This window comes from Achromobacter seleniivolatilans, assembly GCF_030864005.1.
Taxonomy (GTDB): domain Bacteria; phylum Pseudomonadota; class Gammaproteobacteria; order Burkholderiales; family Burkholderiaceae_B; genus Achromobacter; species Achromobacter seleniivolatilans.
Genome location: NZ_CP132976.1, coordinates 1,490,056 through 1,547,726, shown reverse-complemented (window position 1 = coordinate 1,547,726; position 57,671 = coordinate 1,490,056). Strand labels below are relative to the sequence as shown.

Below are 57,671 nucleotides of genomic sequence, written 5' to 3'. Positions count from 1 at the left end.
GCTCGAAACCGAAGTAGTGATAGCTGCGGGGCGCGGACGTCAGGCGGAACTGGTTGGCGGTCGCGCCCGTTCCGGCCTGCTCGATGTAGCTGCCGCGGTAGGAATCCACGTAGTACGTCAGCACCTCGAAATTGTTAACACCGTCGTTATGGGTGTACTTGAACGAGCCATCCGTGCGCCGGCCAGTGAACTGGTCGTATTGGCGCGTCGATTGAAACGGGTCTTCCGAGTATTGCGCGGTGGTCAGGCCCCCGGGCATGCGGCCCTTGCCTTCAAAGTGGTGCAGCGACACCGCGATATTGTCATCGGGCGTCAGGCGGTAGGCGCCCTTCAGGATGATGTCGTCGATATCGGTGGAATCGTTGCTCGACCGGTAACCGTCGCCGTGCGTGCCCGAATACAGCAGCGCGCCGCCCAGACCTTGGTCAGTTGTGCCGCCGATAAACAAGCTGGGCGTCGTCTTGACGTTGCCCCCGTGGCTGTAGATTTCGCTGCCCACGTTCAAGCTGGTCGTGAAGTCCTTGGGAATCTGGCGCGTCACAAAGTTGATGATGCCGCCGACGTTCTGCGGGCCATAGCGCACCGATCCCGCCCCGCGAACGACGTCCACGGATTCCAGGTTGCCCAGCGACACGGGTGCCAGCGACAACTGCGGCTGCCCATAGGGCGCGTATGCCATGGGCACACCGTCCATCAGAATGGTGGACCGCGGCGATAGCCGCGACGTCAGGCCTCGCACGCCCACGTTTAGCGACACGTCGCTGCCGCCCGTGCCGTTACTTTCCTGCACCTGCACACCGGGAATCTGCCGCAGCACGTCGCGCACACTGCTAGACCCGCTTTCCTGAATTTGCTGCTGCTCGACCACGGTGCGCGCGCCCGGATGGGCCAGGACTTTTTCTTCAGTGGGCGAACTCAGCCAGTCCCCGGTGACGGTCACGGCTGCCAGTTCCCCCGCCTCAGCCGGAGTCGTTGCGGGTGCTGCTTGGGCATGCGCCGACACGGGTGCAATGGATGCCAGGCTGGTCAACGCGGCGGCAATTGCCGCCGTTTGACGGTTGATCAGGCGCCCTTTACGGGCGTTACGATTGTTGGCGTCAGCCATCTTGCAAGTCTCCAAGCGCCCGCTGCGGGCATCGCCACGATTGGCGGTCATCCTCAGTGCAGCGGTGGAGCGGCAAGAGTCAATGACATGCGAATCGGACCACCACAGTCCGACTCCGGCCGGGAGTATAAATACGATTTATTTGCAAGTAAATAGGCGCCAAAATGGTTGCCAAGTTAACGTAATACCTTGAGTTTGCGCGGTTTATCTAGAATTTGTAGGTCAATCCGGCGGTCAAGCTACGGCCATTCCCTGGTAGATAAGTCGGCATCGCTGCGGTGCCCACGTTGCGGATGACATAGCTGCTGGCGTAGGTTTTGTTGGTCAGGTTGTCGCCCGAAATAAAGCCGCTCCAGTGCGCGTCGTAGCGGTAGGCCACTTTGAAACCCAGCAAGGCATAGGCTTTTTGCTCGGTGCCTGCGACGTTCGCGTGGTTCGTCGGGGTGTCGGACGCGAGCCATCGGAGATTGGGGCCGAACTTCCACCCGCCAACGCGATACAGCACTTCGGCACTGACCATATGCCGTGGCACGCCTGCGATGCGGTTGCCATCGAACTCACCACCCCGGAACGTGAAGTCGCTAAGCGTGTAGGCGATGCGGTAGTCAAACGCGCCGGCGCCGTTCGGGGCCGGCAAGACACCGTTCAGGCCGGCCTCGATCCCTTGATGACGGGTGCGGCCGCGATAGTTGAATGTGCCAGCCGACGTGCCGTTGGCATTGCTGACGGCCATCAGTTCGTCCGAAACTTCGCTGCGGTACAGCGAGATCGCCCAGTTAGGGGCGTAGGCGCCCTGCCCCATGCGGCCATCTCCGCCAATTTCGTATGTCCATGCGCGTTGCAGATCCAGCTTGTTCAGCGCGGCGGTGGCGGAAGCCGGGTTCATTGGCTGCGGCACATCGGCAGAAATGATTTCCCAATACGTGGGCGCTTCACTGCTACGGCTGACGTTGGCATACCAGCGCTGCGCAGGCGCGGGTTCCCAAATGACACCCAGCTTGGGATTGGCATAGGTCCAATCCTGATCCAGACTGGCTGATCCGCCGTGCCCCTGCGCGTCGCGTATGGCCTGCGCTGCTTTCACTTCGCCAACTGCGCGCCATTGCGGAGCAAACTGCCATTCCACAGCAGCGACGGCGCTGCGGTTCTCGGCAGTCAGCGCGTAATTTCCGAAGCGTTGCAGGCGACGGCCATCAGCCGGGCTGATGGCGTAGAACTCGCGATCCATATTGCTGCGGTCCCAGCCCAAGGCAACGCGATAGTCCACAGTGCCCGCTTTGCCGGCCAGTTGCCATTGCAAGCCATAAGTATTGCCATCGGTGGGCGATGCCACAGCCGGGCTGGTGAACGTGTCGTCCACGGTCTGCCAGTACACGCCTACCGTTTGGTTTAGGGCGTCATCGCCCCAGTAGCTCCGGTTGGCCAAGCGGAACTGCGTGGCCTGGCGGTTGGGATCGCGCTTATAGATATTGTTGGCGCGGTCGATGGGCTGGTCGTAGTCGCCCAGCACGCTGCGCGGGTCGCTATAGAGCCGGTCGCGTGGAATCACATTTGGAATATCGAATTTCAGATCGGTGTATGACAGATAGGTGCGGTTTTCGAAGCCATTGCCACGCCATCCCAGATTGCCTTGCAGGCTGGTTCGTTCCGATGCCGAGTGATGCCGGTAGCCGTCGGACTTGTCGTGCGTCAGGCTCAAGCGCCCGTCCCAGTGCTCGCCTTGGAAGCCCTTGGCCAACTGTTGACTGCGATACCCAAAACTGCCCGCACCTACGGAGGCCACATCGCCTTGGGTGCCGGTCAAAGACCGGAAGTCCATCTCGCCGCCCAACGTGGACGCGCTGGGCGACAAGGCGTTGGCGCCCCGGCGCACACTGATCAAGGCGCTATTGCGCGGCTCCAGAAAGCCAATCACAAATGATCCGTCCGCCTCGTTCAATGGCAAGCCGTCTTCCAGCAATAGCACGCCCCGATTGACGGGGTTGCTTTGTATGCCTGATCCGCGGATATTCAAACGCGGCTGATCAATGCCGCCAAAAAAGTCCTGGACGATGATGCCCGGCTGATAGTCCAGCGCATCGCGCAAGGTATAGAGACGTGGCTCCTGCTGCGGGTCTATCAGATTGGTGCCCCCCGGCACGCGGTCCAGCCGCGCGCGTTCTACTGCCAGGTCGGGTTGTAAAGGGGTGGAGTCGTCTTTGCCCAGTACCGTGACGGGCGCCAGTGTTGCGGTCTGTTGAGCATCTGCGGCACTCAACCAGACGCCATTGAGGGCGATGGCTAAGATCAAGGGGCGCAATGCAGGATGGAATGTGCTGGGTTTCATGTGGCGAATTACCAATGCAGATAAAACATAGACTTGGCCAGCAACACGATGCCGACCATGTGACAGAAGACGCTCAGGTGCAGGCGTTGCGAAAAACGCGAATGCAATTTCCCCCGGCGTCGCATCGTCATTGCGGTCAGAAAGTGGCCGAAAACGCTTAGAGCCAGCACAATCTTCAGAGTCAGCATCAGTCCAAAGCTGCTTGAAAACGGATGCGCCAACGCTGCCCGGTGCTGCCAGGCCATGCCGATGCCTGCGCTGTAAAGCACCAGCAGCACCCAGGGAATCAGCTTGCGGACCCGAGTCCCTATCTGGACTTCAAGCAGGCGCATCGCATCTCGTGGCACGTGCTTGCGCACGCTTTCCAGGACCAGAACTTCAAAAAACACCGTGCCGATAAAAAACAGCGCGGCGAACAAATGCAAGATCAGCAGGACGGGATAGCTCATGGCGTAGGGGACGGCGCAAGCCGTGTATCAGAAGGGATTGAAGAGGTTGCGGTGGCGCAGTGCGGGATCTCGGCCGCCGGCCAGACCAGCCGGCCGGTACTCACCTGCGCCCAGCTTTGGACCAGCCGCGCCTGCTCTGCCGGGTGATGGCTGATGCAAAGCAGCGCAGCCCCCGTCTCGCGCACATGCGTCAGGCACAGCTCTGCCATGGCCGCACGCAACACCGGGTCCAGCGCACTGAAGGGCTCGTCCAACAACAGCAAATCGGCATGCAGCGCAAAGGCGCGCGCAAGCGAGACGCGTTGCGCCATGCCTCCGGATAGTTCGCGCGGCCAGGAAAGGGCCGTCTCGGCCAGCCCGACGGCATCCAGCCAATGCCGGGCGCGTTGGCGTGCGGCGGCGGTATCCATGCCTGCGGCACGTAGCGGGATCTCGATGTTTTCCAACACCCGGCGCCAAGGCAGCAACCGGGGTTCTTGAAAGACCAGCACAGGATGACGGAAGGCGTTGCGCAAACGGCCCTGCGTAGGCTGCGCCAAACCCGCAGCCAGTTTGAGCAGGCTGCTCTTGCCCGCCCCGCTGGGTCCCAGGACGCCAATGCGCTGGCCGGGTTCCAAGCGCAGGCTTACGTCTTGCAGCACTGCGGTGCGGCCGTAGCTCAGACTGACGTGGTGCAGCTCAAGCATGGCTCGGCTCCCGCCACATGCCCAGGCGGCGCTGCAAGGGTTGCAGCAAAGCGAACTCCAGCGCGGCTACCAGCAACAGGATCAGAAGCACCCAGGCGTAAAGCTGGGCGCTGTCGAAGGTGCTGCGGGCATTGGCAAGCGCGTATCCCACTCCGCTATCCGCGCCCAGCACCTCTGCCATCACTACCAGCCGAACGCCGCCGCTCAAGGCGATCAGCAGCGCTGCGGTAAGCGGCGCCGTCAGTGCCGGCAGATACAGGTGAAGCAGGCGGCGCCAAGCGCCAAAGCGGTAAACGTGGCTCATCTCGACCAAATCCCGGTCGACCTGCAACATGCCCTTTACCGTGTTCACGTACATGCCCGGCGCCATCATCAGCACGGTCATGAACATCACCATGGTCGAACCCAGCCCGAACCACAGCATGGCCAGCACCACCACGACGATCGGCGGAATCGCCATCAGCAACCAGCGCAGCGGTTCCAGCACGGCGCGCAATTGCGGGCTGTGCGCCGCCAGCACGCCCAAAGCAAAACCCAACAGACACCCGGTGCCCACGCCCAGCACAATGCGTTCAAGGCTGGCGCTTACGGCCGGAAGAAATGCCGGGTCGCGTATCAACGGCCCCAAGGCGCGCAATGTCGCCCAGGGTGTCGCCATCAGCATCGGGCCCAGAGCATTGGCTGCCACTTGCCAGGCGCCCAGCAGCAGGATGACGCCTCCAACGGCCCAAATCTTGGGCACTTGCCGCGCTGGGCCGGAAATAGTCTGGCGCGTCATGGTCCGTAGAACCCTACGTCGGGCAGACGGCCGCCGATGGCCTGCAAATCTTCGTCGCCCAGCAACCGGTACAGCGCTTCCAATTGCGGCCGGACAGCGCTGGCGCTGCGGCTGTCCAAGCGCGTGGAGCGGATCGCGTCTTCGATGGCAGGCTGCGGCAGTTGCGGCAGGTATACGCGAACGATTTCGGCGCATGCACTCACCTGCGCTTTGCACCAGACTGCCGATTCGGCATAGGCGCGTTCCACCGCCGCGGCAAGCTTGGCGTCGCCCGCCACGGTTGAGTTCAGCATTACGCCGGCTTGCGGAAGCTCGGGCTGCTCCGGAAAACGGACACGCCACGCTTGCTCCAGGCTTTCCACGCGCCGCAACTCGCCCGAGCCTTGCTGGGCATCTCGCCAGAGCAACAGCGACACAGCAGGTTCCACCAGCACCGCATGTTTGCCCTGCCCTGCCAACATCAAGGCGATCGCATCCTGGGCATCGCGTGTGCGCCGCTGGCGTACCGGCTCAACCCCCGGCACGGTTTGAGACGTCAGTAAACGGTCGATCAGCGTGGCGGGAAGGTCGCGTTGAAATGGCACCAGCAGCTCTTGGCCCTGTAAATCACCAAAACTGCGCACCGCCGGGTCGCGGCTGACCAGCCATAAAATTCCCCACACCGAGATGTTCACCAGCCGCACGGATTCGCCCCGATTGGCCAGCAAAGCGGCCAGACTGCTGGGGGCCGCGGTGATATCGACCTCTTTGCGGGCAAGCAGAACGCGCAGTTGGTCCGGGTTTTGCCAGTGCCGGTATTCCAGGGTGACCGCATGATCACGCAGTGCCCCCGTGTGTGCCATGTGCATCAAAGGAAATGACACGACAGCAGCCGGCCCGGCTAAAACCAGTTTTTCATAGACGGGAGCGGCGCGAAGAGGCGCCGCAACCGCCAGAGCTACGGCGGCGGCGCCCGCCGCTCGCTTGAACAAGGCGCAAAATGGGCGGCGTTTGGATATCGATGTAATCAGACTTATTATCATTTGCGTATCTTTCCATCTTGTGCTGCAACCCCCCAATGACAAATATCAATTTCGCAACCGCGCTGGCGGCGCCCGTCCCGCTCCTGGCGGCGCATCCGCTATTTCTCGACTTGCCGCAATCGGTCCAGGCAGCATTGCTGGACGGGGCGAAAATCCAATCCGCGCCTGCTGGCACCATGTTCTTTCGCGAAGGCGAAGACGCGCGGGAGTTCTTGCTTGTGGAAAGCGGACAGACGGAAGTCTTGCGATATGGAATCAACGGCGACGATCGGGTCTTCCAGGTATTTGAAGCCGGACACCTGGTGGCCGAAGCCGCGATGTTCATGCCGCACGGCAGATATCCGATGTGCGCCCGCGCACGCACTGATACCGTAGTTCACCGCTTGCAGGGCAGCGTGCTGCGGGGCGCGTGCGCCACGCACGCGCCGCTTGCCATGCGCATGCTCGGTCATCTGGGACAGAAGCTCTACGGAAGGGTCAATCAGGTGGAGTGGCTATCGTCCAGCACGGCGTCGCAGCGCTTGGCGGCGTACCTGTTGAACCTGCACGCCAGCCAAGGCAATCCCATGGTGCAACTGCCACTGAGCCAGCGGCAATTGGCCCTGCAACTGGGTATTCGTGCAGAAACGCTAAGCCGTTTGCTGACCGACTGGGCTGGCCGCGGCTATGTTGCGGGCAAGCGCCGAGAATGGACCTTGCACAATAGAAAGCCGCTTGAAGAGTTGGCCCGGGCGGAAAAACGCGGCTTCTGACGGTTAGCTCGCGCGCCGCTGTCGAGTGCGCGGGAGAAGGCCTGCCAATTGCCGGTCTAGTCCATCATTTTCAAAATCTTCTGATATCCCAAGGGAATACTGGCTTCTACGATGCGGCCATGCTTTTCCAGGAATCTCAAACTGTGGTGCATGATGGCGAAGCTGCCCCTAAGGTGCCTGCGCTGCTACTGCACCTTTTCGCTACCGCTTTGTTGGCGTGCATTGCCGCAGGCGCTTTTTTCTCCATATATTGGTTCCTGAACGACACACTCTCCACCTACCGCCGGCAGATGAATGCCGCGGCCTACAACGCCCAGCTCTTCTTTGACCAGCGCGAAATCCTGTTGCGTTCGCTTTCCTCGTCTGCTGTGCGCAACACGGATGGCGCGGCAGTCTCAGAAACACCGCGCTACTTCGGTAATTCCCAGCAAATTGAAGTGATTCCCCTGCAAGAAAGTGGGGACGCGTTCGATTGGGCATTGATCTTGACCCCGCGAGATCTGAACGACGTCGCCCTGGCCCATACGCAGCTCGTGTACACCTCGGTGCGCAACGGCCGCAGCTCGCTGATTCTTACCCTGCCCGGGCACGACGCCAACTTTCAGGATTCCTCATTGCAGCAGTGGCTGGCGAATGCGCTGACTGCCGCCGACCAAGGAATTCAGCGCGACGGTCGCAACCCTATCGTGTGGCTCAAGCCTCCGACGGACAGATATAACCTCATCTATCTGTACACGCCGATGGACTCTCTCAGACCCAAGTCTGGCTGGATCGGGCTGGAGGTCGGCAACATTGACGCCGCCATCGACTTATCGTCCATGACCGGCGGCCGCTACGCCCTCTATGACCAACACGGCAATGCGGTGCTGCATAGCGCACCCGCGGCGGTGCTTGCCGATTTTGCCAAGCGGGCGCCCCGCGCGGATTCTTTTGGGCTGTGGGGCGCAGGGTTTCTGCCCGAGTACGTCGTGTTGAACAAGTCTGTCGGAGACGACGGCTGGCGGCTGGTCTATTACGCGCCAATCACCCGGATATTGGGCGATACCGCGCTTGCGCTGCAAATAACCCTTGCTGCCGCTGTGCTGCTCTTCACTGCCGTCATCCTGGGCGTACGCAACATCCAGCAAAAACTGGTTGGACCCGCCATGCGCCAATATCAGGCATTGGCCGAAAGCGTCTCTTTGAATCGCAAACTGATTGAAGTCGCGCCAGTCGGGCTGTGCATGTTGCGGCGCACGGACGGCGCGCCAATTCTATCGAACGAGCGGGCCAGGCAATGGCTGCTGAGTGATGCTGCGCTGCTGCCGCGCATCCTGGCGTTCTATGACGGCGGCTTGGGTAACGAACACGTGTTGCCGGACGGCCGCTGCGTTCATCTGGCGTTTGCACCTATCACCTATCGGGGCGAGATCGTTGTGCTGTGCGGCATCAACGACATCTCGGCGTTCAAGCAAGTTGAAACCTCGATCATGCAGGCCAAGCGCGAAGCAGAAGCCGCCAATCAGGCGAAAACCATGTTTCTCGCCACCATGAGCCACGAGATCCGGACTCCCCTGTTCGGCATTCTAGGCACGCTGGAAATGCTAGGCCTGACCGCCGTTGATCAAAGGCAGCAGCAGTACCTGGATACCATGCAGCAATCGTCCGCGACCCTGTTGCGCACCATTAACGACACCCTGGATCTATCCAGCATCGAAGCCGGACATCTGGCGCTGGAATCCAGCGCATTCAACCCGGTTGAACTGCTGGATTCCGTCATCATCAGCTATGCCGCGCGGGCGGAAAGCAAGGATTTGCGCATTTATGCCGTCGTGGACGTCGATACGCCAGCCGCGGTACTGGGCGATGCGACGCGTATCCGGCAAATTTTGAACAACCTGGTCAGCAATGCGATCAAGTTTGCGGAATCGGGCCAAGTGGTCGTGCGTCTGCATGTTGACCGCCCCGGCACGGATACCGCAACGCTATCGTTCCAGGTGGCGGATACCGGCGTCGGCATTGCGCCGGAACACCATGCGCATTTGTTTGAACCTTATTACCGCGCAGACACTGGCCAGGCGCATGCCGTGCCCGGCACGGGTTTGGGCCTGGCCATCTGCCATCGGCTGTCTGTGCTGATGGGAGGTTCGCTATCGGCTACTAGCGAACCTGGTCTGGGCACCAGTATTTCGTTTTCGATCACGCTACCGGTAACCGCTGCCGTCGATGACTTCGAGGGCATTGCGCTGGACCCAACCCCGGTTTATGTGCGAGGGGCTGTCAATGAGATAGTCAAAAACCTGTGCAGCTGGCTGCGCCATTGGGGAGCCCTGGCGATGCCTTATCCCATCGACGGCACGGTGCCGGACGATGCGGGCATTTTGGTCGAAACCTGGCCGCGCTCTGCACAACGGATACCTTGGGCGGGCGCGCGGGTGATGGCGCAAGGACCGGGCGCCCGGTCTCGGCAAGATGGCGGTCACAACAACTGGACGGCCAATGCCTTCAGTCTTTACAGCATAGGCCGTGCAGTGCGCCAGGCTCAGGACGGCGTCGCCGCCACCGAGTCGCTAGGCCACAAAGGCAAACGGGATGCCCTGAACCTGCACCTGTTGGTGGTTGAAGACAACCCGATCAGCTTGCAGATTCTGCAAGAGCAGGTTGAGCATTTGGGTTGCACCGTAGTGGCCGCAGTAAACGGCCGCGAGGTGCTGGCACGTTCGGATATTTCGGCGTTTGACGCCATTCTTACCGATTTGCAAATGCCCCATGTGGATGGCCGCGAGTTGACCCGAAGGCTGCGAGCCCAGGGCTACACACGCCCTATTCTGGGAATTACGGCTAACGCATTTGCAGAAGATCTGCGGTTAAGCGCTGCTGCGGGAATGACGTCCGTATTGCTCAAACCGTTGCCCATTGCCGTCTTGCGCCAAACACTACTAGCTCTGAAGGAAGCACTCTGATGAAGCTCTTAACGGACTACAGAATTCTGATCGTAGACGATCATCCATTTCAGTGCGCGCACTTGATGAACCTGCTGGAGGGTGCAGGATTCGCACAGGCGGACGTCGCGGGTTCCGCCGAGGCAGCCTTGGAATTGATCAGCGTGCAACCCTATCATTTGGTGGTGATCGACCTGAACATGCCTGGCATGGATGGGGTGTTGTTCATCGACCGGCTCGCTACGCTGGCTGACAATCCAATGCTGGCCATTGCGTCGGCATGCCCCCTGCGCATCATGAACAGCGTAGGGCTGATGGCCAAAGAAAAGGGTCTGGCTGTCGTAGGCACGTTCGCCAAACCCCTGACGTCCGATCACGCCAGACAGTTGGCTAACCATTTGCGGCTACAGGGCTCCAGGGCGGCCAAAGCCGCAGAGCAGGCCGAGGTCGAAACGAAGTTTGCCAAGTCCACACTGGTACGCGCGCTGGGCGACGGTCAATTGCGCGCCTGGTTCCAGCCCAAGAAAGCGCTGGCAAGTGGCAAGATCGTCGCCGCCGAAGCGCTGGTCCGTTGGCAGCATCCAGAGTTCGGCTTTATGCTGCCCGCTTCCTTCCTGTCAGAGATCCGCCGCCATGCGCTTGAACGCGCCCTGCTCGTGCGCATGCTTGAGGACTCGCTGTCGGCACACTTGCGGTGGCGCCGCGAGGGATACCGGATGCCGGTTGCTGTTAACCTTCCCACCCAATTGCTGGACGACCCTGGCCTGCCCGATGAGCTGGAACGGATAGTGACGGCCAGAGGCGTACCGACGCAGGAAATATCCTTTGAATTGCTGGAAGGCGAGACGACCAGAGTGCAAGGCCAATACTATATGGGCGCCAGCCGGCTGCGGCTGAAAGGCTTTGGCCTGGCTCAAGACGATTTTGGCAGAGGCTATAGTTCCATGTATAGCCTGATTTCCACGCCATTTACCGAACTCAAAATTGATCGCGCCTTTGTCAGTGGCGCCGCCGATGATGAAATCCGGGCGGCCGCCCTGGTATCTTCCGTACAATTAGGACGACAATTAGGGCTTCAAGTGACTGCGGAAGGTGTTGAAACCACCCGGGACCTAGAGTTTCTTAAACGAATTGGCTGCGACTGTGCGCAGGGTTTTCTCATCTCCGCGGCGGTCGATGCAGCGGCTTTCAGCCAATTGTTATTCACGGAGCGCCATGTTCCCGACCCGTACCCCCAATAAGACAAAGCCACTTTCATGAAGGACACGCCATTCGGCAGAATTACGCGCACTTCCCGGCGGTTGAATCTTTTGCTGCTTGGAATACTGCCTCTGCTGCTGGTGCTGGCCAGCGCATTGTTTTGGGGCCTGCTGCACATCATGGCGCAGGAGCGCGAACGCCTGACCTTGGATTTTTCAATCCTTGTTGGGTATATCCATAAGCAAGAAGATTTTTTAACGACGCTTCGCTCGCAGAACAAAGATCTGCCCAACGAGAACCTCAAGTCCCCGATCCGTATGCGTGACGCCCGCGCGCAGGAACGGTTTGGCCTGCAACTTTTTGAAGGCCAGCAAAGCCGGGCGGAAACGGCATTTTCCCTGGCTTGCGAAGACGCATCGGACTGTCCTGCGTCTGGCTTGCGGCTAGCTAATCTGGGTGGTTATCTTGCGGATTTCTATTCCAGTTTCTGGGCGGCATCCTACTACCCCGCCACGACGACTTTCCTGGTCAATGAAAACGACAGCATCAGCCTGAGCGTTCCTGCGGTCGATGCGCCGTCCGGCTATGAAGTGCTGTCGGCCCGGACCTATCTGGCGGTCACGGACGCCTTGCGGACGGAATTGCATCGCCTGCGGATCGTCCGTCTGCGCTTGATGGAACAAGACCTGCCCAGCAAATCCGACCTGACCAACTCCAATCGCGTCCATTGGTTTCGCCCGGACACCCTGCCCGGAAGCATGGTGGGCATGATTTACGCGGATGTGCCGCCAGCGGTTTGGAGCAGCACGACGGGCAAGCCAGCCTCCGTCTATGCCGCCACCCTATTCCGAAACCACCGGATCGACGTGTTCGAAGAAACCCGCAGCCGGCCGCTATATGGCGGCTTGTGGCTGTCGCATCGCGAAGAAGGCCAACTGCTAGGAGATGGCCCGCCTCCTGTGGTTACGGGCAAAGGGCTGCACTTTACCGCCGACGGCATGATGTTGCAGCTGACCGATCCGGCGCAGGTCTGGACAGGCGTTTACCTGGTCAACTATGGCGCGTTTTTTCAAGACAACCCGTGGCTGCCCGTTGGCGCTGCCTTGCTGCTGCTGCTGAGTGTGGGCGGCGGCATGTTCTTCCTGCGTTGGTATAACCGCCATGTGATCGCGCCGGCGCAGCGCGCTCACCAGGACATCGTCGACAACGACGCGTTTAACCGCACCTTGATCGAAACGGCGCCAGTCGCGCTATGCGTACTGGCCCGCCCAAATGGTGAAGTCGTGTTTGGCAATAACCTGGCCCTGGAATGGCTGGGCGTGGAAATTGACCAACAATTGAAGAACACGCCGGCCGCCAATCAGCTATTGCGCAAAGTGCTGTCGGCAACCGGACCGGGCACCATAGAAAGCCTGCAAGCCACGGATGGCCGGCCGCTATATGTTGCCTATGCACCCACGCGTTATCACAATCAAGACGTGGTGCTTTGCGCCTTCGCTGACATTAGCGTGCGCGCGCGGGTCGAACACACACTGGCTGAAGCCAAACAAGAAGCGGATAAAGCCAGCGAGGCCAAATCCACCTTTCTTGCCACAATGAGCCACGAAATCCGCACGCCGCTGTACGGCGTGCTGGGCACGCTTGAACTGATGGGCCTGACGCGTCTGGATAACGAGCAGCGTCAGCATCTGGAGCGAATGCAGAGTTCATCGATTATTTTGCTGCAACTCATTAGCGATATTCTGGACATAACCAAGATCGAAACCGGCCAGCTTGTGCTGGAATCCGCGGAATTCAACCCGCGGGAACTGGTGCAGAGCTGCACGAATTCCTACGCGCCGATGGCAGAACAGAAAGGTTTGCTGTTGTTTTGCTGCGTGGACGTGGACGTTCCAGAATGGGTCAGCGGCGACGCGGGCCGCATCCGGCAGATCCTGAGCAATCTACTCAGCAATGCAATCAAATTCAGTGATTCGGGCCACATCATTGCGCGGTTGCGAGCCGGCACGACTGACGGCGACAAAACCCATCTTGCGTTGCAGGTTGTCGATACGGGCATCGGCATAGGAAAGAACGAGCAGACTCAGCTATTTGTTCCGTTTTATCAGATCAACGGAAGCAGCCACACCGTACGCGGCACCGGCCTCGGCCTGCCGATCTGCGAGCGGCTGGCCAAGTTGATGGGAAGCCACATCCGCGTGACAAGCGAATTGGGGCTAGGCAGCAGCTTTGCTTTGGATCTGCCGGTTAAGGTCGTACCCGGCATGCCGATGAACGCGCCAGATCTCGCAAGAGCACAGGTTCATGTTCGTAGCCCCAATCGAGAGCTGACGGAAAACATCTGTCTCTGGCTGACTCGCTGGGGCGCTCGCGCGGCTCCCGCCCCTGCCCCGTTGCCGTTTGGATCTACCGAAGAAGTGCTGCTGGATGTGCTCTATAGCAGCCCCGATCTGGATGCGCTGGATTGGGCAGGCCATCATTTGTTCGCGACCGCCAGTGGCAAAAAACCGACTTCGCGCACCTTGATTGTTGATCCCAGCGTAGAGAGCATGGCCGCCGGCATCCTCGCTTGCCTGCAAGGCAAACAAGCCATACCGTCGGCCCCGAACACGGAAATCAAGGCTTTTGCCGCGCCTGGCTTACGCGTGTTGGTGGCCGAAGATAATCCAATCAATCAGGCGACGTTGCAGCATCAATTGGAACAGCTGGGTTGCCAGGTCACCATGGCATCGGATGGCGCTGAGGCGCTGACCCTCTGGCAACTGGGGCAATACGATCTTGTGCTGACAGACGTCAATATGCCGCGAATGAATGGCTATGAGTTGGCCGGCGAACTACGTGCGAAGGGCTTCACCCTTCCCATCATCGGCGTCACGGCGAATGCGATGCGTGACGAGGAAGCCCGGTGTTTAGCGGCCGGCATGACGTCCTGGCTGGTTAAACCCATCGCGTTGAGCACGCTGCGGCGCCATCTTCAAGGTCGCAGCGCCTCCACTTCGGGCCTTGCAGAGGCCGTGACCCGGCCGCTAGTGCCGCCAGACACCAACCCCGAGCCAGTCATACCTGCAAAATACCGCGCATTGTTCGTATCGACGATGGAGACGGATATACACGACATGGAACGTTCCATGGCCTTGGGCGAGCTGACGCCATTGCAAAAAATGCTGCATCGGATTCGTGGCGCACTGAGTGTCGTGCAGTTGACGGCGTTGACCATACAACTGGAAAGCCTGGAAGCTAACTTGACCGAAGAAGGTTTGAACGCCAATACGCAAGAGCAAGCAGAAACGCTGGTTCAGTCCCTGCGGGTGATGTTATCGAAGGTAGACCTGCCCAGCTGATGCGAACCGTTGTATTGTGGGAAATCAAAGACCTGCCCTTGCGTTTTCAGGACATGGGGCAACTGCCAGGCGGGCGGCAATTTGCCCGAATTTTTTAGATTAGAATGGGCTATGCAAAAAACCAAGATAATTTAAGGGACTCGCGCTATTCCTACGCCTAGCAACGTTTCCCGGTTTGCGCTCAGCAAAATTCTACAAGTGCTCAGCTGCGGCCTTTTATTAGCCAAGACATGAGCATGATATCGACCGGACAAGAAATACGGATCATCCTTGCTGATGACCACCCCATCGTTTCGCTCGCGCTTGCCAGCTCACTAAGCAAAATTCCCGGGTTCAATGTCGTCGCAACGGCAAAATCCGGGCTTGAACTTATTTCCGCGATTCAGGACCATTCCTGTGACCTTATCGTGACCGACTTCACGATGCAGGCAGACACCGCGGATGAAGATGGTCTGCGCCTGATCCAGCGCTTGAAGCGCCTGTATCCCGCCATTCCCGTGGTTGTGTTCACCATGCTTACCAACAGCGGCATTCTCAGCGAGCTGCGGCAACAAGGCGTGGCGGGTGTTGTCGGAAAGAACGAGTCTACGGATGTGCTCGTTGCGGTCTGTCTGCGCGCTTTGTCCGAAACAGGCACTGCCTTGTCGCCAGGTATCAGCAAGCGGCTCAGTCACAGCGATGTGACGATGGGATCTGCCCCGCAGCCCAAGGGGCTGTCGCCCAAAGAGTTGGAAGTGGTTCGGTTGTTTGCGCTTGGCCTGTCTGTGACGGAAATTGCGCGGCGCTTGAATCGCTCGGTGGCCACCATCGGGAGGCAAAAGCAATCAGCGATGCGCAAACTCAATATTGAATCCAACGCCGAACTGCTCAGGTACGCAGACGAGCAGGGGTTTGCCTGAAATCAGGCGCTCTCCCCTGGCCAGCCCTATGCGGCTCACGGCCCGCTAGCGATTTACCAGCGGTAAGCCAGGGTCAACATGCCGCCATATCCGCGCTGATTGTCAGAGCCAGCTTGACCGGACACTTGGCCTGACACCATCACGGACTTTCCGATTCTGCCTTGCGCGCCCAGTTTGAGCTCGGCCGCGTTGCGCATAGGTACTGCACTCAGGTTGCCCGCGCCCATATTGACTCGCGGAGTACCGGTGTTGTGCAGCCAGTTCGCCTCTAAGAACGGAGTGACCGTAGATGCGGCGCCCGGCTTGCCCAACGGATACACACGTACGCCCGCCCGTGTGTTGATGGTGTTGTCGCCGGAGCTCTTAAGCGTCGTGCCTTGCAGCGTGCTGTTACCGGCGTCATAGCGGTTGTAGGTCAATTGAGCCTGCGGCTCGACCACGACCGCGCCCAGCGCGGAGCCCGATGCAAACGGGGCAAAGGCATAACCCCCTTCCACGGACGCGGACCAGACATTGGAGTGGTAACGCGCCGATCCCAACTCACTGTTGAGCCGGTTGGCATAGCGGCCGTATTGCAGCGAAGAGTCCGCATAGGCGCCTAGCCCTGTGGCGGCATTGGCATAGGCCGTGGCATACATTCCCAATGAATACCCCGTGACCTTGCCGCGCGTCTTGGCATGCACGGCTTGGCTAGCGCCTGAAGTGAATATCCGGGAAGTGGAATGCACGCGTGCGTCGCCATAGCCGACCATCATGCCTGCCAAGAGCGCACCGTTGCTGCCCAGCCGGATGCGCAGCATGTCTCCTCCCAATTGCAGCATGCTGCTATCGGAGTCGATCGTTACGTTGCCCTGCGCCATGCGCAGATTGCCCGCGTGGCTACCCTGCATGCGTACCCAAATGGGTGATGTGGCCGGGCCGTCGTCGCCGCTGGCATACCCTGCGCCCGCAAACGCTCTTGCGGCCAGACTATTGCTGGCAAAGCTGCGACCAGCGAGCGATGCGTCCGAAGCGTTCCCGTTGGAGGGCATCCGCGCCATGGCACGATCAGATGCGCTATGCGCGAACATTGCGGTCGCGGCCATTTGGTTGCCCAGGAACGCGCCGCTTTCCGGCGAGACGTTTGTGTACACGGGGCGGCCGCCGGGCGGCACTTCAACGTCAGGCGGGGTGATGGGGCCAGGGTCAGTGCCAGGCCCGCCGGGCTGACCCGGATTGACTGGCTCTTGGGGTTCTTCAGGTTCGGTAATGGGCGGGTCTGATGGATTTTGGCCGCCGGGTGGCGGGGTATAGATGGATGTCAGATACCAATCGGACTCCACGCCGTGATTGCCGCCGCGCACCAAGCTGTAGTCGTAGCCATTGATAGACACAGTGCCCGAGCTGCCCCGATAACCCGTAGAACCGGTGTCCAGCCGGAAGGCGTCGGCCGTCGTGGCGCCGCCGTTCATGGTTTCAACAACACGGATGCCCTGTATGGTTTCTCCACCGGTGCCGCCCGCATTCAAGACCCGCATTGCGGTAACGCCGGACGTAGTGCCCCCGTCAATCACCAGCTTGTCGGTCAACGATGCGTCATCGCCCAATGCCGTGTTGAGCACCAGTGTGCCGCCACCAACATACTCGTTAACAGTCAGCGTCTTGAAACCAGCCTGGGCGTTGGGCGCCACAAAGCTGACTGTGCCTGCGTTGTTCAGGGTGCCAATATTAGAGTTGCCGCGGACGTTCCACACGCTGCTGCTGTCCAACGACACGCTGTTGATGCGGCCGGCGCGGCCGATCATCGCGCCGGTCAAGATGCTGGCGTTGTTCAACCTGATATCCACGGCGCCGCTGTCCGCCAGGACATCGCCGGTCAGTGCAGAACCCGTGGCATCTACATTGACCTGTCCGGTTTCGATGATTGTGGTCTCGCCGTCCTTGTCGATGGATGCCGCTACGGTGCGCAGGAATATTCCTGAGTGCTCGGCGCCAGCCATGCGCGCGATGACACGGGAATTTTCCAGCACGATGTTGTGGTTGCCGCCATTTGCCAGCAGTCCAATGCCGTTGGCGCTGTTGAGCACGCTGCCGTTAGTCACGCGCAGCGTGTTGGTCACGCCGTCTACCCTGGCGGAACTCCATATTGCGTGGGCATCTGCTCCGTTCGTGTAGACCTGCGTGTTGTCCAGCACTACGATCGTGTTGTCTTGCATTGCGACACCCGCCGCGTTATTGCCGTGGGTGCGCACGATGGTGTTGATCGCAGAGGTTCTTGCATTGACTCCCGCGGAATGGAGCCCGGAAGCAGATTGACCGTATGTGTCGACGGTGGACTCAGTCAAAGATATCCGGGCGCCTGATGTGCGGCCCAGCGCGACCACTCCGATCGCGTTTGCGCCATGGGTTTTCACTTTGACTTTCGTGGCGTTGATCAGAGCCGTTCGGCTCGTATCACTCCAGACATATAAGCCATACCCCCTGCTGTTGCGTGTGAGAACGGACCCATCGCGCAATGTTGCCAGCCCTGCTCGGTTATCAATGCCGAGTTGCAACGCATCGATACTGAAATTGCTGGCCGAGAATACGGAGTCGTTGCCGGGCATCCACACTGCGCTGTATCCCTGCGACAAGATAGAGACGTTGTCCACCGTGGCCGATGCGCCGCTTGCGTTGATGTTGATGCCGTAGGTGCCGGTCGAGGTCAGCGTAGCATTGGAGATGACTGCGGACGGGGCACCCCTGCTGTTGCCGTCTAAACCCAAGTAGACCGCCTCATTGGCTGTCACGGAACCGCCTTGCATGGTTAACGCGCTGCTTGCCATGGCAATGCCCTGGCGTGAAATCAGATGCGTGTCTGTGAGCTTGACGGTCGAATCATCGCCAAATGCCCACACCGCTGTTCCCTTGGGATTTTTCGCAGTGACGCCCACCATTTCAATGCGACCGCCACCCGCAGCAACGGCGCTATGGCCGCTGAATTGCTCAGTATTGATTGTCAGGGATTCAGCCGTGACTACGGCCCCCCTGCCTTCGGCGTACAAGCCCGCCGACATAACTTCGGTGGTTGCGATGGACCCGCCGTGCAGAGAAATTTTCCCGCCAGCATCTGCATAGGCCCCGTGGGCCCATTCACCGGCAGTAGTGATATGCGCGCCAGTTACGGATATCCGGCTGCCGGCGCCAGTAGCGTAAAGGCCGTGTGCATTTTGCCCAGCGCCCAGCGTCTCGATGCGGCTGTCCGAAAGATTCACTACCCCGCCCGCAACCGCCATTACCCCTGCTGAGCGCTGGCCACTGACTTGAACGGTGATGTTGTTGCCAGTGACTGAATTGCTGGCGCCAGTTACGCCAATGCCTGGCCCGGCCCCAGGATGGGTAATCGTACTGCCCGATTCCAATATCAACTGCGTGTTGCCTAGTGGATCGGATACGTCAATCTGCCCGAGCTCAGCTGCCTGCGTGGCGGCGGAGTACACCGGAGCGATGGCGACCAGCAAGCTAGCCATGATTGGGCTCAGGTGAAACTTCATAACAATGTCCTTACTGATATTGACGCACTACCGCATCTAGGACTCGTTATTTTCCGTATTGCACAATCGAAGCAGCATCATAGGGTTACTAATCTACGGCTGCGATGAATGCCGAAAGTCACTGAAATTATTGCCGCGCAATTACCGGCCGTTGTGTGTTGCGTGACTCAGCATTTCCCCAGCTTCATCGTCTTGCAAGGGAATACCCGCAGGAACCTTTTGCGTTCCGAATCGGTCGGTTTATGTTCAGCCTAATGTCAGGCTGGCTTTCAACCGGCATGGCGTGATTGCGCCGCCCTGACCAAACCGAGACGAATCCATGCTGTCACTCGCTCATCGACTTGCGTCCGTTGGCCCTCCTTTGCAACGCTTGCTGCCATGACGGCTTCCTTGGATATCGCTAAGGACACGCGCGCATCCTCCGGCCTGTCGGTAATGGATGCCACGGTGGTACTGATCGGCGTGGTGATCGGTATTGGCATCTTCGGTTTTCCGCCCTTGGTGGCCCAACATGCGGCCTCTGAAGCCATGTATATCGCGCTGTGGTGCGCCGGGGGCCTCGTGATGCTGGTGGGCGCCCTTTGCTACGCGGAACTTGGCTCCGCCTATCCCGGCGCTGGGGGCGAATATCTGTACCTCACCCGAGCGTGGGGACCGCGCGTCGGCCTGATGTTCGCTTGGGCGCGGTGCACCGTTATTCAAACCGGAGCCATCGCCGTCGTGGCCTATATCTACGGCGATTACGCCCAGCGTCTGATGCCGCTGGGCGCCTTTGGGCCCGCCTTGCACGCCGCCATATCCGTTGTGGCGCTGACGGCGTTAAACGTAGTGGGCACGCGTTACTCCAAGCGCTTGCAATGGGTATTTACGGTCCTGACACTTGTCGCGCTGGCTGCCGTGTTGATCGCCAGCCTGGCCGGCCCAGGCGCCCGCCAAACCATAGCGGCTATTGAGCCGGCAGCTCTGGCAGGTAGTCCTGCCGGGTTGATGGGGATGGGCATGGTGTTCGTTCTATTGACCTACGGGGGTTGGAACGAGGCCGCGTACCTGAGCGGCGAACTGCGCAACCCGGGGCGGAACATGAGCCGGGTGTTGCTGACCGGCACCGTGGTGGTGACGGGCGCGTACGTATTAACCAATTTGGCGTTGCTGGAGATCTTCGGCCTTCAAGGGCTGCGCGACACGCCAGCGCTGGGCGCCGATGTCATGCAGTTGGCGGCCGGCCCGTACGCGGCGGCCCTGCTTAGTCTGACCATCTGCGCCACTGCATTAAGCACCATCAATGGCACGATCATTACTGGCGCGCGCGTCTACTACGCTCTGGGCAGCGATGTGCCGCGTTTGCGTGCGCTATCCGGATGGAGCGCCCGCAGCGAAACGCCGGTCGCCGCCCTGCTCGCTCAAGGCCTGATTACGCTGGCATTGGTGGGCTTGGGCGCCTTCAGCGAGCACAGCGTGCAGACGATGGTTGCGTACACCGCGCCGGTCTTCTGGATTTTCATGCTGCTGGTAGCGGCGTCGGTGTGGCGGCTGCGGCAACGCGATCCTGACCGTCCCCGCCCCTTTCGCGTGCCGCTTTATCCCCTGCCCCCCTTGCTGCTGGCGATGACCTGCGCTGGCCTGGTCTATTCCAGCGCCGTGTACGCGGGGGCTGGTGCGCTGATCGGACTCGCGGTGCTGGCAGCGGGCATCCCCATGCTGCGATGGCTCAAGCCTGTACAGCCCCCTGGCTGACGCACGATCTTCCCGCCGGACGCGAGCCACGTCCACGGGCCTTCCTGGTGCCGTTCATACAAGGAATTCTTATCATGCAACGATTGAATCAACCCTTCTGCCGCAGCCAGCAAGTGAACTTGCCGCGGATTCAGGCGTTCGCCTTGGCCACGACGTTGACGCTGTCTTTGGGCTATGCGGCCAATGCAGCCGCGCAGAACAGCACACCAGCTGTCTCGCAACATGCCTCGCAAAGCGAATACGTGCCTGACGTCGGCCAAGAGGGCAAGGATGTCATTTGGGTGCCAACGCCTCAGTCTCTGGTAGACAAGATGCTGGACATGGCCAAGGTCACGCCGCAGGACCGGTTGATGGATCTGGGCTCCGGCGACGGCCGGACCGTGATTACGGCCGCACAGCGTGGCCTGACGGCGCAAGGCATCGAATACAACCCGGACCTCGTGCAGCTATCGCGCAGCAATGCGGCACGCGCTGGTGTCAGTGATCGCGCCACCTTCGTGGCGGCAGATTTGTTCAAAACCGATCTGTCGAAGGCCGACGTGATCACCATGTTCTTGCTGTCGACCATCAATGAGAAGCTGCGTCCGACTCTGCTCCAATTGCCGCCTGGCACACGGGTCGTATCCAACACGTTCCGCATGGGAGACTGGGAGCCAGACGCGGCCGAAACCGTCACCAAAGATTGCACCACGTACTGCACCGCGCTGCTGTGGATTGTGCCCGCGAAGGTGGACGGCAATTGGGATGTGGGCGGACAGACACTGCGGCTGGAGCAGCGCTACCAGATGCTGTCCGGCAAGCTAGGCAGCGCGGATATTTCCGAGGCGCGTCTGGATGGCGCCAAGATTTCTTTCACGGCAGGCGGCGTCCGCTACACCGGCGAGGTCAATGGCAGAACGATGAGCGGCAGCGCTGCCGGCAAGGGCAGCTGGTCTGCCAAGCGTATTTAACCCGAGCGCGCTGGAACCGTCGTTGCGCGTTCAGGCAAGCCGATCGGCAGCGTCTGGCCGGCAATGCACGCGACCAGCGCATCGCCCTGCCCCGCCTGAACGGCATAGCCGCCGGTGAATTCGGAGAAGGCCGGCAGCACGGTCACGGCCGGCCTTAGCCAGAACGCCGGCCAACTACGGGGTATGCCTGGTACGCGGGTCTTGGGGTGGACATGGCCGGCAATGACATGGCGGCCTTGCGGATCGGCTTGCGGCACATGGCGGAACAGGAATGGGCCGTCCTCCTGCGCCTCGCCCAATTGGTGCAAGCCAAGCGATGCACCGTCCAATGCGCGGTCGTGATTGCCAATCAGCACGGCCACGTCAAGCGCCGCGTGTTGGCGCCGCCAGCGTTCCCAGGTGTCGCGCCACGCGGCTTGGGATGCAGGCCCGTGCAGCACGTCACCGACGATCCATAGCTGCCGCGCGCCCGTCGCGGCCACCAGATCCGACAGGCGCAACAGGTCGTCTTGCGTGGCGCCTCGCGGCACGGCGATACCCGCCCGGCGGAACACGTGGCTTTTGCCCAAATGCAGATCGGCAATGATCAAGCGAGACCGCGCTGGCCAATACATGGCTCGTGCAGGCAGCAACACTACCGGTTCGCCAGCCAGCGTGATGGTGAGCGCGCCGTCATGCAACTCGGGCATAGCGCTTCTCCAGTTGAGCGGCGGCGCGCTTGACACGCGCTTGCCAGGTTTCGGTACTGAGCTGGCCGCGCAGGCTTTCCGTCCATAAGGGAAATGACAGGGGGGTAAGCGCCTGTGGCTCACATAACGCTAGCGTCCGTCCATGGCAATCTTGCAATGCAGCCATCAGCCGGGGGGCTTCCAGCTGGAACTCAAACACTTCGCGCTCTGCCTGCGCCAGCAACAGATGGCCGGGGTCGTAGCGGCGCAGCACGTCGTACAGCAAGCCGCTGGATGCCTGCACTTGACGCAATGAGCGCGCCGCGCGTCCGGGCAAAGACGGCGTCAGCAAACCCGCCACGCGCGCAATTTCCCGAAACTGACGGCGTGCAAGTTCGCCCAGGTTCACGCCATGGCGCAGGTCGTCGGCCATGTTTTCCGGACTGAGCAATTGCCGCAGCAGCCGATCGTCAATTGCGGCCGGCTCGGCCAGCGTCAACATCAGGCCGTAGTCATTCACGGTGTAGGAAAAGGTATTGGCATGCTGCCGGCCCCAGCGCAACGCGATCATCGCCGCCATGCCTTCATGCACCGCGCGGCCGGCAAAGGGAAACAGGAACAGGTGCATGCCGCGGCGCGTGCCAATGCGTTCGGCGACCAGCCGTCCACGCGCGGGCAGCACGCTGGCCTGCTCCTGAATCCGCAACAGCGGTTCAACCGCACGCATTTCAGGATGCGCGCCCGGATGCGTGTACAGGCTTTCCACCTCTTTCGCCAGTTGCGTAGACAATGGCATGCGCCCGCCCTGCCACGTGGCGACAGGCCCATCGCCTCCTTTGGCTCGCCGGACATAAGCAACCATGCCTTCCAGCCGCACAAGTTGCAGCGTGCGGCCAGCAAATTGGAAGCGGTCCCCTGGGCGCAGACGCGCCAGGAAGCCCTCTTCCACCGACCCCAGCCCGCCTCCCCGCAGATACTTCACCGACACCGCGCCATCCGCCGTGATGGTGCCGATGGATAGACGATGACGCAAGGCGATGCGGCGGTCATGCACGCGATATCGTCCGTCCTCGTCACGGACAACGCGGTGAAACTCTGGATAGTTACCCAGCGCTTGGCCGCCCTGCACAATGAAATCCAGAACGGCCTGCCACGTTGCCGGGTCCAGCGCGGCATAAGCATGTGTGCCCCGAACTTCTTCATATAGCGCGCCCGCGTCAAAACCGCTGCCTAGCGCCACGGTCACGGCATGTTGGGCCAACACATCCAAGCTGCCGCGTGGCGGCGTGCGCGATTCGATCTCGCCCCGCGCGATGGCCTGCCGGGCTGCTGCGTACTCGATCAGTTCCAGCGCCTGGGCCGGCACGCAGATAACTTGGCCCGACTCACCGGGCCGATGCTTGGCGCGTCCGGCGCGTTGCAACAGCCGCGCGACGCCCTTGGGGCTGCCGATCTGCAAGACCTGATCCACTGCGGGAAAATCCACGCCCAGGTCCAGACTGGATGTGGCCACAACGCAGCGCACACTGCCGTCGCGCAAGCCTTGCTCGGCCGCCGCCCGTAACTTAGGGTCAAGCGAACCGTGGTGCAGCGCAAGCGTGGACGGATCTTCGGGCCAGATGGATTCCAATGCGCGGTGCCACAACTCGGCCTGGGCGCGGGTGTTGGTGAATACCAGGCTGGCCCGCACATCGAACAAGCGCTTGAACACTCTTGGCAACTGCGACAGACCCAAGTGCCCAGCCCACGGCAACGCGCCGTTGCCGGGCGGCAAAAGGGTAGAAATCGTTATCTTGCGAGGCCGAGCCCCCGCGACCAGCGCGCTGGCAGGCGCATGGGGCAGCAGCACTGCGCGCGCTTCCTCCAGATTGCCCAGCGTGGCAGACAAACCCCATGTGCGCGCGCCTGGCGACATCTGCCGCAAACGCGCCAGGCACAGTTGCAGCAGGACCCCCCGCTTGTTGCCCAGCAGCTCATGCCATTCGTCCACGACGATGCAGCGCAAACCTCCAAAGCGCGCCGACGTGTCGGGATAAGACAAAAGCAGCGCCAGCGATTCGGGCGTGATCACGAGCACGTCTGCCTTGCCCTGACGCGCCAAGCGCTTATCGCGTGAACTGGCGTCCCCGGTGCGCAGCGCGACGGTCCAGCCTATGTTCAGGTCCAGCGCAGTTTGAGTCAGGGCGCGGGCGGTATCCGCGGCCAGCGCGCGTAGCGGCGTCACCCATAACACGCGCGGGCCTGCGCCCGCCGGCAGTGGGCGCAGCGCGGAATCTGCCAACGTTTCCAGCAATGGGCCGCCGAACGCCGCCATCGTCTTGCCGCTGCCCGTGGGCGTATGCAACAGCCCGGATTCCCCCGCCAGATACCGGCGCCACGTCTCTCGCTGAAAAGCCGCGGCCTTCCAGCCGCGCGCCGCGAACCATTCGGTCAACGGCGCATCCCAGCCTCGGCGCCCCGGGCTCATCGCGCCAGCGCCTTGAGCGTATCGAGCTGGTCGGCCTCTGACGCCGGTTTGTCGTGCCGCCAACGCAGAATGCGAGGAAAGCGCACAGCAATGCCCGATTTATGGCGTTTGGATAGGTTGACGCCCTCAAAACCCAATTCAAACACCTGCACCGGTTCCACCGAACGCACAGGCCCGAACCGTTCACGTGTATGAGCACGAAGCCAGCGGTCCAGCGCCAGAATCTCCTTGTCGTCCAGACCGGAGTAGGCCTTGGCGATAGGCACCAGCGTATCGCCCTGCCATACGCCGAACGTGTAGTCCGTATAGAGCGTACTGCGCCGCCCATGGCCCGACTGCGCATACAGCAGCACGGCATCGATGGTTAGCGGGTCGATCTTCCATTTCCACCAATCGCCGCGCCGCCTGCCACTTTGATAGGCGGCATTGGCGCGTTTCAGCATGAAGCCTTCCACACCGCGTTCACGCGACTCCTCGCGTAGCGCTGCGGCTTCGTTCCAACCAGTCAGGGTTATTGATGGCGACAGCGCAAGGCTTGGGCTGGGATGCCGTTGCAGCAGCGCTTCCAGCCGCAGGCGCCGTTCGGCTTGGGGTAGCTCTCGCAAGTCTGTGCCGTTGATCTCCAGCACGTCATACGCCAGCATGCGCACCGGCGCCTCTGCCAGCCACTTAGGACCGGGCTTGATACGTTGGATGCGAGTTTGCAATGCCGAAAATGGCATCGGCCCTTCGGACGCCTCTTGCCAGGCCAGCAGTTCACCGTCCAGCACGCAATCCACATCCAGTTTTGCCGCCGCTGCCTCGACCTCGGGAAAACGGCCGTCCAACCGTTCTTCGCCGCGGGACCACAGGGCGACCTCGCCTTGGCGCCGGATCAACTGCGCCCGGATGCCGTCCCACTTCCATTCCACCAACCAGCCGGCAATGGGGCCCAACGCCGAAGGATCACTTTCCAACGGCGACGCCAGAAAGAAGGGATAAGGCTGCTGGCGGTCTCCCGGCAGTTCTTCAGCACTGAGCAGATCGCGTAGAAAGGCGGGGCTGGGGCTCCAGGCGCCCAACATGCGTTGCGCAATCCGTGCAATCGGCACCCCTGACATTTCCGCCAAGGCCTGCTGCACCATGCGTTGCGATACGCCTACACGCAGTGCGCCGGTCAACAATTTGTTGAAGACCAGCCGTTCGTCAAAGGGTAAGCCCAGCCAGGCGGTGACGATGACCTCGCGTCGAGTGGCCTCGTCCTGATTGGCGGTGGGGAGCAAGACGTCTTCGATCCAGTCAGCCAGACCGCGCTGCGGCGCAGGCTGCATCGGGTCAGGCATCAGCAGCGCCAGGGTTTCGGCCAGATCACCCACTTGGTCGTAGCTGGCGTCCAGCAGCCACGGCGCGGTTTCTGACGCGGCGGCAGCCCAAGCGCGCAGTTCGGCTACCCCTGCGATCTTGCGCCGCGCATTGGATACTTTGCCCCCCGCCAGCAAGTACAGCGCCCAAACGGCGTCGCGTGGTTGCGCGTGGCGAAAATACGCAACCAAGGCCGCTCGCTTATCCAAGGTGGCGGTGCTACGGTCCAGTTCCTGATAAAGCGCTGCGAATCGCTGCATACGTGGGGTTTGAGTTGGCTCTAATCATCCTCGCCATATTGCGTGGCCAGCGTTTCGGCGGCCACGCCGGCATCGTTCAGGGTGCGCACCAGCGCGTCAGTGTCTCCATGAGTGGCTATGACCCGGCGCGCCCCGGTCTCGCGTATGGTGCGCAGGAGGTCCGGCCAGTCCGCGTGATCCGATACGACAAAACCGCGGTCCATATTGCGCCGCCGGCGGTTGCCCCGCAGCCGCATCCAGCCCGAGGCAAAGCCATGTTGAGCCTTGCGGAAACGCCTTAACCAAGCACTGCCTGCCGCGGATGGCGGCGCCAAAACCAGTTCCCCAGCAAATCCCGTACCCGGCGTCTCGCGCGCTGCATCCGCGTCTATCACCAGCCGAGTGTCGGCCATGTCGATTCCCGCCCGGCGGTAGACGTCCACTCCGGCGGCGATGGCGCCATGTAAATAAACGGGCCGGTCAATTACCGGCTTCAATTCGGCCAACACGCGCTGCGCTTTACCCAGCGCGTAGCAATACAGAATGGCGGTTTCGCCGCGTGCAGCACAATGGTCACGCCATTGCACGATATCGCGCGCAACGTCCGCAGCACTGGGCCAGCGGTAAATTGGCAGGCCAAACGTCGCTTCGGTGATGAACGTGTCGCAGGCGACGACTTCAAAGGGGCTGCACGTGGGATCGGGCTGGCGCTTGTAGTCGCCAGAAACCACCCAGACCTGCCCTTCTGCTTCAATGCGGACCTGTGCAGATCCCAGAACGTGGCCAGCGGGATGCAAGGACACGCGTGCGCCGCCCAAGGTAAAGGGCTCGCCGTACTCATGGGCACGGTAGTCCTGGGCGCCCAGGCGCCATTGCAAAATTGGCAGCCCTTCGGCGCTGGTGTGATAACAGCCCATGCCGACGCGGGCATGGTCCCCGTGCCCGTGGGTCAGCACGGCGGTGGCTACCGGGCGCCACGGATCAATGTAGAACTGCCCGGCCGGGCAATACAGTCCTTCGGGACGCAGTTGAACGATGTCGCGCATGGGAGGCTCCCAATCCGGCGCGACGCGAAACACGCCGCGGGTGAACCTCATCGTTATACCGCGAAGCCTGCGCTGGCGTTACCCGCCAAGCTAACCCGCCTGCTGTTGGTAGGCGCGGAGCGCGGCGCGCAAGTCGTCTTTAAGCACGTCCACGTCATCCAGCCCGATCGACAAGCGAACTACCGGTTGATCTGTGGCCGGCCAGTCGCGCGCGGCTTGCATTGCGGCGGGATAAAACGCCGCCAGGCTGTGGACGCCGCCCCAGCTTGCGCCAATGGCAAACTGGCTCAAGGTGTTGAAAAAGCTGTGGAAGGCCGCGTCGGGACCGGGTTTGAGCAACATCGAGAACAGGCAGCCGTTGGTCGTGAAGTTTCGCTTCCACACGGCGTGGCCTGCGTCAAATGGCAGCGGCGGGTACAGCAAGCGATCAACTTGGGGCTGGCCTTGCAGCCACTCGGCGATCCGCAAGGTGGCTTCGCTTTGAGCGCGTACGCGCAGGCTCAAGGTTTCAAGGCCGCGCAGCACCAGAAAGCAGTCGTCAGGGCTGACTTGCTGGCCCAAGGTGTTCTGGGTTTCACGTACGGCGGCATAGTGCCCGGCGTCGTTCATGCTGATCGTGCCCATCAGTACATCGGAATGGCCGCCGAAGAACTTGGTTGCGGCCTCGACACTGAAATCCACGCCATGCGCCAGCGGCTGAAAGCCCAAGGGGCTGGCCCAGGTGTTATCCATCATCGTCAGCACGCCATGGCGGCGGGCAACATGGGCAATCGCCGGCGCGTCCGACATTTCCATGGTGATGCTTCCGGGCGCTTCGATACAGATCATGCGCGTATTCGGAAGGATCTGCGCCTCGATCTGGGCTCCGATTGCAGGGTCGTATTGTTCGACCTGGACGCCCATGTGCGCCAGCCAATTCTGGCCAAAGCTTTTCAGCGCCCCATAACTTGCTGCGGAAAGCAGGAGATGGTCGCCGCCGCGCACAAAGCTCATCAGCACTGTCATCAACGCCGCCGCGCCCGACGGCGCAACCACGCAATGGCGCCCGCCTTCAAGCAGGGCGATACGGTCTTCAAGCAGACGCGCCGTGGGTGTGCCGGTTACCCCATAGTTATAGCCGTCTGGCTGACGGTCCGCACGATTGACGAAGTCGGCGATGGAATCGAACACGACCGTCGAACCACGCTGTACTGCCGGCGAAAGGCTGGCGAAATCTCTATTCACTTTGCTGGTAGGTTTCATCTACTGTTTTAGCTGTGCTCAAGGTTGAATGCGGAGGACGCGCGGGAACCACGCCAGTGTCTGCGTTTTATATGATTAGCTCAACAGAAGAACCGCCCTTTAAGGCGCAACCCGGCCGGATTATTTGACGCCGGCTCAGTATCCCGTTTGACCGTGGGAAAGCTCATGCAATACGATCCGTTGCATGAGAAGAGACAGCAAACTTTCCGGCGTACTCCACGTTCTCCTTCATATGGCCGAGTCCACGGGCCCCATGACGTCCGAAGACCTGAGCAAGCTGATGCAGACCAACCCCGTCGTCATTCGACGCATCATGGCGGGCCTGCGCGACCAAGGCTTGGTGCACTCTGAAAAGGGCCATGGCGGCGGCTGGACGATTTCTTGCGACTTCAACACGGTGACCTTGCGTGACATCTATGAAGCGCTTGGGTCGCCAGAGATTTTTGCCATGGGTAACCGCAGCGAATCCACCGAGTGCCTGGTTGAAGCGTCCGTGAACGCGGCGCTGACCGGCGCCTTCGAAGACGCGGAAGCGCTGTTGCTCGCGCGATTTGGCGGCGTTACGCTGGCCGCGTTAAGCACCGATTTTCATGCTCGGCGCGTGAAACATGGACGTGTTTGTACGGTATCGGCGGCGCACAAAGCATGACCGCAGCGACAATCCGGCCGCTGGCCGATGCCATCTTTGCCAAGCCAGGCGCGCAGGTCCTGGAAGCCTACTCGGCCCTGGACTGCGAGCCGATGCAATTCGCGTCGGCCGATGCGCTTGCCGCATTCATAGAAGAAAAAATCGCCGCTGCACGCGGCATGGCGTACTTCTATGTGGTGTATCCCGACATGCTGGGCCGGGCATGCCGCAAGACAATACACCTGAAACCCGATGCCGTACCTGGGCACACGCTGCGCTATACCTGGGAAGGCTGGGGGCTGATCTCGGTCCAGGTGCAAGCGGCCGGCATTCGCATTTCTGCCAATTCCGAGACGCGTGCAAACACGTGGGTGCCGCAGTATCCGGAGTTCGATCCGCCGGATACCTGGAACTGGCGGGCAGTAGGCAGCCACGTGCGCCGCTTGCAGCGCGTTGTGAAGAAAAGCGCGGACACTAAGAATATAGATTAGCTAATGTCTACGAGCAGGATAAATCGCTTTTAACAGTCGGCTCCCATTACCTAGAATTTGGCTTCTTGCAGAGACGCCAATTTAGTAAATCTAATTCTAGAAGTGAGAGCCCATGTTGAATCGCTCTGAGCTGGTTCTGTACACCGACAGCTCTCCCAATGGTTTCAAGGCAACGATAGCCTTGGAAGAACTGGGCATTCCGTACACCCTTCATCACGTCAAAGTCGATCAGGGCGAAAACCGCAGCCCTGAATTCCTGGCGCTCAATCCGTACGGCCGCATCCCCGTGCTGCTTGACCCGCAGCAAGGCATTACGCTGTTTGAATCAGCGGCCATCCTGCTGTATCTGGCGGACAAGACTGGCCGATTGCTGGCGGCCTCGGGGCCGGCGCGCTGGGATGCCATCAAGTGGCTGATGTTTCATGCCTCTAGCGCCGGGCCCATTTTGGGCCAGCGGGTCCATTTCGAGATGTTTGCCCCCGAGCCCTACCCGCCCGCCATTGAACGCTATAGACGGTTGAGCGAAGACGGCTTTCGCACCCTGGATCAGCAATTGGCCAGCAGAGACTGGTTGGCGGGCACAGACTTTTCAATCGCGGACATCGCTACCTTCGGATGGATGCACATCGCTAGGATCATTCACTTTGATTTCTCGGCATTCCGCCATTTGACCGCTTGGTACGAGCGCGTCGACGCCAGGCCCGCCGTACAGCGGGGCATCTCGCTGCCGGCGCCGGCTATTGGCCCCTGAGACTTCAAACACGCACCCAACATGAATGATCAAACCCTTGAAATGACTTATCAGCCCCTGTGCAAGGGAGCCTCTTCTGCGGCTTTCGCGAATCATCCGGGATACTGGCGCATGTTCCAGGAAGATGCCCTTACCATCGGAATCTTCCTTCCCCTGCGCTTCTACCAGGGAGACATGGAGGTTCTTAGCGGGCAAACGGACTTGGTCCAGCGGATCGATGACTACGGCTTTGCCGCCACCTGGGTACGTGATGTGCCGCTGTATGACACGCGCTTTGGCGACGCCGGCCAAGTGTTTGACCCCTTCACGTACCTCGCATATCTGGCGGCGCGAACGCGACGCGTGGCATTGGCCACGGGAAGCGCGATTTTTTCGCTGCGGCATCCCATCGATCTGGCCAAGGCGGCGGCGACGATCGATACGCTATCCGGCGGCCGCCTGGTAATGGGTATCGCATCGGGCGACCGAGCCGTGGAGTTTCCCGCCTATGGCTTGCAGCACGAAAATCGTGGAGACCGGTTTGCGCAGACGGTTGACCACGTTCGGCAATTGTTGCGGCCGGGACGTCACGCGATCACTACCCCCTTGGGTTCCATGGCCGACGTAGAACTGCTGCCCCAACCCGCCACGGGAAGGATTCCATTGATGGTCACGGGGTCCAGCCGACAATCGCTGGACTGGATTGCCGAGCAAGCCGATGGTTGGCTCACCTATCCAGAATCTACTCAGAATGTATTGGGACCGCGCCGCCTGGCCAGCAAGATCCAGGCGTGGCGCAACCTGATTCCAGACGGCGGATTCCGGCCTCACATCACGAACGAATGGCTGGATCTGGTGGAGCAGCCCGACCATCCGCGCACCCCGATCAATGGCGGATATGTTCTGCGCACAGGGCGCAATGGGCTGATTGAGCTGCTGCGCGAATGGAATGACGCTGGCGTCAACCATGCGGCATTGGGCATCCAGTTCTCGCAACGGCCAGCGGCCGAAGTCATTCAGGAGCTTGCGGAGTATGTGCTGCCCTTGTTTCCGGCTAACCAGGAAGTCGCGCCATTGACCCAGAAATGGTGAAGCGGCCGTCGGCGCGGGGCAGCAGGTTTCCCTGACTTGAACAAAATCAGGCGCTTAGACCGCCACCGCCTGATCCAGCCGCAACGCGCCGCGGCCAGTGTCCAGCGTGACGCGCGCGCCAAGCGGCAGCGTCAGGTTCGGGTCGCCGTGCCCACTGGGCCAGCCGCCCAGCACGGGAATACCGCGCGCCCGAAATTGTTCCAAGACCAGCGGATACACCAGACCTTGGGCCTGCGCCTCGTCCATCTGCACGCCCAAACGCGTGAAGTTCCCTACCAGGACGCCCTTGACGCCATCGAACTTGCCCGCCGCGGCCAACTGGCCCAGCAGCCGGTCGATACGCGGCACCGCTTCGTTTACGTCTTCGATGAACAGGATGGAGTCACGGGTATCTATTTCGTTCGGAGACCCCATCAGCGCAGAGATCAGCGCCAGATTGCCTCCGATCAGCCGGCCACTTGCCACGCCCGGGATCAGTTCGGTCGGCATCGCATCCGGCGTCGGACTGATCCATGCCCCCTTCCCCACTTGGCCCGTCACCATGGCCAGTAAATGCGATTCCGTAGGTTCGCGCTTTCCAGCCAAAAGGTCTTGCGCCAGCATCGGCCCGTGAAAGGTGACAAATCCTGCGTGGCGTTGCATTGCCAGATGCAGTGCGGTGATGTCGCTATAGCCAATGAAGGGCTTGGGATGCTTGCGCAACAGCGCAAAATCCAGCTGGCTCAACAAGCGCCAGGACCCAAATCCACCTTGCAGACACCACACGGCGCCCACATCGGGCGAGGCAAACGCAGCATGCAAATCAGCCAGCCGGTCCGCATCGCTGCCCGCGAGATAGTCATAGGGCGAGTCCATGCGGGCACGTGTGGCGGGCATGACCTGCGCCACAAAACCGCGTGCCTCCAGCCACTCGGCCGCCTCATCGCTGGCGTCACGCCCGGCGGATGCCGGCGCCACGATGGCGACGCGGCCGCCCGGGCGCAAGGCTGGCACGGGCGCCGCCCCAGCGCCGTGCGAGGACGCGGACGATACCCTGGATGCGCCCTGATTCAGGCTGGGCGCGCGGCTTGCGCAGCCGCTCAGTGCCAACGCCGACAAACACAGGGCGCCCGTCTGTTTCAGGAAGTCTCTGCGGCCGGTCTCGTTGCGGATCATTGGCTTGCCAGGCGTTGTCAAAACCGTTCGTATTCCAGGCGATAGCGCCATTGCCCTGCTGTCAGCCCCGCCATGGGCAGCCGCCCTATCCGAATGCGGCGCAAGGCCTGCAATTGCAGACCCGCGGTGTCGCAGACATATTCAATAAAACCGGGCATTGGCGTCTTCAACGCAAAGCGCAGATGGGTTTCGTTCTGCCAACTAACCTTCATGGGCGTGGCGGCGCGTCCTTCATAGGACATGCCGCGCTGCAACCGGGCCAGATCGCCTTCGCTCAATTGGCCCGTGACCTGCGCCACGTATTCCTGCTCAACGTGCCGGCCTTCTTCTACCAGCTTGCGGGCTACCGGATATTCCTGCGTGTAGATCACCAGTCCGCTGGCCGCGCGTTCCAGCGGCGTAACCAGTTTCAGACCGTTGAACATGCGCTTCAAGTAACGCTGATTGGAGCGGTCGCCCGGCAGCAGGTTCTTGGGCACGATCAGGTCTCGGGCCGAACCGGGCTCGTCATTGGCGTACACGCCGACGGGCTTGTGCAGCAGCACCGTCACGGGCCGCATGTCTTCCAGTTTTGCGCCGGGCAACAAGGTAATGGTTTGCTTGGCCCCAACCCGGAAGCCGGGTTCTTCCACGGTCTTTCCGTCTACGGCTACCCAACCGCCTTCTATATAGCGTTCGGCATCACCGCGTGAGCAGGACTGTTCAGTGGCCAGCCGCTTGGCCAAGCGTTCGCTTTCGCTCATCGCGCCACCGCCAAGTGTGCGGACAGAGCCTGGGGGGAATGGAAATGGGGTGTGCTGTCAGCCAGCACAAGCGGGTGCATCGTCATGGGTATTGCCGGGGGGTGTAAAAAAGCGGGCTGTCAGCCCGCCACATCAGACAGATGTTACGCCTTTTCTATCGGCGGGCTGGCAACTGCGGCTTCCGGCTGCGCCGGAATCTCAACGGTATTGCTGGGCGGTGGCACCTCTTCTATCCATGCCTTGAGCAGCGTAAACGTCACAGCCAGGATCACCGGACCAATGAATAGACCGACGATGCCGAAGGCAAACATCCCGCCCAACACGCCAGACAGAATCAGCAGCAGCGACAAATTCACGCCGCGTTTGATCAGCATCGGCCGCAGCAGGTTGTCCAGCATGGCGACCACCAGCGCCCAGATCACCAGCAAGATCGCAGCCACCTTCATATCGTTCTGAAAGAGCCAGGCGGCGCCGCCCAACATGGGCAGCAACGGGCCCAACTGCGCCAGACACAGCATCACCATCAGCGCCGTCAGGATACCGGCGGCAGGCACCCCTGCGATCCATAGGCCGATGCCGCCCAATGCGGACTGCACTACTGCCGTCACCACAATCCCCAGTGCGACTGCGCGAATAGCAGCGCCAGCCAGGCGAACCGCGGCGACGCCACGCGGGCCGGCCAGACGATTCGAAAAGCGCTTGGCCAAATCCGCCGCCATGTCGCCCTGGCTGTAAAGAATGCCGGCAATGACGATCGTGATCAGCATATGCATCACGAACACACCGACGATAGCGGCGTGGCTGAGCAACCAGCGAGCGGCTTCGGTCAAATAGGGTTCCATCCGCGCCAATAAGCCGCCGGCGCCAGCATCGGACAGGGTCTGCCATTCCTGGGTAATGCGCGGGCCGGCTACCGGGATGCTGCTGAGCCATTTGGGCGGGGCCAACAACGCATAGTCAGGCAGGCTTTTGACCGCCGCCATGATCGCGGTGCCATGCAGGGCCAATGTGGAGATGGCCTGGTACAGCGGCAATACAATGACAAACAGCAGAATGATCAGCATCACCCCCGTGGCGGCCCAACGGCGTCCGCCGCAACGGCGTTCAATGGCCAGCAACACCGGCCAGGTCGCGACGACGATGGTCGTTGCCCAGATCAACCCTGGCAAAAAGGGGCGCAATATGTACAGGCTGCCGATCATCAAAGCGGAAAGTATGACGATGACAAGCAGCACGCGGGCTAGATCAACTGTGGGACGAGTATTCACCCGCGGCTCCTGAGTAGGCTGGGCGCCTTAAATGGACGCATCGCTGCGCCCGGGCAATTGCCCGGCCATCGACGCAGATGCGGTCCTGACGCGAATTTATCCGAAATTCACGCGGCCCAGTGTGAAGACTGCGGCACGCGGCTTGCTGGCATGGTCCCATGCCCTTTTACGGGCATAAGCAATCCGGCCGATTCGACTGCCGGACTTCCCGCGCCCGCATCCGGGTGCGAGTCGCATCGCCGGAAACGGATGGCGGCTGCGCCGGACTGATCCGGTAGCCGCATTTCCGGCAGGCATCTCTTTGGAGGCATGCCATGAAGCTTCTTTCCACCGCTGGCGTATTGCTGGTTTTTCTGTTGGCTGGATGCACCGCGCCCACCTCATACAGTTCCAGCAAGCCGCGCTCAAGCAGCGCTATGCAAGACCAGGCCAACTACCACGCGGACAATTTCGGCGAACCCGACAATACGCCGTTCCAGGGGGTGTACCCGGGCCGCTAACGCTCGCCGCAGCGGTCAAGCCGCTGATGCATGACGAAGATAACGCGCAGTTGTGACCCTGATCGCCGGCCCCTCGATGGCCGGCGATCATTCTTTTCAGCTGCATCGGGTGGCGAATGTTGAGCCGGATTGGTTCAAGATAGGGCCGGCAGAGCTTGGACGGCCGCACTCCAAGGCGGGTTGGGTGGATTTTGGACGGCCTTCGTTCAAGCAGCGCCGGGTGGATGTTGCGCCGCGGCGCTAGCGGCCCGCTCTTGCTGGGCAAGCGCCATCAAATGGCGCGTCAAAGCGTCAACCTGTTCGTCCTTTTGACGCAGTTGCGCCAAGGCGGCAGCAACTTGCGCGTCTGACGCCGCCAGCCGCGCGTCGAGCGCCTGCTCACGTTGCTGCGCGCTGACCACGGTGGCATTAGCAGTGGCGAGGCTGGCTTCGTACTGAGCCTGCTTGGCTCCGGCCTCGTTGCGCAAGGCCTGCGCGCCCTGCTCCGCGGCGCGTTTTCCATCTTGGGCGTCAGAAAGGCTTGTTTGCAACTGCGCCACTTGCCGCTGGTTGGCTATCTGGGCCTCGTCGATCCTGAGCTGCAACTTTTTTGCGGCAGTCCGTTCACCGTCCAGCTCATTTAACCAGCGCCGCTCATGGGACGCATGGCGGGATTCCTGCGCTTCCAGGGCCTGGGCGTGCAAGCTGCGCATCTTTTCGGCCTCCGTCAGCAAGGTCTGAACCGCGCTGCGGGCATCCTCCAGCGCGACTTGGCTCTGCTTGAGTTGTTCGTCCCGCTGGCGTAATTGCAGTTCTGCGGCGCGCAGGCGGTCTTCTGTGGCAGCCAGTTGGGCGGTGGCGATTCGTAGCCCTTCTTGCAGGTCCTGCGCTCGATGCTCAAGCTGGATTTCGCGTTGCTGCAATTGTTCGGCATCGGTGGCCAAGCGTTCGCCCTCTTCTGCCAGCTCTTGCCATCGCTGGCGATAGGACGCCGCCTGTTCGGCCCGAGCTTCGGCCAGGGCGGTTTCCCAGAGATGGGTGGCGGCCAGCGTGATGGGGTCTGGGATGGCTGGAGCGGCCGCAAAGGCGCCGGGGTCTTTGATTCGGGCGCCCAAGGCGCGAAACCAGGTTTCCAGGTGCGGACTGACGGTGTTGGGCGAGCCTCGCCCGATCTTCTGGCGCACCCGCTCGATGGTCGGGCGGGCGCCTTCCAGCAGCAAGGCATCGGCGGCGGTCCAAACATCGGTTTCGGTAATTCCTGTGGCCATGGCCGCGTCTTCCTGATTTTTTGTAGATTGACTGCTTAATTACTCACGATAATGGAATCTTATCGTGAGTAATTTGGATGTAGTGTTATATATCATACAGCATACATATGAATATATAACAAATACGCCGATCCGTGCCGATGCCCGTGAATTCGGACATTTGCAGGTGCAAAGCTGGAATCAGAAACGTGGCAGACCGATACGGCGGCGCTGCCGAAGCACTACAGGCGATTGACCCGCCCTCACCCGCCCAGAACACGGGGCGCACGCCAGGAAGTTTGGTCGTGCCGTCACGGTATGCGCCGCCCATGGCAGGCGCGGGCACGCTCGCCCCGCAGAGAGGCGAGTCGCTCACGAGCTTAGGGCCAGCCAGCGCAGCCGCCTACCAGGCGTACTTCACGCCGATCCTGCCCGAGTATTGTTGGTAATCCTGGCTGCCCCACGCGCCAGCGACATTCACCCAACCCGTCCAACCCTTTGTAAAGTTGGCGTTGGCGCCCACCTTCAGCTCATACCTGTCCTTCGGGTACAGCGTGCCAAGGGGCAACTGGTTGAACGACACGGAGCTGTCAGTACTGGCATGCCACCAGTTGACGGTCGCGAATGGTTGCACCGTACGCCCATTGCCCAAATCAACATTGACTCGGGTGCGCACACCGAGCCGGGTAAGCGTGCCGTGAGAATCGGCGCCGCTGACTCGGGTACCGTTGTCTTCGGTCAGGCTGTCAGTGTTGGATCGAACGTAGATAACCTGAGCTTGTGGTTCAAGCACCCAATTCCCAACCAGGGCCATCGCATAGCCCGTCTCAGCCGAAACGGACCACGCACGGGAGTCGTAATCAACTCTGGGCAAACTATCGCCAATAACCCGATTGTTGAACCAACCGTATTGCGCCCAGGTATCGACATACGCGCCCAACTTGGTCGCGTCATTCTGAAACCACGTCGCATAGAGCCCCGTGCTGTAGCCGTCAACCCGGCCTTTGGCTTTGGCCGAGTTGCCGTCGGCGCGGGCACTGCTGTCCGCAGAACCGTAGCCCAGCATGACGCCTAGATGCAGGCGATCGGTGCTAGACGTCAGGCGCCATTGAGCAATATCACCCCCGCCCTGAATCAGGAACAAGTCTGTGCTGACATCAAAGTTGCCGTCCTTGCTCCCGCTTTTTTCCCAGCTGCCGCTCGTACGCATCCAAACCGACGAACGGATGGAAGCGTCCGCGGGAAAGGATGTGTTTTCGATAAATTGGGGCTCTCCAAGGCGGTCGTGCATGCTGTGTACGAACATCTGCCCGACCAGGCGCTGATTGGCCAGATAAGCAGCGACTTCGGGCCGGTACAGCGGCTCGGGATTCGGATTGGGCGGGATCGGCGGGCCGGGAGGAGTCGGCGGGTTTGGCGGAACAGGTTCGGGCGGCGCCGGCGGAACGGGCGGATCTGGCTGTTTTTGAGAGCGAAGGTACCAATTATCCGCATCAACAGCCTGCGCACCCCCGCGATACAGGCGGTACTCATAAGGCCCCGCTACGGCCCGGCCATCCAGGGCGAATGCGCCCACGGCAGCCTGACCGCCGTTAACCGCTTGCACCACCTGAACGCCGTTCGCGGTCGTCAGCGCGCCCGCACCACCGGCATTGGTGATCCGTAAACGTGTCTGCCCGCTTGCGGCTCCGCCGTTCATCACCACCAGATCTGAAGGCGCGCCGTCGCCGGCAAGAAAGGTGTTCAAGCCGATCATCCCACCGGTCGACGTGAGTGAGCCCAGTGTCAGCGTTTTGTATGTGCCGCCTGCGGGCGTGGAGCTGAGTACTTGGCTGGCGTTCAAAGACAGGCTGCTAAGGACCGAGCTGCCGGTCATGTTCCAGACTGACCCGCCGCCAAGCGTCAGATTCGACGTGCTGGACGCATCCATTAACGCGGCGCCCGTCAGGACCGAGCCATTGCCGGCGTTGACGTTGAGTATGGCGGGCGTCCCCGAATTGGCTGCCGCTGAAAGTGCGGCTACGCCACCGGTGGCCGTCGAATTGTCCAAGGACACGTTGAAAGTCGTGCCGCTCGCTTTGATGGCAGCCCCCAGGCCTGAAGATAGTGTGGTGCCGGTTGCCGTGACCGTGCTGGCATTGACGTCGTAGGCGGACGCAAACAACGCATTGCCATCAGCGCCTTGCGCTTGCAGCGTGCTGTTGTTCAGCACTATGGAGCTGCCCCCACGCACGACTGCCGCGTTGGACCCTGCTCCCTGCGTCTGGACCAGCACATCATTTGCCGTGATCTTGGCGCCTATTACCCCGGCAAGCGGCGCGGGGCCGCCCAGTCCTTGCGTCTCAGGGACCGAAGCCGTTGGCGTGGACCCCACCGCGGTAACGGTCACCATGCCGACAGCAAACAGCCCGCTAGATGTCGGGCCGGTTGTTGTGACCGACCCGCCGTTAATCGTCAAGTTCGCGCCGAATTGGGCAGCCGCGCCTGGCGCGGAGCCGCCGCTGGTAGACACGGCCACATTCGTCAGCGTGCCGTTGCTTGCCGCGATGGATAAGACGCCGTACGACGATGCGCCCTGAGTCGCCAGGCTCCCACCCGTCACCGACAAGCTGCTTTGGTTGTCCACCCTTGCGCCGAAAGCGCCTGCTCCCGTGGTCGTGATGCCGACATCTTGCAACGTAATGGAGCCGACCAAGGCGTGCGCGCCATGCGAGGCGTCGCCCGCCGTGGAGACGGTTGTACCGGTGGCCGCGACCGTTGCATTGGTATCGATGGTGTAGAGACCCTCAGCCTGCGACCCGAGCGTGGTTACGGAACCGCCCGTAAGTGTGATGTGCCCTGCCACGTTGGCCTGGACGCCAGTTGCCTGGTTTTGCCGGGTGAGTATTGTGGTGTTCGTTGCGGTGATGGTCGCGCCATTGACAAAGGCGAACAGGCCGGACGCCTGAGTGCCAGTCGTCGTCACCGATCCGCCATTGAGCGTGATAGTGCCTCCGGCATTGGCGTAGACACCGTATGCGGTGTTGCCGCCGGTCTGCACGGACGCGCCCGTGCTATTGATCGAGGAGCCTACGCCTGTCGCATACAAGCCATAGGCGGTGCCGCCGGTAGTAGCAATCGATGCGCCACCAGCGCCTATCGTAATTTTTCCTGCCGACTGCGCTACCGCGCCCGCCGCTGATGCGCCCGTAATGGTGATGAAAAGTGGAGGAGATGCCGTGATCTGACCGGCGTTCAATGCCCACAAGCCATAGCCAACAGTGCCGTTAGCTCCGGTGTTGATGGTTCCCGAAGCGGTTCGTGAAGTTCCGTTGGCGACAACCTGCTGCGCCCAGGCGGGCGAGACCAACAGGGCTTGGAGCGCGGCCGAAATCAACCCCGTATAAACGGGCAGCCGCATTGCACAGGAAAACAATCGATGCGTCATCCACTCACCTTTCTGTCTTGGCGTTCTGATGAACTTGCGGGACATGGGTGTGCTGGCTATCAGCTATCTATACTGCCCTTCAGACCAAGGGCGCAATCAGCGCGTCAATATGCGGCAAATTGGCAACGGCCCTGTTTTCACTCCATCACCGTGCCGCGTCTTGGAATTACGTATAGTTCTGGAATTTCTACCATCATCGTGAACAGCCCTTCCCCGATGCAGCTGAAACTGCTGGCTTCGCTTCCGCTCCTGGACCCTCAGTCCCTGGACTCCCAGGCCGACGCCGCAGTGCGCAGCCTGATGCGCGAAGGCAGTTCGGCCAACACCGCAGCCAGCTACCGGGCGGCCATTCGTTACTGGACGGCCTGGTTTGAGTTGCGCTACGGGCAGCGCTTTGTGCTGCCCTTGCCCGAAGCCGCCGTGATCCAGTTCGTGGTGGACCATGCCCAGCGGTCGACGGACCACGGCCTGAAGTGGGAATTGCCGCTGGCGCTGGACCAAGAACTTGTCCGGTTGAAGGCCAAGGGCAAATTGGGCGCACCCAGCCTCAACACCCTGCTGCAGCGTCTGTCAGTGTTGTCCAAGGCGCACGAGCTGCACGGTTATCCAAACCCCTGCCGTCATGCCACGGTGCGCGAGCTATTGGCCAAGACACGCCGTGCCTATGCCCGGCGCGGTGTGGCGCCCGCCAAAAAAGAGGCGCTTACCCGCGAACCGTTACAGGCCATGCTGGCGACCTGCGATGACACACTACGCGGCATTCGCGACCGGGCTTTGCTGTTGTTTGCGTGGGCCAGCGGCGGCCGCCGGCGTTCCGAAGTGGTGCGCGCCACGGTCGAAAACACCGTGCGCACGGCCGATGGATACTTGTTTTCGCTGGCGCATTCCAAGACCAATCAATCAGGCGCCAAGCGCGCCGAAGACCAGAAACCCATCTCAGGCATGGCGGCCCAGGCCCTAGCCACATGGCTCGCGGCCAGCGGCATCCGCCAAGGGCCGATCTTTCGGCGTGTCCGCCGAGGCGATGTCATAGGCGAACCCCTGGCCGCAGCGGCCGTCCGGGATATCGTGCTGGAACGCTGCAAGCTGGCCGGCTTGGAAGGCGAATTCTCGGCACACAGCTTACGTTCGGGCTTTGTGACGGAAGCCGGGCGGCAGAACGTGCCGCTTGGCGACACGATGGCGATGACCGGTCACGCCAGCGTCGCAACCGTCATGGGTTATTTCCGCGCTGGCGCAGCGTCCCAATCGCCGGCGGCCAGATTGCTGGACGAAGCGGAACCCGACAAGGCCCTATAGAACCAGGGTGGCTTGCCGTAATCATTACCATGGCGGCGGGCATTCCAGCTGACTGGAAACTGTTGCGTGAATGCCGCGCTTGCGGCCACCGGAATGTATCAGGCCGCACCCCAATCGTTGTCATGATTACAATCAGCGCTGCTTGCCAGTGGCGCCCGTCCACCCTAGATTTTCAGGCCCCTTGTTAGGCGCATACGTTCGTCCCCGCGCTGCCTAGATACCCTGCCCGCCCCGATCCCTATGCGAATCAATTTACGCGGGCTTGTGCTTGCGCTCACCGTGTTCAGCGCCATTGCCGCCACCGCAAACGCGTTGTACGCCAGCTATCGCGTACAACGCGATCAGCTCATTGCCAATACGCTGGAAGCCAATCGCGTCTATGCAGCCAAGCTGGCGGAAAGCGCCGGCGGCTTTCTCAAAGCAGCGCAGCAGCAACTGGCCTATAGCGCGCGCCACATCGCTGACCAGATGGAGGCGCCTGAACTGCTGACGGCGGAAGTCATGCGTGTACAGCAGCAAACCGACCACTTCAACTCGGTAGGCGTGGTGCGCGCCGACGGCATCATTCTGGCCACTTCCCTGAACTTCCGGAATTTTCTGGGAACCAGGGTCGATAGCCCCGGCAGCCGCGGTGCGCTTCAAGCGCGGCAACCTTTGATCAGCAAGCCCTATATGTCCATTGCGGGCAATTTGCTCATCAATGTGTCCCATCCCATTTTTTCCAATGAAGGCCGCTACCAGGGTTATATCGCGGGGACGATCTACTTGCGCAACGAAAGCGCTTTGCAGGATCTGTTGGGCAAGCATCACTACAACGATGGTTCGTATCTATTCGTGGTTGATGGCGATGGACGGCTGATCTATCACGTAGACGCCGCCCGCGTGGGCGAGCTTGTGAACAGCAACCCCGTTGTCGCCGCAGTGATTGAAGGCAAGGCCGGAGCGCAACGGGTGGTCAACACCAAAGGCGTGGATATGCTTGCCGGTTACGCCGCCGAACCCATCAGCGGGTGGGGCATGATTGCGCAACGGCCCGCTGAAGTAACGCTGGAACCAATACACGATCTGATCTGGGCGCTGATCGGCTACGCAGCGCCCTTGGCGATAGCCTTCTTGCTGGCCATCTGGTGGTGCGCGCGCATGATTTCGCTGCCCCTGTCGCAGCTGGCCACCAACGTCGAACATCAGGATGTTGCCGTTGCCATGCAACGGGTGCAGTCCGTCAAGGCCTGGTATTTTGAAGCGGAACGGCTCAAGCGCGCGGTGATCTGGAGCTTTACCAGCCTTCAGGAAAAGATCGGCAAGCTGAACCTGGCCAGCATCACCGACCCGCTGACAGGCCTGCGCAACCGGCGCGGGACACAGGATGCCGTGGATCATCTGCAAGCATCTGGCACGCCATTCGCCGTGGTGGCGCTTGATATCGACCACTTCAAACGCGTCAACGACACCTTCGGCCATACCAAGGGCGACGAAGTCATTCAGGACATGGCGCAATTGATGCGCGACTGTTCGCGTCCGTCGGACATTCTGTGCCGCAACGGAGGCGAAGAGTTTCTGATTTTGCTGCCCGGCGTGGGCGCGAAAGAGGCCGCCAATGTGGCCGAGCGGCTGCGCAAACATATGGCGGAAAGGCAGCTCAAAGGGGTCGGGGGTATTACGGTATCCGCGGGCGTGGCGCAATGGCCGTCCTCCGGGCCCGATGTGGGCCAGGCGTTCCAAGCCGCAGACGCGGCACTGTATGAAGCCAAGCAACAAGGGCGAAACCGCGTCGTCACTCACGCCGCGTGAACTGATATCAGCTAAAGCGTCCCTCTGTCCGATTCCTGCCGGACACTGCCTCGACGCTCTTCATAATTTGCCTCATTCGATGTAGCTGCCGAGCCGCCGCAACCCACGGGTCATCCCGTTGCTGCGCGCCCTGTTCCGCCGCGCTTCTTTGGAGAGGCCATGTCTTCCGTATTCGTCTTGTTTTCAGTGCTTTCAGCGTGCTCGCTGTCTTGGGCCATCACCCCTATCGGATAGCTTGATCAGCCGTCCGCAGGATAGACATGGACCATGGTATGGTGAACGCGGCCCACGCGCGTGTTGACGTGTCCGCGCCCTAGCCTCCCGCCTCTCTTCTCTTCCCATTCGACCCGCCGTCAGGCAGGCCGCCGGGGATTCTTTTGTCCAACGCAGCACCAACAACACTTGGGGGTTCGTATGAAAACATCAAAAAAATGCGGCACGCTGGTCGCGGCTTTGGCGGCGCTGTCCTGCAGCAGCATCGCGCACGCTTCAACCAGCTCGGTCAAGCTGTACGGACTGATCGACATGGGGCTGGCCTATGAACGCAATAGCGGAGAGTCGCGCCTGGGTTTGAAAGACGGCGTGCAATCCGGGTCGCGCTGGGGCCTGCAAGGCGTAGAAGACTTGGGCGATGGATACCGCGTGGTGTTCCGCCTGGAAAGCGGATTTCACCCCACAACAGGCAAACAGGCCCAAGGTTCTGACCGTATTTTTGGCCGTTGGGCGTATATGGGTCTGGCAGGCGGATTCGGCGAAGTTCGCCTGGGCCGCCAGCAAGTGTTGAGCGACAGTTGGGGTGGCGTGGCATCGCCGTTTGGTACTGGCTGGAGCGGCGCGGCCGCATCCGTCACGTCCGGCTTCAACGACGGCGACTTCGGCAGCTCGGGGCGGGTAAACAACGCCGTGATCTACACGACCCCTACCTTTAACGGGTGGCAGGCCGGCTTGGGCTACAGCTTTGAAGCGCATGACAGCACCCAGTTTGAAACCGCCAACCATGACCGTGTCTGGACGGCGGGCCTGCGCTACATGAAAGGCCCTCTCTCCGCAGCTCTGACCTATGAACGCCTGAATGCAGATTCAAGCGAACCCGCCAAGATGAATGCCAGCAACTTACAGCTGGCGGGCGTCTACGACTTCGAGTGGATGAAACTGCACGCAGGGTATGGTCTGCTGCGCAATCCGAACGTCGGGCCTTCGGCCGGATTCAAGCGCATCAATTCGTTCGTAGGCGGAGCCAGCTTTCCGGTGGGCGGCAGCGGTCGGGTGCTAGGCAGCTATCAGCGCGCCACCAGTTCCAACATCAAGGGCTGGGCGATGGGCTATCAGTACGATTTGTCCAAACGCACCAATCTGTATGCGCTGCTAGACCGCGTGGACAGGCGTGAAACCCACGTGTTGCAGACCATTGTAGGTATGCGCCACCTCTTCTGATGAACTGCGGCCCGCCAAGATCTTGACGGGCCGCAGTTGCCGTACTGACTATCACCGATAGACCATACCACCGTCGATCAAGATAGCTTGGCCCGTAACGTAATCGGAATCCGGACCTGCCAGGTACGAGACCAGCGATGCGACGTCTTCTGGCGTTTCTGCGCGGCCAAGCGCGATGCCTTCGACAAACTTCTTGTACGTGGCACCAATCGGTGCGCCCGTGATTTGGGAGAAGCGTTCGTCGATCTCAACCCACATACCTGTGCCGACGACACCGGGGCAATAGGCATTGACGGTGATGCCGCGGCTGGCGTATTCCTTGGCGGCGGCTTGCGTCAGCGCACGCACGGCAAACTTGGACGCCGAATATACCCCCAGCATGGCAAAGCCCTCGTGGCCGGCAATCGAGCAAGCATTGATGATCTTGCCCTTCTGCTTGCGCGCCAGGAATTTCTCGGCGCCTGCCTGAATACCCCACAGGGTGCCCTGAACATTGATGCGCATGATGCGATCAATTTCATCTGGCGTGACGTCAGAAATCGGTTGCACCTGTGCGATGCCCGCGTTGTTCACAACAATATCCAGCCCGCCCAGCGTTTTTTCGGCATGGTCCACGGCAGCAAAGACCTGCTGGCGGTCGCCCACATCCGCGACGAAGGTCGTGACGTTGCGCCCCAGCGCCTTGATTTCTTCTGCAACGGGGCCGAGTGTGTCTGGCTTGAGATCTACCAGGCAAATATCGGCGCCGTCGCGCGCCAGCCGCAACGCAATGCCACGGCCTATGCCCAAGCCTGCGCCTGTGACGAGTGCGATTTTTCCTTGAATGGACATGGCGATGTTCCTTTGTGATGTGAGGCAATGACCGATATGTATCAGCCTATGCCTCTCACACGAACACGCCTTGCGATAAATCAGAACTAATGGACTAAATCAACATCGACCAGTACGTGGGTTGCAGGCGCGACCACATATCCATGCTCATCAGCGCAGGCTTGCGCTTGGGCAGGCCGGCGCGGCGCTTGAGCACGTCGCCGTTGCAAGCAAAGACGATGCTGTGCGCGCACGATGTGTCAGCAACTTCAATGACCGAACCAGAAAAACTCTTCTTGATGCGAGCAAGGCAGGCGCCGTACTGAAAGTTGGACGCATGGAAATTGCACACCATCATGCCGTCGGGAGCCAAGGCTTCAACGCAGTGGTCGTAGAACGCTTCCGTGGTCAATTGGCCAGGCAAGCCATTGATGTCATATCCGTCGACCAGCACCGCGTCGTACTCGTTCTGATATTGCTGGATCAGTTGTGCGCCGTCGCCTTGCAACACGGCAAAGCGGCCATCATCGGGCGGCACCAGGAAAGTGTCGCGCAAGGCAATGACATGCGGGTTGATCTCAAACACGTCGATTTTGGTGGACGGCAGGTGCTGGTAGCAGAACTTGGCCAGCGATCCGCCGCCTAGCCCAACCATCGCGATGCGCCGAGGCTGGGGGTTGAACAGCAAAAACGCCATCATGATCCGCGTGTATTCCAGGTTGAGGGCGTTGGGGTCGCCCGTCCACATCCTGCTCTGGATTTCCGCGTGCGAGAACATCAGCGATCTTGATGTCGTCGTGGCGTAGATGAAGGGCCTAACCTGTTGATTGCTTGACGTGTTTTCAGGCATACCAAGAACTCACTTTCAGGAAAAGAAGCGCACCCTGAGGCCAGTGTGCATGCACCTGGGCTTACGAGCACGCAAGACCAAACGCTGCTTGCGCGGCATGCGGCAGCAGGCGGAAAAAATCGCGGAAAATAAAAAACGCCTGTCGGGACAAAGACAGGCGCTTGTTCAGGCGCGGAGTACGCGAAGGGATCAGGCGGTAGAGCGTGAAGTATCAGAGTCTTCAGCGGATTCGGAATCCGCGGGCACCGCGTTGAGCTTGGATTCTTTGGCTGCGTCAGGCGCCTTCCAGTTCAACGGGGGAATCTCAAAGCGCCACTTCTTGGCAACCAGTTGATGCGACATGAGCGTTCTCCTATGCAGGGCGCATGGCTACCCCCCGCGCGAAGCACAACACCACAGGATTCGGACGTACCAAGAATGCCGCGACACACGCGGGGGCCAGCATTCAACCTAGGTAACGCCGTAAAGAGTTGGCTGCGCTGGGCGTATGACGAAGCGGAACTACCGCTGTCGCCCTACTGCAGTGCTACCACCGCAGTAGTTCCATCTACACCGCTACGTTTACGCCTTTTGCAGAAAAACTCGCTTAATGCAATCTGCTCAGTGCGAAAACCTACTCAGCACTTAGTGTTCTTATTATTATTTTGCAGCCAATTAAAAGATGTTAACACATTGTTGACCGAAAAAGCCAGCGAATTAAGCGCTGATGCCCTATTGGCGGTCTTTGCCAGCCCTTGAGGACGATCCTGCTTGACGCTGGAGAATGATCGTTCTACCATTTGGGCGTCCAAAGTAGAACGATCATTCTCCCGAAAAACAAGATGACTTCAACCGCTAGCGAGCTTTCAAGCAGCACGCAGGAAAAATTGCTGCGCGCAACCGAACACCTGATCTATCAAGGCGGCATTAGCGCGACCGGCATGGACTTGATCGTCAAGACCTCCGGCGTGGCGCGCAAGAGCTTGTACAAGCACTATCCCACCAAAGAAGCCCTGGTCGCGGCCGCCTTGCAAGCTCGCGATGAACGATGGATGCAGTGGTTCATCGCCGCCACCACGCAAGCGCGCACGCCGCGAGCCCGGCTGCTGTCGATCTTTGACGCCTTGCGAGTATGGTTTGCGTCCGAAGGTTTTAGAGGCTGCGCATTCATCAATGCCGCGGGCGAAATCGGCGACCCTGAAAATCCGATCCGCGCCGTGGCCCGGCAGCACAAGGAACGGCTGCTGGCGCACGTGTTGACCTTGACGCAAGCGGCTGCCCTGCCCGATCCGGAAGAAACGGCGCGTCAATTGCTGGTGCTGATTGACGGCGCGATCGCGGTTGCCCTGGTCACGGGCGACCTGACCATCACCGACAGCGCCGAGCGCGCTGCTTCGGCGCTGCTAGGCAAGTCTTGATCCAACCCTGCACGTTCCACCCAACGAGGTACTCCCATGACAGCAAGCCCTGAAGTCCGCCCGCCTGTTCCGCCGTTTACGCACAAAAGCGCCGTGCAGAAGGTCCGCTTGGCCGAGGACGGCTGGAACAGCCGCGACCCGGACAAGGTGGCGCTGGCCTACAGCGTGGACACGCAATGGCGCAACCGGGCCGAATTTGTGCACAACCGCGAAGAGGCACGCGCTTTTCTGGCGCGCAAGTGGGCCAAGGAATTGGACTACCGGCTGATCAAGGAATTGTGGGCGTTCACCGACAACCGTATTGCTGTGCGCTACGCCTATGAATGGCATGACGATTCGGGCAATTGGTTCCGGTCTTATGGCAACGAAAATTGGGAATTCGGTGAAGACGGCCTGATGATCCACCGCTACGCCTGCATCAATGACATGCCGATCAAAGAGACTGATCGCAAGTTCCGTTGGCCTTTGGGACGCCGCCCGGACGATCACCCGGGCCTGTCGGATCTCGGACTGTAGCGCTGCCCCGCCGGCCTGCTAGGCGTACGCTTGCAATAGCTTGCCAAGCAGGCCGCTTAATTGTTCTTGCTCGTCGGCGGTCAGCGGCGCCAGAACGTCCGCCTGATTGCGCAGATGCGCCACCACGGCCTCATCGATCAGTTTCAAGCCCGTGCCGGTCAGCATGACCAGCGTGGCGCGGCCGTCGTCCGGGTTAGGCGTCCGCTTTACCAATCCGGCCTTCTCCAGGCGATCAATCCGGTTCGTCATGCTGCCCGATGAGATCATGGCGTCTTCGTACAGCGCAGTTGGCGTCAGGGCGTAGGGCTTGCCGCTGCGCCGCAGTGTGGCCAGCACATCGAACTCGCCGGGCTGCAAACCAAACTGCGCGAATAACGGGTTGATCCGGTCGCGCGTAATGACCATGGCGCATTCACCCAGGCGTCCCAACACGCGCATGCTTGAGACGTCCAGCTCCGGGCGCTCACGGTTCCATTGTTCAATCGCGCGACTCGCTCTATCCAAGGCCTTTCTCCATTTATCTTGACGTAGAGATACAATCCACATATCTTGACGCCAAGATAGTTTACCGAAACCTGCGCGCAACCGTAGCAATTTCGGGTTTGGAGCAACCGTGTCTTCTTCTCGTATCAATACGTGGCGCATCGTCGTCATCGTTCTAGTGGGCCTGAATCTGCGCCCAGTTCTCGCGTCCGTTCCGCCCTTGCTGGACCTGGTGCTGGCCGCCACTCGAATGTCCGACACGGTGGCTGGACTACTGACCGCCCTGCCCGTTTTTGTGATGGGGCTTGGCGCCTTGAGCGTTGCGCCGTTGCGCCGTCTGCTAGGCGAAGAACTTGGCGTTGTTGTGGGTCTGGCCTTGATTACCGCCGCCACCGCAGGCCGGCTGTGGGCTGGGAATACCGGCCTGATGCTGGCAACCGGCGTTGTTGCCGGCTTGGGTATCGCGGTCGCGCAGGCGTTGCTGCCGATCTACATCAAGACCCGCTTTGCGACAGGAAGCAGCGGCGTCATGGGTCTTTATTCCACCGCGATCATGGGCGGCGCAGCGGTCGCCAGCGTGGCTTCGCCCCTGATGGCGCAACGGGCCTCGTGGCTGGAAGCGCTGGCGGTATGGTCGCTGCCCGCAGCCGCTGCAATGCTCGGCTGGCTGCTCGTAATGCGGCTCACCGCCGCGGCCCAGGAAGCCGTGCCAATTGCCGACGCAAATGCCACCCCAAGTCCCGTCCCGCCCTCGGCATTAGCTCCTGTCCCCACGCCGCGCTCGCGCATATGGCTGTTGGCGGTCTTCTTTGGTTTGGGGACTGGCGCCTACACGCTGGTGTTGGCCTGGCTTCCCCCCTACTACACCGCATTGGGCTGGACGCCCGTGGCGGCAGGCCAGCTATTGGGCGCGGTGACGGCGGCGGAAATCGTGGCCGGCCTGCTGGTGTCACTGTGCATTGGGCGTTTGCCGGATCGCCGCATCGCGCTATTCCTGGCCATTGGCGCGCTAGCGCTTGGCCTCATGGGTTGGATTCTTGCGCCTGCCGCGCTGGCTTGGCCAGCAGCGGTGTTGGCCGGACTGGGAATCGGCGCACTGTTTCCGTTGTCGCTGATCGTGGCAATGGACCATGCTCGCACCTCTCTGGAAGCGGGACGCCTGGCCTCGTTTGTGCAAGGCATCGGCTACCTGATTGCGGCGTTGTTTCCCTTCGCCGCTGGCCTGATTCGCCAACACTTGTCGGATCTGACGCCCGCTTGGATTCTGATGACGCTTATCTGCTTGGTGCTGTTTGCGATGGCGAGCCGTTTTCGTCCGCAGCCCGCAACGCGCTGAAGCAGCCGATAGCCCAAGCCGAGCATCTGCCCGGACATAGATGCGCAAAACACGTGTGGCCGGCCCTTGCAGAAGACTCAAACTCGGCGGTTTTGCTTGCCGGAACTTAGGGATTTCCCGTGATTTTGCGATAAAAAAGCGCCCAAAGCCCGATTCGTCCTACGCCTGAAAGGTGAACGGAAGTTTGGATTTTTAGACTCCCGCATTCATTGCAATGTCAGCTTTTATTCAGACGCAAGTCAGATAAGAGCACAACAACGGGAGGACAAGATCAATGCAATCGAAACGCAGCGCCGTCCGGCGCGAGGCGTGGGCAGCGGGCACGATGATCGTGCTGGGGTTGGGCGCCATCGCTCAGGCATCCACGTACACCCTAGGTAGTTTGGCGCGCATGGGGCCGGGAATGTTTCCGGCGATTCTCGGCGTGTTGCTCGTGCTGTTGGGCTTGATCATCGCCAAGATGGCGGCGTCCCCCATCACCGCCGAAGAAGATGCCGAAGAAATCCCGCCGCCGGAATGGCGCGGCTGGGGCTGCATCATCGGCGGCCTGCTGGCCTTCATTCTGGTCGGCAAGTTTGGCGGTCTCGTACCCGCCACTTTCGTGCTGGTTTTCATCTCAGCCATGGGCGATCGCCAGCACACCTGGCGTACAGCGGCGGCGCTGGCCGTGGGTGTGACGATACTGGGCGTGGCTGTCTTCTCTTGGGCGCTGCAGCTGCAGTTTCCGCTGTTCCGCTGGGGCTGATCCATGGATATCTTCAATAACCTGATGCATGGGTTTTCCGTCGCTTTCGCGCTGGATAACCTGATGTGGGCCGTGTTTGGCGTGTTCATGGGCAACCTGATCGGCGTGCTGCCGGGCATGGGCGTGCTGGCAGCCATCTCGATTCTGTTGCCGCTGACCTACACGATGACGCCGACGGCGGCGCTGGTGATGTTGTCCGGCATCTATTACGGCTCGCAGTATGGAGGCGGTATTACGTCGATCATGCTGAACCTGCCTGGCACGGCCTCGCATGCGGTGGCTTGCCTGGACGGCAATCCGCTGGCCCGCAATGGCAAAGCGGGATCGGCGCTTTTCATGCTGATGTTCTCGTCGTTCTGCGGCGCATCAGTAGGCATTCTGGCGATGATTCTGTTTTCGCCGATGCTGGTGGACGTGGCCTTCAAGTTCGGTCCGGCCGAGTACTTTTCCATGATGATGCTGGGCTTGCTGGCCGGCGCCACCTTGGCAAAGGGTTCGGCGATCAAGGGCGTGGCGATGGTCGTCGTGGGTCTGCTGCTTGGAGTGGTCGGCACTGACGTCAACACCGGCACGATGCGCTTTCACTTCGGCATTCTGGAATTGTCCGATGGCTTGCAGATTGTGGCGTTGGCCATGGGCCTGTTCGGCGTGGCGGACTTCCTGAAGAACATCAACCGCATCGGCGGCGACACCAAGATCACGACCGGCGAGATCAGCATGAAGTCCATGCGGCCCGAAGCCGGCGATATCAAACAGTCTCGCGGTGCACTGGTGCGCGGCACGGCAATCGGTGCGGCATTCGGCATCCTGCCGGGTACCGGCCCGACCATCGCGTCGTTCATTTCGTATGCGGTGGAAAAGAAAGTGGCGCGTGATCCGCGCCGCTTTGGCCGTGGCGCCATTGAAGGCATCGCAGGGCCGGAAGCGGCCACCAGCGCGTCGACGCAGACCAGCTTCATCCCGACCATGAGCCTGGGTATTCCTGGCGACCCGGTGATGGCGCTGATGCTGGGCGCGCTTATCATTCACGGGATTCAGCCGGGTCCGCAGATGATGATCGAACACGCCGACATGTTCTGGGGGCTGATCGCCAGCTTCTGGGTCGGCAACGTGCTGTTGCTGCTGTTGAACCTGCCGCTGATCGGCATGTGGGTGCGCATGCTGACCGTGCCTTTCCGCTACCTGTTCCCGGCCGCACTGTTCTTTGTGTGCGTGGGGGTCTACAGCACAAACAACAACCTGTTCGATGTAGCCATGGTGACGGTGTTTGGCGCGGCGGGTTATGCGCTGATACGGCTGCGGTTTGAACCTGCGCCGCTGCTGCTGGGCTTTGTGCTGGGGCCGATGGTGGAAGAAAACTTCCGTCGCGCGCTGCTGCTGTCGCGCGGTGAACTATCCATCTTCGTCACGCGGCCCATCAGCCTGGGATTCATCCTGGCGTGCGTGGCGCTGATCGCCCTGCTGATTGTGTCCGCCGTGCGCCAACGCAATAAGAGCCGGGAAGCCTTGCTACAAGCGCGATCGGCGGCTTGATCGTCCATCGCCTGACCGGATAAGCGGCTGCACACGCATCGGTCACCGCATTAATGAGTAGTGCTGCTTTGGCCGGTCTCGCAAGGGACCGGCCTTTTTTCGCGTGATGGCTGCCAGCTAGGCATCGGGCACAATTGGCCCGCCGACGGCAGTATGTCCATCGATGTGACCGAGCGGACGGCCAGGGTCCAGCCGGTCTCGCACTCGTTGCTTAAGCACCTTGGCTTCGGGAAAGCCGCCATCGCTCTTGCGGTCCCAAATCAGCTCGCCGTTGTAGGTGATCTGGAATATTCCGCCCGTGCCCGGTTGCAAAACCACTTCGCCCAAGTCGGTCGAAAACGTGGACAACAGTTCTTGCGCCATCCAGCCGGCACGCAACAGCCATTGGCATTGTGTGCAGTAAAGAATGACGATGCGCGGACGAAATGCAGGTGTGTTCATACGAAAATATTCTACGCGCCCCGGCCCATTCGATTGCTGTCTGGCATTAGGCCGGCCCATTCATGGATAATATCGGGTTTTCCCGGGTGCGCATGCGCCCAGAGTCTGCAATGAAGTCTGCTTTATCTTCCCGAGGCCAACGCTGGCTGATCGGTCTCTTGATGGGATTGGTCACGCTGACGCCGATGGCCATCGACATCTATCTGCCCTCTCTGCCCGTCATGGCCCGCGACTTCGGGCAGCCCATCAGCGCATTGCAAGCCAGCATTACGCTGTTCATTTTTTCTGTCGGTTTGGGGCAGATGCTGATCGGCCCGCTGGCTGACCGCTACGGTCGACGTCCGGTCGCGCTAGGCGGCGCACTGGCCTATCTGGCCGGATCGGCGCTGGGCGCGGCGGCATCCTCATTGGACGTGTTTTATGCCGCCCGCATTCTGCAAGGCCTGGGCGCATGCTCGGCCTCTTTGGTGGCATTCGCAGCCGTACGAGATTGCTTCAGCCCAGCCGCAGGCGCGCGTGTTTATAGTTATCTGAATGGCGCGTTGTGCTCAGTTCCGGCCTTGGCGCCGATGCTTGGCGGGGTCCTGGCCGTGCATGCGGGATGGCGCAGCACCTTTATCTTCATGGTGCTGTTTGCGCTGGCGCTGGCCGGCTTGCTTGCGCGCCGCTTTGAAGAAACCCGCGCCGCGCCAACTAAGCCTAGAGGCGCGCTCTACAGTTTGCGCCGCTACCAGCCCATCGTGGCCAGCGGCCGCTTCCTGTACTTTGCCATGTTTGGCATGGCCGGAATGGCGATGATCCTGGTGTTTGTGTCGGCCGCGCCGGTCGTGCTCGTGCAACAGCTGGGGTACTCCGAACTGGGATTTTCTGCCTGGTTTGGCGGCAACGCGGCGATCAACATCGCGGCCTTCTTCCTGGCGCCCGCTTTTATTTCCCGCTTTGGCCGCCACACCATGGTGCGCGTCGGCATGGCGGCCTTGCTGCTGGCGTCAGCAATGCACGCGGCAGCCTGGTTGTGGGCACCGCTGTCCGCCTGGATCTTCATGTTGCCGGTAGCCGTGTTGACGGTCGGATTCTCGTTGGCGCTGGGCTCCGGCCTGAGTCTGGCGCTGGAACCATTCGCGGAACGAGCGGGCACCGCTGCCGCCGTATACGGCCTGTTCCAGATGAGCGGTTCGGCCATCATTGCGACCTTGCTGCTCGATAGCGGCATGTCGCCGCAGGCCGCGATGGCCCTGGTGGGCGCAGTCATTGTGGCACCGCTGCTTTGCCTGTCGGCGGGCATGGCGCGCCGGCTCGCGGGTTGATCCTGAGTCCCGCCGTGCCGTCAGGCCGGTGCGCGGGGCGCCGTGGACAGATGCATTAACAATGCGCCGCCCATGATCAACGCTGCGCCAGCCAGGCGTCCGGGGTTCATGGCGCTGCCCAGGAATCCCACCAGCGCGTAGCGGTCCAGCACCAGCGCGGCAAGCATCTGCCCAGCGATCACGGCCGCCAGGAAAGCGCCTGCGCCCAGACGCGGCGCCAGGATCAGCCCGGCGGTGATGTAGAACACGCCCGCCACGCCGCCCGTCCAGCCCCACCACGGCAACTTGCCGAGCTCGGCAAAAGAGGGAGCGGGCACGCGCAACAGCGCCATCACGATCATGGCCGCAACCGCGCTGATCGCAAGCGACGCCATCGTGGCCCACAAAGGGTGGCCCAGATTGCGCCCCAAAGCCGCATTGGCGCCTGCCTGTATCGGTACCAGCGCGCCAGCAATGATGGCGGCGGGAATGGCGAAGAGTGTTGCTGAGTTCATGTTTATCCTCCAATTCGGGGTTAAAGGTATTCTCTTATTCACGAACCTTTGACTCCAATTCGAAGATTGTCTATTCAACATGCAGCAAACGAATAATCTAAGAGCCGTGGACCTGAATCTGCTGGTGGTCCTGGATGCGCTGCTACATGAACGTCATCTAACGCGCGCCGCCGGACGGCTGCACCTGAGCCAGCCGGCGGTCAGCCATGCTCTGGGCAGACTGCGTGCGTTGTTGGCCGATCCGCTGTTTGAGCGAACCCGGGGCGGGCTGCGCCCCACCCCCTATGCCTTGGCGCTGGAATCCCCGCTGCAAGACGTATTGGCCCAGGTGCGCCGCCTGCTGTCTGGCGCTGTGTTCGATCCCGCGACCAGCCGACGCGTCTTCCGGCTGGCCATGTCCGACTATGGCGCGTCGGTGGTGTTGCCTGAGCTTATGCGAGGCTTGCGTCGCGACGCCCCGGGCACTGACGTAGAGGTCACGTCCGGCAGCCGCAGCGCAATGATTGCCGGAGTCGCGGACGGGCAACTGGACCTGGCGTTCGCGGTCTTTGGGGAAACGCCCGCCGTCATCCGGCGGCAAATCCTATTTGAAGAGACCTTTGTTTGCGTCGTGGATGCGGCCGAAAATGGCGCAGAGCCGCTGACGTTCGAGCAATATCTGGAGCGTCCGCACGTGCTGGTCGCAGCAGGGGCGGATCAGCGCGCAGGCGAAGTGGATGCTGCCTTGGCCAAGACGGGGCGGTCCCGCCGCGTCGCACTGCGGCTGCCGCATTGGGCAGCCGCTGCTACCGTGCTGCGGGGCACCGATTTGGTGTTGACGGTGGCAAAGCGCGCAGTCAGCGACACCGCCGCGCAGGGGCTTGCAATCACGCAGGCGCCCTTTCCCATCGCTCCCCTGAACTTTGAAATGCTGTGGCACGAGCGCGAGGACGCAGATGCCGGATTGTGCTGGCTGCGAACCTTGATGACTGACGCGCTGGCACCCATGCCGCCAACCGCAAAAACGGATTGACCCGCGCACCCGGTGGACTCGCTTGCGCTAGTATCCAAAAACTCTCTTCCTGGAGGTGACATGGCTGTGGAACCTGCATCTGCTCCGTCGGCGGATACGTCTTTGCTGTTGCGCAACGCCGAAAACGGCGTTGTCACGCTGCGCATGAATCGTCCGTCCCAATTCAATGCCTTATCCGAAGGTTTGTTGGCCGCGCTGCAACACGAGATTGACGCCTTGGCAAGCGACCCCGACGTGCGTTGCGTGGTGCTGGAATCAGCAGGCCGCGCCTTTTGTGCCGGCCACGATCTGCGCGAAATGCGCAGCCAGCCATCGCTGGATTATTACCGCGAGTTGTTCCGCAAGTGCGGCAGCGTCATGCAGGGTCTACAGGCGCTGCCCGTGCCCGTTATCGCCAAAGTCCAGGGCATCGCCACAGCGGCGGGATGCCAGCTGGTCGCCAGCTGCGACCTGGCTGTTGCGGCGGACACCGCCAGGTTCGCCGTGTCCGGCATCAATGTTGGGCTCTTTTGCTCGACGCCCGCCGTTGCCTTGAGCCGCAATGTGTCGGCCAAGCGCGCGTTTGAAATGCTGGTGACCGCCAAGTTCATTGATGCGGCCCAAGCCGTGGATTGGGGCCTGATCAACCACGCGGTGCCGGAATCCGATCTGGATGCGCGGGTGCGCGCCTTGGCGGGCGACATTCTGTCGAAAAGCCCGTCGGCCATCCGGTATGGCAAGCGCATGTTCTATAAGCAAAGGCAGATGGACCTGGCCGATGCCTATGACTACGCGGGTGACGTCATGGCACGCAACATGATGGAAGCCGACGCCAGCGAAGGCATCGACGCATTCCTGCAAAAACGCGCGCCCCGCTGGCAGTCCTAGGCCAGCCAACCCAACGCCCAGCCCCCCGCCGCCGCCAGCGCCACGACCCACACGGGGGACCACCGCGCATACACCAGCAACGCAAAGAGCAACAGGGCAAGGCCGAAATCGGTCTTGCCCAAAATGGCATGGGTCCAGACGGGGTCATAAAACGCGGCCAGCAAGATGCCGACCACACTGGCATTGACGCCAGCGATCATATTGCGCACGCCGGGCCGGCGGCGCAGGCTTTCCCAGAACGGCAAGGCGGCTGCGAGCAGCAGCGCGCCCGGCAGGAAGATCACGACCAATAGCGCCAACCCGCCCCACCATCCCGTCAGCGGACCCGGTGACATGGCGCCCAGAAATGCGGCAAACGAAAACAAAGGACCCGGCATCGCCTGCGCTGCGCCGTAACCTGCCAGAAAGTCGGCCTCCGAAATCATGCCGCCAGCAGCTGTTGCGGTCTCTAGCAGTGGCAGTACGACATGCCCGCCGCCAAACACCAAGGCGCCAGCGCGATAAAAGCCCCAAACCTGATCCGCCAGCACGGTGTCTGCCAGGGATGCCCACAGCGGCAGACCGGCCAGCAAAGCGATAAAAACGGCTAACGCGATATAGCCCTCGCGCCGCGAAGCGCCTGGCATGCGATTGGCCAGAATGGGCCGGGGCGGCAATTGCAACGTGGCGGCACCCACAGCGGCCCCCAGCAGGATTGCCCCCGCCTGCGCCAAGCTGGTGGGCAACAACACGCAGATCAAGGCCGCAGCCACCGCCAGGCCTGCCCGCGGACGGTCTGGGCATAGCGACCGGCCCATGCCCCACACTGCCTGCGCAACGATAGCCACTGCCGCAATTTTCAAGCCATGGATGACCGAAGAGCCTGATAACCACCCAAAGTGCGCAAGCCCCAGCGCAAAGCCGATCAGCGCCAGCGCGGACGGCAGCGTAAAAGCCAGCCACGCCGCTGCCATCCCTGCCCAGCCTGCTCGCCGCAGGCCAATTGCCATTCCTACCTGACTGCTGGCCGGACCCGGCAGGAATTGACACAGTGCCACCAGGTCCGAAAAGGCGTAGTCGTCCAGCCAATGCCTGCGATCCACAAATTCGGTGCGGAAGTACCCCAGATGGGCGACCGGGCCTCCGAAGGACGTCAGGCCAAGCCGCAGGAAAATCAGAAAGACTTCCAGACAGGAGCCCCGGCCGGCCTCCGCGCGCTCGTATGTGGCGGGTTTGCTGGCGACAGATTCATCGTGGGGGGGCGGGTGCGGCATGGGGCGTCATCGGCAAACGGGGCGCCGGATTTCCGCCCCTGCTTCATGCTTATAGCCGGGGTGCGCCGACGTTTCAATCGGGTCAATAGCGATGACTGCCGGCTAGATTTTTGCTAGCCAGCGGAACGCTATAAGAATCTTTACAAAATCCACACAAATCGCAGC

Annotated in this window: 47 protein-coding genes (1 of these 47 running past the window's edge); 23 read left to right on the top strand and 24 right to left on the bottom strand. The window is 61.1% G+C overall.

Annotated elements, in window-relative coordinates:
* From RAS12_RS06920 to RAS12_RS06895, 6 genes are all read right to left on the bottom strand, one after another.
* On the bottom strand, nt 1-1,105 hold the 5' end (the start) of the coding sequence (locus tag RAS12_RS06920) for a TonB-dependent receptor family protein (protein ID WP_306946580.1). The gene continues 1,115 nt to the left of window position 1, outside the view; the window shows 1,105 of its 2,220 coding nt (coding positions 1-1,105); the start codon lies at nt 1,103-1,105; its stop codon lies off the left edge, out of view.
* Nucleotides 1,106-1,313: 208 nt separating this feature from the next.
* The gene (locus RAS12_RS06915; protein WP_306946578.1) at nt 1,314-3,431 is read right to left on the bottom strand and encodes a TonB-dependent receptor family protein; all 2,118 of its coding nucleotides are present in this window, start codon (nt 3,429-3,431) and stop codon (nt 1,314-1,316) included.
* A gap of 8 nt (nt 3,432-3,439) precedes the next feature.
* The gene (locus RAS12_RS06910; protein ID WP_306946575.1) at nt 3,440-3,880 is read right to left on the bottom strand and encodes a CopD family copper resistance protein; all 441 of its coding nucleotides are present in this window, start codon (nt 3,878-3,880) and stop codon (nt 3,440-3,442) included.
* Nucleotides 3,877-4,566 carry an ABC transporter ATP-binding protein gene (locus RAS12_RS06905; RefSeq protein WP_306946573.1) on the bottom strand — a complete coding sequence of 230 codons (690 nt, stop codon included), beginning with the start codon at nt 4,564-4,566 and terminating at the stop codon, nt 3,877-3,879. Before RAS12_RS06905 ends, RAS12_RS06910 begins: the two co-directional genes overlap by 4 nt.
* Entirely contained in the window at nt 4,559-5,344 is a 786-nt protein-coding gene (locus tag RAS12_RS06900; RefSeq protein WP_306946570.1) for an ABC transporter permease, read from the bottom strand. Before RAS12_RS06900 ends, RAS12_RS06905 begins: the two co-directional genes overlap by 8 nt.
* Nucleotides 5,341-6,207 (bottom strand): substrate-binding domain-containing protein, encoded by an 867-nt coding sequence (locus RAS12_RS06895; RefSeq protein ID WP_306946569.1) that lies wholly within the window; start codon nt 6,205-6,207, stop codon nt 5,341-5,343. Before RAS12_RS06895 ends, RAS12_RS06900 begins: the two co-directional genes overlap by 4 nt.
* Before the next feature lie 194 nt (nt 6,208-6,401).
* Here RAS12_RS06895 and RAS12_RS06890 point away from each other — a divergent pair, with 194 nt between their 5' ends.
* The 5 genes from RAS12_RS06890 (at nt 6,402) to RAS12_RS06870 (ending at nt 15,479) form a co-directional block, all read left to right on the top strand.
* A complete protein-coding gene (locus RAS12_RS06890; protein WP_306946567.1) occupies nt 6,402-7,118 on the top strand; it encodes a Crp/Fnr family transcriptional regulator in 717 nt (238 codons plus the stop codon).
* 119 nt (nt 7,119-7,237) lie between these two features.
* On the top strand, nt 7,238-10,060 hold the full coding sequence (locus tag RAS12_RS06885) for an ATP-binding protein (protein WP_306946565.1): 2,823 nt from the start codon (nt 7,238-7,240) through the stop codon (nt 10,058-10,060).
* Nucleotides 10,060-11,280 carry an EAL domain-containing response regulator gene (locus RAS12_RS06880; RefSeq protein ID WP_306946563.1) on the top strand — a complete coding sequence of 407 codons (1,221 nt, stop codon included), beginning with the start codon at nt 10,060-10,062 and terminating at the stop codon, nt 11,278-11,280. The genes RAS12_RS06885 and RAS12_RS06880 overlap by 1 nt, the downstream gene beginning before the upstream one ends.
* 15 nt (nt 11,281-11,295) lie before the next feature.
* The gene (locus RAS12_RS06875) at nt 11,296-14,580 is read left to right on the top strand and encodes a response regulator (RefSeq protein ID WP_306946561.1); all 3,285 of its coding nucleotides are present in this window, start codon (nt 11,296-11,298) and stop codon (nt 14,578-14,580) included.
* Between the two features lie 230 nt (nt 14,581-14,810).
* Nucleotides 14,811-15,479, top strand: a complete 669-nt coding sequence (locus RAS12_RS06870; RefSeq protein ID WP_306946559.1) for a response regulator — start codon at nt 14,811-14,813, stop codon at nt 15,477-15,479.
* A gap of 53 nt (nt 15,480-15,532) precedes the next feature.
* Here RAS12_RS06870 and RAS12_RS06865 read toward each other — a convergent pair whose 3' ends face one another.
* Nucleotides 15,533-18,967: an autotransporter family protein gene (locus RAS12_RS06865; protein WP_306946558.1), complete on the bottom strand. Its 3,435-nt coding sequence runs from the start codon at nt 18,965-18,967 to the stop codon at nt 15,533-15,535.
* 402 nt (nt 18,968-19,369) lie between these two features.
* Here RAS12_RS06865 and RAS12_RS06860 point away from each other — a divergent pair, with 402 nt between their 5' ends.
* Both RAS12_RS06860 and RAS12_RS06855 read left to right on the top strand, forming a co-directional pair.
* A complete protein-coding gene (locus RAS12_RS06860) occupies nt 19,370-20,725 on the top strand; it encodes an APC family permease (protein WP_306946556.1) in 1,356 nt (451 codons plus the stop codon).
* Nucleotides 20,726-20,799: 74 nt separating this feature from the next.
* Nucleotides 20,800-21,675, top strand: a complete 876-nt coding sequence (locus RAS12_RS06855; protein WP_306946554.1) for an SAM-dependent methyltransferase — start codon at nt 20,800-20,802, stop codon at nt 21,673-21,675.
* On the opposite strand, the gene pdeM is transcribed toward RAS12_RS06855, so the two are convergent.
* From pdeM to metC, 5 genes are all read right to left on the bottom strand, one after another.
* A complete protein-coding gene (gene pdeM, locus RAS12_RS06850) occupies nt 21,672-22,364 on the bottom strand; it encodes a ligase-associated DNA damage response endonuclease PdeM (protein ID WP_306946552.1) in 693 nt (230 codons plus the stop codon). The two genes, RAS12_RS06855 and pdeM, sit on opposite strands and share 4 nt — an antisense overlap.
* Nucleotides 22,348-24,810, bottom strand: a complete 2,463-nt coding sequence (locus RAS12_RS06845) for a ligase-associated DNA damage response DEXH box helicase (RefSeq protein WP_306946551.1) — start codon at nt 24,808-24,810, stop codon at nt 22,348-22,350. Before RAS12_RS06845 ends, pdeM begins: the two co-directional genes overlap by 17 nt.
* Entirely contained in the window at nt 24,807-26,411 is a 1,605-nt protein-coding gene (locus RAS12_RS06840; protein WP_306946550.1) for an ATP-dependent DNA ligase, read from the bottom strand. Before RAS12_RS06840 ends, RAS12_RS06845 begins: the two co-directional genes overlap by 4 nt.
* A gap of 20 nt (nt 26,412-26,431) precedes the next feature.
* Nucleotides 26,432-27,436 (bottom strand): ligase-associated DNA damage response exonuclease, encoded by a 1,005-nt coding sequence (locus tag RAS12_RS06835; protein WP_306946549.1) that lies wholly within the window; start codon nt 27,434-27,436, stop codon nt 26,432-26,434.
* Nucleotides 27,437-27,526: 90 nt separating this feature from the next.
* Complete coding sequence (gene metC / locus RAS12_RS06830; protein WP_306946545.1) at nt 27,527-28,678, bottom strand: cystathionine beta-lyase; 1,152 nt, start codon at nt 28,676-28,678, stop codon at nt 27,527-27,529.
* Nucleotides 28,679-28,862: 184 nt separating this feature from the next.
* On the opposite strand from metC, the gene RAS12_RS06825 reads away from it, so the two are divergent.
* From RAS12_RS06825 to RAS12_RS06810, 4 genes are all read left to right on the top strand, one after another.
* The gene (locus RAS12_RS06825; protein ID WP_306946543.1) at nt 28,863-29,327 is read left to right on the top strand and encodes an Rrf2 family transcriptional regulator; all 465 of its coding nucleotides are present in this window, start codon (nt 28,863-28,865) and stop codon (nt 29,325-29,327) included.
* Entirely contained in the window at nt 29,324-29,797 is a 474-nt protein-coding gene (locus RAS12_RS06820) for a hypothetical protein (protein ID WP_306946541.1), read from the top strand. The genes RAS12_RS06825 and RAS12_RS06820 overlap by 4 nt, the downstream gene beginning before the upstream one ends.
* Nucleotides 29,798-29,909: 112 nt before the next feature.
* Nucleotides 29,910-30,548, top strand: coding sequence for a glutathione S-transferase family protein (locus RAS12_RS06815; protein ID WP_306946538.1), 639 nt, complete (start codon nt 29,910-29,912; stop codon nt 30,546-30,548).
* 21 nt (nt 30,549-30,569) lie between these two features.
* A complete protein-coding gene (locus tag RAS12_RS06810; protein WP_306946535.1) occupies nt 30,570-31,619 on the top strand; it encodes an LLM class oxidoreductase in 1,050 nt (349 codons plus the stop codon).
* Between the two features lie 54 nt (nt 31,620-31,673).
* On the opposite strand, the gene RAS12_RS06805 is transcribed toward RAS12_RS06810, so the two are convergent.
* The 3 genes from RAS12_RS06805 to ydiK form a co-directional block, all read right to left on the bottom strand.
* Nucleotides 31,674-32,612, bottom strand: a complete 939-nt coding sequence (locus RAS12_RS06805; protein WP_306951341.1) for a S66 peptidase family protein — start codon at nt 32,610-32,612, stop codon at nt 31,674-31,676.
* Nucleotides 32,613-32,791: 179 nt separating this feature from the next.
* Complete coding sequence (locus tag RAS12_RS06800; RefSeq protein WP_306946532.1) at nt 32,792-33,517, bottom strand: RNA pseudouridine synthase; 726 nt, start codon at nt 33,515-33,517, stop codon at nt 32,792-32,794.
* 143 nt (nt 33,518-33,660) lie between these two features.
* Complete coding sequence (ydiK, locus tag RAS12_RS06795) at nt 33,661-34,785, bottom strand: AI-2E family transporter YdiK (RefSeq protein ID WP_306946530.1); 1,125 nt, start codon at nt 34,783-34,785, stop codon at nt 33,661-33,663.
* 314 nt (nt 34,786-35,099) lie between these two features.
* On the opposite strand from ydiK, the gene RAS12_RS06790 reads away from it, so the two are divergent.
* Nucleotides 35,100-35,285: a hypothetical protein gene (locus tag RAS12_RS06790; protein WP_306946528.1), complete on the top strand. Its 186-nt coding sequence runs from the start codon at nt 35,100-35,102 to the stop codon at nt 35,283-35,285.
* Between the two features lie 206 nt (nt 35,286-35,491).
* Here RAS12_RS06790 and RAS12_RS06785 read toward each other — a convergent pair whose 3' ends face one another.
* Together RAS12_RS06785 and RAS12_RS06780 are read right to left on the bottom strand one after the other, a co-directional pair.
* Nucleotides 35,492-36,532, bottom strand: a complete 1,041-nt coding sequence (locus RAS12_RS06785; RefSeq protein WP_306946526.1) for a DNA-binding protein — start codon at nt 36,530-36,532, stop codon at nt 35,492-35,494.
* 382 nt (nt 36,533-36,914) lie between these two features.
* Nucleotides 36,915-39,938, bottom strand: coding sequence for an autotransporter family protein (locus tag RAS12_RS06780; RefSeq protein ID WP_306946525.1), 3,024 nt, complete (start codon nt 39,936-39,938; stop codon nt 36,915-36,917).
* A gap of 216 nt (nt 39,939-40,154) precedes the next feature.
* Here RAS12_RS06780 and RAS12_RS06775 point away from each other — a divergent pair, with 216 nt between their 5' ends.
* The 3 genes from RAS12_RS06775 (at nt 40,155) to RAS12_RS06765 (ending at nt 44,462) form a co-directional block, all read left to right on the top strand.
* Entirely contained in the window at nt 40,155-41,237 is a 1,083-nt protein-coding gene (locus tag RAS12_RS06775; protein ID WP_306951339.1) for a site-specific integrase, read from the top strand.
* 240 nt (nt 41,238-41,477) lie between these two features.
* Nucleotides 41,478-43,028 (top strand): sensor domain-containing diguanylate cyclase, encoded by a 1,551-nt coding sequence (locus tag RAS12_RS06770; RefSeq protein ID WP_306946523.1) that lies wholly within the window; start codon nt 41,478-41,480, stop codon nt 43,026-43,028.
* Between the two features lie 414 nt (nt 43,029-43,442).
* Nucleotides 43,443-44,462: a porin gene (locus RAS12_RS06765; RefSeq protein ID WP_306946521.1), complete on the top strand. Its 1,020-nt coding sequence runs from the start codon at nt 43,443-43,445 to the stop codon at nt 44,460-44,462.
* A 51-nt stretch (nt 44,463-44,513) separates the two neighbouring features.
* Here the strand turns inward: RAS12_RS06765 and RAS12_RS06760 are convergent, their stop codons facing one another.
* The 3 genes from RAS12_RS06760 to RAS12_RS06750 all read right to left on the bottom strand — a co-directional run bounded on the left by RAS12_RS06760 (nt 44,514) and on the right by RAS12_RS06750 (nt 46,464).
* The gene (locus tag RAS12_RS06760) at nt 44,514-45,293 is read right to left on the bottom strand and encodes an acetoin reductase (RefSeq protein WP_306946519.1); all 780 of its coding nucleotides are present in this window, start codon (nt 45,291-45,293) and stop codon (nt 44,514-44,516) included.
* A gap of 94 nt (nt 45,294-45,387) precedes the next feature.
* Nucleotides 45,388-46,050 carry a fused MFS/spermidine synthase gene (locus tag RAS12_RS06755; RefSeq protein ID WP_306946517.1) on the bottom strand — a complete coding sequence of 221 codons (663 nt, stop codon included), beginning with the start codon at nt 46,048-46,050 and terminating at the stop codon, nt 45,388-45,390.
* 261 nt (nt 46,051-46,311) lie between these two features.
* A complete protein-coding gene (locus RAS12_RS06750) occupies nt 46,312-46,464 on the bottom strand; it encodes a hypothetical protein (protein WP_306946516.1) in 153 nt (50 codons plus the stop codon).
* A gap of 479 nt (nt 46,465-46,943) precedes the next feature.
* On the opposite strand from RAS12_RS06750, the gene RAS12_RS06745 reads away from it, so the two are divergent.
* Both RAS12_RS06745 and RAS12_RS06740 read left to right on the top strand, forming a co-directional pair.
* The gene (locus tag RAS12_RS06745; protein ID WP_306946514.1) at nt 46,944-47,519 is read left to right on the top strand and encodes a TetR/AcrR family transcriptional regulator; all 576 of its coding nucleotides are present in this window, start codon (nt 46,944-46,946) and stop codon (nt 47,517-47,519) included.
* 36 nt (nt 47,520-47,555) lie between these two features.
* Complete coding sequence (locus tag RAS12_RS06740; protein ID WP_306946512.1) at nt 47,556-48,035, top strand: nuclear transport factor 2 family protein; 480 nt, start codon at nt 47,556-47,558, stop codon at nt 48,033-48,035.
* 18 nt (nt 48,036-48,053) lie between these two features.
* Here the strand turns inward: RAS12_RS06740 and RAS12_RS06735 are convergent, their stop codons facing one another.
* On the bottom strand, nt 48,054-48,539 hold the full coding sequence (locus tag RAS12_RS06735; RefSeq protein WP_306946511.1) for a MarR family winged helix-turn-helix transcriptional regulator: 486 nt from the start codon (nt 48,537-48,539) through the stop codon (nt 48,054-48,056).
* 109 nt (nt 48,540-48,648) lie between these two features.
* Here RAS12_RS06735 and RAS12_RS06730 point away from each other — a divergent pair, with 109 nt between their 5' ends.
* The 3 genes from RAS12_RS06730 to RAS12_RS06720 all read left to right on the top strand — a co-directional run bounded on the left by RAS12_RS06730 (nt 48,649) and on the right by RAS12_RS06720 (nt 52,132).
* Nucleotides 48,649-49,854, top strand: a complete 1,206-nt coding sequence (locus tag RAS12_RS06730; RefSeq protein ID WP_306946508.1) for an MFS transporter — start codon at nt 48,649-48,651, stop codon at nt 49,852-49,854.
* Nucleotides 49,855-50,128: 274 nt separating this feature from the next.
* Nucleotides 50,129-50,599, top strand: coding sequence for a tripartite tricarboxylate transporter TctB family protein (locus tag RAS12_RS06725; protein ID WP_306946506.1), 471 nt, complete (start codon nt 50,129-50,131; stop codon nt 50,597-50,599).
* A 3-nt stretch (nt 50,600-50,602) separates the two neighbouring features.
* On the top strand, nt 50,603-52,132 hold the full coding sequence (locus RAS12_RS06720; protein WP_306946504.1) for a tripartite tricarboxylate transporter permease: 1,530 nt from the start codon (nt 50,603-50,605) through the stop codon (nt 52,130-52,132).
* A 117-nt stretch (nt 52,133-52,249) separates the two neighbouring features.
* Here RAS12_RS06720 and RAS12_RS06715 read toward each other — a convergent pair whose 3' ends face one another.
* Nucleotides 52,250-52,573, bottom strand: coding sequence for an Rdx family protein (locus tag RAS12_RS06715; protein ID WP_306946502.1), 324 nt, complete (start codon nt 52,571-52,573; stop codon nt 52,250-52,252).
* 110 nt (nt 52,574-52,683) lie between these two features.
* On the opposite strand from RAS12_RS06715, the gene RAS12_RS06710 reads away from it, so the two are divergent.
* Complete coding sequence (locus tag RAS12_RS06710) at nt 52,684-53,880, top strand: multidrug effflux MFS transporter (RefSeq protein ID WP_306946499.1); 1,197 nt, start codon at nt 52,684-52,686, stop codon at nt 53,878-53,880.
* Nucleotides 53,881-53,900: 20 nt separating this feature from the next.
* On the opposite strand, the gene RAS12_RS06705 is transcribed toward RAS12_RS06710, so the two are convergent.
* Nucleotides 53,901-54,374: a DMT family transporter gene (locus RAS12_RS06705; protein WP_306946498.1), complete on the bottom strand. Its 474-nt coding sequence runs from the start codon at nt 54,372-54,374 to the stop codon at nt 53,901-53,903.
* 79 nt (nt 54,375-54,453) lie between these two features.
* On the opposite strand from RAS12_RS06705, the gene RAS12_RS06700 reads away from it, so the two are divergent.
* Together RAS12_RS06700 and RAS12_RS06695 are read left to right on the top strand one after the other, a co-directional pair.
* Nucleotides 54,454-55,386: a LysR family transcriptional regulator gene (locus RAS12_RS06700; protein WP_306946496.1), complete on the top strand. Its 933-nt coding sequence runs from the start codon at nt 54,454-54,456 to the stop codon at nt 55,384-55,386.
* A 60-nt stretch (nt 55,387-55,446) separates the two neighbouring features.
* Complete coding sequence (locus RAS12_RS06695; RefSeq protein ID WP_306946493.1) at nt 55,447-56,253, top strand: enoyl-CoA hydratase; 807 nt, start codon at nt 55,447-55,449, stop codon at nt 56,251-56,253.
* Here RAS12_RS06695 and chrA read toward each other — a convergent pair.
* Nucleotides 56,250-57,506 carry a chromate efflux transporter gene (gene chrA, locus RAS12_RS06690; protein WP_306946491.1) on the bottom strand — a complete coding sequence of 419 codons (1,257 nt, stop codon included), beginning with the start codon at nt 57,504-57,506 and terminating at the stop codon, nt 56,250-56,252. The two genes, RAS12_RS06695 and chrA, sit on opposite strands and share 4 nt — an antisense overlap.
* Nucleotides 57,507-57,671: the final 165 nt, after the last annotated feature.

Coding starts and splice junctions, on each gene's coding strand:
- RAS12_RS06915 (WP_306946578.1), bottom strand. CDS start 3,431: ATGAAACCCAGCACATTCCATCCTGCATTGCGCCCCTTGATCTTAGCC.
- RAS12_RS06910 (WP_306946575.1), bottom strand. CDS start 3,880: ATGAGCTATCCCGTCCTGCTGATCTTGCATTTGTTCGCCGCGCTGTTT.
- RAS12_RS06905 (WP_306946573.1), bottom strand. CDS start 4,566: ATGCTTGAGCTGCACCACGTCAGTCTGAGCTACGGCCGCACCGCAGTG.
- RAS12_RS06900 (WP_306946570.1), bottom strand. CDS start 5,344: ATGACGCGCCAGACTATTTCCGGCCCAGCGCGGCAAGTGCCCAAGATT.
- RAS12_RS06890 (WP_306946567.1), top strand. CDS start 6,402: ATGACAAATATCAATTTCGCAACCGCGCTGGCGGCGCCCGTCCCGCTC.
- RAS12_RS06885 (WP_306946565.1), top strand. CDS start 7,238: ATGCTTTTCCAGGAATCTCAAACTGTGGTGCATGATGGCGAAGCTGCC.
- RAS12_RS06880 (WP_306946563.1), top strand. CDS start 10,060: ATGAAGCTCTTAACGGACTACAGAATTCTGATCGTAGACGATCATCCA.
- RAS12_RS06875 (WP_306946561.1), top strand. CDS start 11,296: ATGAAGGACACGCCATTCGGCAGAATTACGCGCACTTCCCGGCGGTTG.
- RAS12_RS06870 (WP_306946559.1), top strand. CDS start 14,811: ATGAGCATGATATCGACCGGACAAGAAATACGGATCATCCTTGCTGAT.
- RAS12_RS06865 (WP_306946558.1), bottom strand. CDS start 18,967: ATGGCTAGCTTGCTGGTCGCCATCGCTCCGGTGTACTCCGCCGCCACG.
- RAS12_RS06860 (WP_306946556.1), top strand. CDS start 19,370: ATGACGGCTTCCTTGGATATCGCTAAGGACACGCGCGCATCCTCCGGC.
- RAS12_RS06855 (WP_306946554.1), top strand. CDS start 20,800: ATGCAACGATTGAATCAACCCTTCTGCCGCAGCCAGCAAGTGAACTTG.
- pdeM (WP_306946552.1), bottom strand. CDS start 22,364: ATGCCCGAGTTGCATGACGGCGCGCTCACCATCACGCTGGCTGGCGAA.
- RAS12_RS06845 (WP_306946551.1), bottom strand. CDS start 24,810: ATGAGCCCGGGGCGCCGAGGCTGGGATGCGCCGTTGACCGAATGGTTC.
- RAS12_RS06840 (WP_306946550.1), bottom strand. CDS start 26,411: ATGCAGCGATTCGCAGCGCTTTATCAGGAACTGGACCGTAGCACCGCC.
- RAS12_RS06835 (WP_306946549.1), bottom strand. CDS start 27,436: ATGCGCGACATCGTTCAACTGCGTCCCGAAGGACTGTATTGCCCGGCC.
- metC (WP_306946545.1), bottom strand. CDS start 28,678: ATGAAACCTACCAGCAAAGTGAATAGAGATTTCGCCAGCCTTTCGCCG.
- RAS12_RS06825 (WP_306946543.1), top strand. CDS start 28,863: ATGAGAAGAGACAGCAAACTTTCCGGCGTACTCCACGTTCTCCTTCAT.
- RAS12_RS06820 (WP_306946541.1), top strand. CDS start 29,324: ATGACCGCAGCGACAATCCGGCCGCTGGCCGATGCCATCTTTGCCAAG.
- RAS12_RS06815 (WP_306946538.1), top strand. CDS start 29,910: ATGTTGAATCGCTCTGAGCTGGTTCTGTACACCGACAGCTCTCCCAAT.
- RAS12_RS06810 (WP_306946535.1), top strand. CDS start 30,570: ATGAATGATCAAACCCTTGAAATGACTTATCAGCCCCTGTGCAAGGGA.
- RAS12_RS06800 (WP_306946532.1), bottom strand. CDS start 33,517: ATGAGCGAAAGCGAACGCTTGGCCAAGCGGCTGGCCACTGAACAGTCC.
- RAS12_RS06790 (WP_306946528.1), top strand. CDS start 35,100: ATGAAGCTTCTTTCCACCGCTGGCGTATTGCTGGTTTTTCTGTTGGCT.
- RAS12_RS06785 (WP_306946526.1), bottom strand. CDS start 36,532: ATGGCCACAGGAATTACCGAAACCGATGTTTGGACCGCCGCCGATGCC.
- RAS12_RS06780 (WP_306946525.1), bottom strand. CDS start 39,938: ATGACGCATCGATTGTTTTCCTGTGCAATGCGGCTGCCCGTTTATACG.
- RAS12_RS06775 (WP_306951339.1), top strand. CDS start 40,155: ATGCAGCTGAAACTGCTGGCTTCGCTTCCGCTCCTGGACCCTCAGTCC.
- RAS12_RS06770 (WP_306946523.1), top strand. CDS start 41,478: ATGCGAATCAATTTACGCGGGCTTGTGCTTGCGCTCACCGTGTTCAGC.
- RAS12_RS06765 (WP_306946521.1), top strand. CDS start 43,443: ATGAAAACATCAAAAAAATGCGGCACGCTGGTCGCGGCTTTGGCGGCG.
- RAS12_RS06760 (WP_306946519.1), bottom strand. CDS start 45,293: ATGTCCATTCAAGGAAAAATCGCACTCGTCACAGGCGCAGGCTTGGGC.
- RAS12_RS06755 (WP_306946517.1), bottom strand. CDS start 46,050: ATGTTCTCGCACGCGGAAATCCAGAGCAGGATGTGGACGGGCGACCCC.
- RAS12_RS06750 (WP_306946516.1), bottom strand. CDS start 46,464: ATGTCGCATCAACTGGTTGCCAAGAAGTGGCGCTTTGAGATTCCCCCG.
- RAS12_RS06745 (WP_306946514.1), top strand. CDS start 46,944: ATGACTTCAACCGCTAGCGAGCTTTCAAGCAGCACGCAGGAAAAATTG.
- RAS12_RS06740 (WP_306946512.1), top strand. CDS start 47,556: ATGACAGCAAGCCCTGAAGTCCGCCCGCCTGTTCCGCCGTTTACGCAC.
- RAS12_RS06725 (WP_306946506.1), top strand. CDS start 50,129: ATGCAATCGAAACGCAGCGCCGTCCGGCGCGAGGCGTGGGCAGCGGGC.
- RAS12_RS06720 (WP_306946504.1), top strand. CDS start 50,603: ATGGATATCTTCAATAACCTGATGCATGGGTTTTCCGTCGCTTTCGCG.
- RAS12_RS06715 (WP_306946502.1), bottom strand. CDS start 52,573: ATGAACACACCTGCATTTCGTCCGCGCATCGTCATTCTTTACTGCACA.
- RAS12_RS06710 (WP_306946499.1), top strand. CDS start 52,684: ATGAAGTCTGCTTTATCTTCCCGAGGCCAACGCTGGCTGATCGGTCTC.
- RAS12_RS06705 (WP_306946498.1), bottom strand. CDS start 54,374: ATGAACTCAGCAACACTCTTCGCCATTCCCGCCGCCATCATTGCTGGC.
- RAS12_RS06700 (WP_306946496.1), top strand. CDS start 54,454: ATGCAGCAAACGAATAATCTAAGAGCCGTGGACCTGAATCTGCTGGTG.
- RAS12_RS06695 (WP_306946493.1), top strand. CDS start 55,447: ATGGCTGTGGAACCTGCATCTGCTCCGTCGGCGGATACGTCTTTGCTG.
- chrA (WP_306946491.1), bottom strand. CDS start 57,506: ATGCCGCACCCGCCCCCCCACGATGAATCTGTCGCCAGCAAACCCGCC.